The 43569-nt window shown below is 60.8% G+C and carries 39 protein-coding genes, 1 tRNA gene and 1 pseudogene; 23 read left to right on the top strand and 18 right to left on the bottom strand.

Features of this window, described 5'->3' with window-relative positions:
* From VGP39_RS09100 to rpoH, 4 genes are all read left to right on the top strand, one after another.
* Positions 1–221, top strand: a 221-nt coding sequence (locus VGP39_RS09100; protein ID WP_327567775.1) for a hypothetical protein, incomplete at its 5' end; no start/stop codon positions are given.
* Between the two features lie 51 nt (positions 222–272).
* Positions 273–1370 carry a sulfite oxidase gene (locus VGP39_RS09095; RefSeq protein ID WP_327567774.1) on the top strand — a complete coding sequence of 366 codons (1098 nt, stop codon included), beginning with the start codon at positions 273–275 and terminating at the stop codon, positions 1368–1370.
* Positions 1371–2038: 668 nt separating this feature from the next.
* On the top strand, positions 2039–2317 hold the full coding sequence (locus VGP39_RS09090) for a hypothetical protein (protein WP_327567773.1): 279 nt from the start codon (positions 2039–2041) through the stop codon (positions 2315–2317).
* 293 nt (positions 2318–2610) lie between these two features.
* Positions 2611–3543, top strand: coding sequence for an RNA polymerase sigma factor RpoH (gene rpoH, locus VGP39_RS09085; protein WP_327567772.1), 933 nt, complete (start codon positions 2611–2613; stop codon positions 3541–3543).
* Between the two features lie 436 nt (positions 3544–3979).
* Here the strand turns inward: rpoH and VGP39_RS09080 are convergent, their stop codons facing one another.
* Positions 3980–4831, bottom strand: coding sequence for a hypothetical protein (locus VGP39_RS09080; protein ID WP_327567771.1), 852 nt, complete (start codon positions 4829–4831; stop codon positions 3980–3982).
* Here VGP39_RS09080 and VGP39_RS09075 point away from each other — a divergent pair.
* From VGP39_RS09075 to VGP39_RS09035, 9 genes are all read left to right on the top strand, one after another.
* Positions 4812–5993: an efflux RND transporter periplasmic adaptor subunit gene (locus VGP39_RS09075; protein ID WP_327567770.1), complete on the top strand. Its 1182-nt coding sequence runs from the start codon at positions 4812–4814 to the stop codon at positions 5991–5993. The two genes, VGP39_RS09080 and VGP39_RS09075, sit on opposite strands and share 20 nt — an antisense overlap.
* On the top strand, positions 5990–9100 hold the full coding sequence (locus tag VGP39_RS09070; protein ID WP_327567769.1) for an efflux RND transporter permease subunit: 3111 nt from the start codon (positions 5990–5992) through the stop codon (positions 9098–9100). The genes VGP39_RS09075 and VGP39_RS09070 overlap by 4 nt, the downstream gene beginning before the upstream one ends.
* An 84-nt stretch (positions 9101–9184) precedes the next feature.
* Complete coding sequence (locus tag VGP39_RS09065) at positions 9185–9589, top strand: cupin domain-containing protein (RefSeq protein ID WP_327567768.1); 405 nt, start codon at positions 9185–9187, stop codon at positions 9587–9589.
* A gap of 41 nt (positions 9590–9630) precedes the next feature.
* Complete coding sequence (locus tag VGP39_RS09060) at positions 9631–10296, top strand: 2Fe-2S iron-sulfur cluster-binding protein (RefSeq protein ID WP_327567767.1); 666 nt, start codon at positions 9631–9633, stop codon at positions 10294–10296.
* Complete coding sequence (locus VGP39_RS09055) at positions 10293–11273, top strand: xanthine dehydrogenase family protein subunit M (RefSeq protein ID WP_327567766.1); 981 nt, start codon at positions 10293–10295, stop codon at positions 11271–11273. Before VGP39_RS09060 ends, VGP39_RS09055 begins: the two co-directional genes overlap by 4 nt.
* A 13-nt stretch (positions 11274–11286) precedes the next feature.
* On the top strand, positions 11287–13488 hold the full coding sequence (locus tag VGP39_RS09050) for a xanthine dehydrogenase family protein molybdopterin-binding subunit (RefSeq protein ID WP_327567765.1): 2202 nt from the start codon (positions 11287–11289) through the stop codon (positions 13486–13488).
* The gene (locus tag VGP39_RS09045) at positions 13485–14024 is read left to right on the top strand and encodes a cytochrome family protein (RefSeq protein WP_327567764.1); all 540 of its coding nucleotides are present in this window, start codon (positions 13485–13487) and stop codon (positions 14022–14024) included. Before VGP39_RS09050 ends, VGP39_RS09045 begins: the two co-directional genes overlap by 4 nt.
* Before the next feature lie 111 nt (positions 14025–14135).
* Positions 14136–15380 carry a cupin domain-containing protein gene (locus VGP39_RS09040; protein WP_327567763.1) on the top strand — a complete coding sequence of 415 codons (1245 nt, stop codon included), beginning with the start codon at positions 14136–14138 and terminating at the stop codon, positions 15378–15380.
* Between the two features lie 16 nt (positions 15381–15396).
* Positions 15397–15819: a thioesterase family protein gene (locus VGP39_RS09035; protein ID WP_327567762.1), complete on the top strand. Its 423-nt coding sequence runs from the start codon at positions 15397–15399 to the stop codon at positions 15817–15819.
* A gap of 83 nt (positions 15820–15902) precedes the next feature.
* Here VGP39_RS09035 and VGP39_RS09030 read toward each other — a convergent pair whose 3' ends face one another.
* From VGP39_RS09030 to VGP39_RS09000, 7 genes are all read right to left on the bottom strand, one after another.
* Positions 15903–16631 (bottom strand): YoaK family protein, encoded by a 729-nt coding sequence (locus tag VGP39_RS09030; RefSeq protein ID WP_327567761.1) that lies wholly within the window; start codon positions 16629–16631, stop codon positions 15903–15905.
* A complete protein-coding gene (locus VGP39_RS09025) occupies positions 16628–17881 on the bottom strand; it encodes an arsenic transporter (RefSeq protein ID WP_327567760.1) in 1254 nt (417 codons plus the stop codon). The genes VGP39_RS09030 and VGP39_RS09025 overlap by 4 nt, the downstream gene beginning before the upstream one ends.
* 12 nt (positions 17882–17893) lie before the next feature.
* The gene (gene cydB / locus VGP39_RS09020) at positions 17894–18877 is read right to left on the bottom strand and encodes a cytochrome d ubiquinol oxidase subunit II (RefSeq protein ID WP_327567759.1); all 984 of its coding nucleotides are present in this window, start codon (positions 18875–18877) and stop codon (positions 17894–17896) included.
* Positions 18878–18879: 2 nt separating this feature from the next.
* Complete coding sequence (locus VGP39_RS09015; protein WP_327567758.1) at positions 18880–20289, bottom strand: cytochrome ubiquinol oxidase subunit I; 1410 nt, start codon at positions 20287–20289, stop codon at positions 18880–18882.
* 135 nt (positions 20290–20424) lie between these two features.
* Positions 20425–21450: an aldo/keto reductase gene (locus VGP39_RS09010; RefSeq protein WP_327567757.1), complete on the bottom strand. Its 1026-nt coding sequence runs from the start codon at positions 21448–21450 to the stop codon at positions 20425–20427.
* 60 nt (positions 21451–21510) lie between these two features.
* Positions 21511–22449 (bottom strand): NAD(P)-dependent oxidoreductase, encoded by a 939-nt coding sequence (locus VGP39_RS09005; protein ID WP_327567756.1) that lies wholly within the window; start codon positions 22447–22449, stop codon positions 21511–21513.
* Positions 22446–22706: a hypothetical protein gene (locus tag VGP39_RS09000; RefSeq protein WP_327567755.1), complete on the bottom strand. Its 261-nt coding sequence runs from the start codon at positions 22704–22706 to the stop codon at positions 22446–22448. The genes VGP39_RS09005 and VGP39_RS09000 overlap by 4 nt, the downstream gene beginning before the upstream one ends.
* Positions 22707–22958: 252 nt before the next feature.
* On the opposite strand from VGP39_RS09000, the gene VGP39_RS08995 reads away from it, so the two are divergent.
* Positions 22959–23303 (top strand): carboxymuconolactone decarboxylase family protein, encoded by a 345-nt coding sequence (locus VGP39_RS08995; protein WP_327567777.1) that lies wholly within the window; start codon positions 22959–22961, stop codon positions 23301–23303.
* 27 nt (positions 23304–23330) lie between these two features.
* Here VGP39_RS08995 and VGP39_RS08990 read toward each other — a convergent pair whose 3' ends face one another.
* The 3 genes from VGP39_RS08990 to VGP39_RS08980 form a co-directional block, all read right to left on the bottom strand.
* Positions 23331–23702: a response regulator transcription factor gene (locus VGP39_RS08990; RefSeq protein ID WP_327567754.1), complete on the bottom strand. Its 372-nt coding sequence runs from the start codon at positions 23700–23702 to the stop codon at positions 23331–23333.
* 105 nt (positions 23703–23807) lie between these two features.
* On the bottom strand, positions 23808–24467 hold the full coding sequence (locus VGP39_RS08985; RefSeq protein ID WP_327567753.1) for a response regulator transcription factor: 660 nt from the start codon (positions 24465–24467) through the stop codon (positions 23808–23810).
* Entirely contained in the window at positions 24464–27130 is a 2667-nt protein-coding gene (locus tag VGP39_RS08980; protein WP_327567752.1) for a PAS domain-containing protein, read from the bottom strand. Before VGP39_RS08980 ends, VGP39_RS08985 begins: the two co-directional genes overlap by 4 nt.
* A gap of 888 nt (positions 27131–28018) precedes the next feature.
* Here VGP39_RS08980 and VGP39_RS08975 point away from each other — a divergent pair.
* The 3 genes from VGP39_RS08975 (at position 28019) to hemA (ending at position 30968) form a co-directional block, all read left to right on the top strand.
* Positions 28019–28417 (top strand): hypothetical protein, encoded by a 399-nt coding sequence (locus tag VGP39_RS08975; RefSeq protein WP_327567751.1) that lies wholly within the window; start codon positions 28019–28021, stop codon positions 28415–28417.
* Positions 28418–28887: 470 nt separating this feature from the next.
* Positions 28888–29526, top strand: a complete 639-nt coding sequence (locus VGP39_RS08970; RefSeq protein WP_327567750.1) for a winged helix-turn-helix domain-containing protein — start codon at positions 28888–28890, stop codon at positions 29524–29526.
* Between the two features lie 179 nt (positions 29527–29705).
* Positions 29706–30968 carry a 5-aminolevulinate synthase gene (gene hemA, locus VGP39_RS08965; protein WP_327567749.1) on the top strand — a complete coding sequence of 421 codons (1263 nt, stop codon included), beginning with the start codon at positions 29706–29708 and terminating at the stop codon, positions 30966–30968.
* Positions 30969–31007: 39 nt separating this feature from the next.
* On the opposite strand, the gene VGP39_RS08960 is transcribed toward hemA, so the two are convergent.
* From VGP39_RS08960 to VGP39_RS08945, 4 genes are all read right to left on the bottom strand, one after another.
* A complete protein-coding gene (locus VGP39_RS08960; RefSeq protein ID WP_327567748.1) occupies positions 31008–31244 on the bottom strand; it encodes a hypothetical protein in 237 nt (78 codons plus the stop codon).
* Between the two features lie 125 nt (positions 31245–31369).
* Positions 31370–32737 (bottom strand): sensor histidine kinase, encoded by a 1368-nt coding sequence (locus VGP39_RS08955; protein WP_327567747.1) that lies wholly within the window; start codon positions 32735–32737, stop codon positions 31370–31372.
* Between the two features lie 61 nt (positions 32738–32798).
* Positions 32799–33476 carry a response regulator transcription factor gene (locus VGP39_RS08950; RefSeq protein WP_327567776.1) on the bottom strand — a complete coding sequence of 226 codons (678 nt, stop codon included), beginning with the start codon at positions 33474–33476 and terminating at the stop codon, positions 32799–32801.
* Positions 33477–33925: 449 nt separating this feature from the next.
* Positions 33926–34654 carry a hypothetical protein gene (locus tag VGP39_RS08945; RefSeq protein ID WP_327567746.1) on the bottom strand — a complete coding sequence of 243 codons (729 nt, stop codon included), beginning with the start codon at positions 34652–34654 and terminating at the stop codon, positions 33926–33928.
* Positions 34655–35459: 805 nt separating this feature from the next.
* On the opposite strand from VGP39_RS08945, the gene VGP39_RS08940 reads away from it, so the two are divergent.
* Together VGP39_RS08940 and VGP39_RS28140 are read left to right on the top strand one after the other, a co-directional pair.
* The gene (locus VGP39_RS08940) at positions 35460–35591 is read left to right on the top strand and encodes a hypothetical protein (RefSeq protein WP_327567745.1); all 132 of its coding nucleotides are present in this window, start codon (positions 35460–35462) and stop codon (positions 35589–35591) included.
* 144 nt (positions 35592–35735) lie between these two features.
* Positions 35736–35957: pseudogene (locus VGP39_RS28140) on the top strand (SRPBCC domain-containing protein); the annotation flags it as partial.
* A 362-nt stretch (positions 35958–36319) separates the two neighbouring features.
* Here VGP39_RS28140 and VGP39_RS08935 read toward each other — a convergent pair.
* Positions 36320–36784, bottom strand: coding sequence for a hypothetical protein (locus VGP39_RS08935; RefSeq protein ID WP_327567744.1), 465 nt, complete (start codon positions 36782–36784; stop codon positions 36320–36322).
* A gap of 778 nt (positions 36785–37562) precedes the next feature.
* On the opposite strand from VGP39_RS08935, the gene VGP39_RS08930 reads away from it, so the two are divergent.
* The gene (locus tag VGP39_RS08930) at positions 37563–38126 is read left to right on the top strand and encodes a hypothetical protein (protein ID WP_327567743.1); all 564 of its coding nucleotides are present in this window, start codon (positions 37563–37565) and stop codon (positions 38124–38126) included.
* A 1229-nt stretch (positions 38127–39355) separates the two neighbouring features.
* On the opposite strand, the gene VGP39_RS08925 is transcribed toward VGP39_RS08930, so the two are convergent.
* Together VGP39_RS08925 and VGP39_RS08920 are read right to left on the bottom strand one after the other, a co-directional pair.
* Positions 39356–39432 (bottom strand) — tRNA-Arg (locus tag VGP39_RS08925).
* Positions 39433–39626: 194 nt separating this feature from the next.
* Positions 39627–41090, bottom strand: a complete 1464-nt coding sequence (locus VGP39_RS08920; protein ID WP_327567742.1) for a HAMP domain-containing sensor histidine kinase — start codon at positions 41088–41090, stop codon at positions 39627–39629.
* A gap of 387 nt (positions 41091–41477) precedes the next feature.
* On the opposite strand from VGP39_RS08920, the gene rpmH reads away from it, so the two are divergent.
* The 3 genes from rpmH to yidC form a co-directional block, all read left to right on the top strand.
* Entirely contained in the window at positions 41478–41612 is a 135-nt protein-coding gene (gene rpmH, locus VGP39_RS08915) for a 50S ribosomal protein L34 (protein ID WP_006609582.1), read from the top strand.
* 25 nt (positions 41613–41637) lie between these two features.
* Positions 41638–42006, top strand: a complete 369-nt coding sequence (gene rnpA / locus VGP39_RS08910; protein ID WP_327567741.1) for a ribonuclease P protein component — start codon at positions 41638–41640, stop codon at positions 42004–42006.
* Between the two features lie 14 nt (positions 42007–42020).
* A partial coding sequence (yidC, locus tag VGP39_RS08905; RefSeq protein WP_327567740.1) for a membrane protein insertase YidC occupies positions 42021–43569 on the top strand: 1549 nt, incomplete at its 3' end.

The following is a 43569-nucleotide window of genomic DNA, read 5'->3' as shown; positions in this document are numbered from 1 at the left end:
CTGGCGCATTTGTAGCGGCTGCGGCCCGCTTTGCCGGACTGGCAATGGTGGTCACCGGAATCGCCATCATCGGACGAAGCAGTTCCGGCTTTGAGCGGACGCGCCGCGCGATCGATCGCGACGAGGTCATCCAGATGCCGCGGTCCCGTGCGGAGGCGCTGCTTTCCGTGGCCCTAGCGATTGCGGTGGCGAGTTTCTGCGTTTATCTCGAGGTGCTTTGACGGTCAGTGCGCACAATTGCGGTCTGCATATCGGCAGGAGACGCCACGGATATGAAACCTGAAAATTGGTCGGGCACAGCGGTGCAGCCCGTTGGCCTGGTCATCCGGCAAAAAGACCCGAATAACCTCGAAATGCCGTTCGATCACCTCGGCGACTTCATCACCCCGGCTGAATTATTCTACATCCGCAGCCATTTCCCGACGCCACAGCTCGATGCCCTCACCCATCGGCTGGCGATATCGGGTGCGGTACGTAGCGAGCTCACGCTGAGTTACGCAGATATCCGCGCCATGCCTTCACGGACATGCGTCGCCACGCTGGAATGCGCCGGCACCGGCCGGGTATTTTTGTCGCCGCCGGTCCCCGGAGCACAATGGCAGCTCGGCGCTGTGGGCAATGCTGAATGGACGGGTGTTCCGCTTTCCGCGCTGCTGGAGCGCGCCAGCCTTGCCGATGAGGTGTGCGAGATCGTCTTGGAAGGCGCCGATCGAGGCATAGCGAAGGAAGAGCCGAAGCCGCCAGGTCCCATCTCATATGCGCGTAGCATTCTCAGGACGCGGGCGACGGAGTCCGATGTGCTGATCGCCTATCAGATGAACGGACGTGATCTGACGCCCGACCATGGCTATCCGTTGCGCGCCATCGTGCCGGGACACTACGGCATGGCGTCGGTAAAGTGGTTGACCAACATTGTCGCGACCACACAGCCCTTCCAGGGCTATTGGCAGACTTCCGACTACGCCTATTGGGACGATTCCGCGGGAACGCCCATTCGCCGGCCGCTCGCGGAGATGAAACTGAAGTCTCAGATCTCACGCCCTCGCGTGTATGAGAGGCTCGAACCCAATAGGCTCTACACCGTTTTCGGTGCCGCCTGGGCGGGAGGCACCGACGTCACCGAAATCTGGATCAGCCTTGACGGCGGCGCGTCGTGGGTTCAGGGGGATTTCCTGGACCCGATAAACCGGAACGCCTGGCGCCGCTGGAAATACGACTGGATCACGCCGGCACAATCAGGCCGCTACACATTGCTGGCACGCGCGACGGGAGCAGACCGGCATAGCCAGCCGGACAGTCACAATCCAAATTTCGGCAGCTATGTGATTGATCACCCGCTCCCAATCGAGGTTTTTGTGGGCGCGCTTTGAAGCGCAGGCGAGAATTGCGGTCTGCAAGCGCTCGTTATATGCACTCAACAGCCGCGGCAGATGTTTCCGATTGCTCGATCAACCGCAATTTCATCGGGGGTGGGTTTAAGCATGGCGTCTGGAACTGAAGAAACACCGGCCGATGTCGGTCGATGATGAGGTGGGAGTGGCGCGGTCCCGGTGAGACGAGCATCCGGCGTCAACGACGGTGGTACGGTGGGATTGGCCGGTGCCATCAAGGCATGCATGCCTGACCCGTGCATGCCGCCGCGTGCATGAGCGGCAGGGAGCCCGGCTAGAACGAACACCGTGGTCGCTATGATAAGCTTTCGCATCTTGCACTCCTTGGGACGCGCGCATGACGCGTGAGGAAACGGCCAACGATAGATAGAGTCGCCGTCGCAAGCCGTCGTCTCAACTAAAAACGAATTTAGGGTTATCAGGATCGCTCGATGCCGACAGCCAAATAAGCGGCAGGAGGGACGGAAGTCACGTCCTGTCCCGATCACGGAACAATGCCGGTTGATTGAAATCGAATTTAGTAGAGGCGACAGCTTGCATTCCTATCTCCAGTCCATCGCGACGCCGGCGTTTGTCCCGCGGAGACACACGCCAGCGTCTTACCGGTCCTGGGGCGGAAAAGTCCGCCTATCCCAATGGAGAATGTCATGAGAGGACGAGTGATGATGATTTTGGCGAGCGCCTTGCTTGCCGGCAACCTTGTAGCCACGGGTGCGCAAGCCCGCGGTGGCGGCGGCTTTGGCGGCGGCCAAATGGGTGGTTTTGGCGGTGGTCGCATCGGTGGCTTTGACGCTGGTGGCATGGCGCATGTCGGCCACGAGCACTTTGGAGGAGGACATCGGTTCACCGGCCGTGGCCTTTACGGCGATGGCCTCGATTGCCCGTACTACGATTCTTACACCTGGCCGTACACCTGCACCTACTGAACGATAAGCGATCCGGAAGTCGCCGGCGGCGGCTTTCCCCGCTCAAATGGGCTCACCCGGAGAATTGGCAAACAGAACGCCAGCCCTGCCGGGTGAGCCCATTTTGCGAGCGCAGCTGATCAATAGCGAGCGAGCAACAAGGTACCGCACGCAATAAGGCCGGTGACTGAATTCGAATTTAATGTCCTAAACCTCAATTTAATGGCTCCTCCGCGCGCCGCGCCTATCATCCTGGTTATCCGATCGAGTTTCGGGCGGCGCAAGTTATCCTATTTAACGACGGAGCGACTGACATGGGCATTGAGGGACAATTCGCGGGCCTCGCCGCTCCAACACGACACCAGCCGGCCTCTGCCGCGGACGGGCGCGGCAAGGATTATCTCTATGACATCCAGCGCTTTGCGATGCTCGAGCGGGACCAGGAGTATGAGCTCGCCAAGCGTTGGCGCGAGCGCGGCGACCGCAATGCCGCGGACCAGCTGGTCACGAGCCATCTGCGCCTTGCCGTCAAAATCGCCATGGGTTACCGCGGCTACGGTCTGCCGGTTTCGGAAATCATATCCGAAGGCAACATCGGCCTGATGCAGGCACTGAACCGCTTTGAGCCCGAAAAAGGCTTTCGCTTTTCCACCTACGCGATCTGGTGGATCAGAGCGTCTATTCAGGATTACATCCTGCGTTCGTGGTCGCTGGTGAAAATCGGCACTACGGCGAACCAGAAGCGGCTTTTCTTCAAGCTTCGCTCGGCAAAGAGCAAGATCGCCGCATTCGAAAGCGGCGACCTGCGCCCCGATCAGGTTGCCTTGATTGCGAAGAATCTCGATGTCACCGACCAGGATGTAGTCGACATGAACCGGCGCCTCGGCGGCGACAAATCGATCAATGCGCCGCTTCATGAGGACGGGGAGACCGGCGAATGGCAGGACCATCTCGTCGACCAGTCCCCTTCGCCGGAAGCCATCGTGGTCGAACAGGACGACAGGGAGCACCAGCATAACGCGCTGATCGCCGCGATCGGGGTACTGGACGACCGCGAACGCCGCATCTTCGAGGCGCGGCATCTGGCCGACGAACCGCCGACGCTGGAAGAACTTGCGGATAAATTCAAAGTATCGCGTGAACGTATCCGGCAAATCGAAGTGCGGGCATTTGAGAAAGTCAGAAAAGCCGCCAGGAACCTCGTCCCAAAAGCGTCGGCGGCGATGCTGGAGAGCTGTGTCGCCTGAATCGGAAGCGCGGATTCACTAACGTAGCCGTGCAGGCGCGGCGCGATCCGCGCATCAAATGAGAACCGTATGTTTATTGGAGCGAATGCGATGCGTTCTTTCTTGGCCTTAGGCCTGATGATCACCCTCTGTGCGTCTGCCACTGCGGCGACGGTACCTCACTCGCGGCACCATGTCATCGTTGGCCCCAGCCTAGGCTCGGCCTATGCCGCGGCTCGGCCGCCGGTCTACTACGATGACACCCCAAGCTACAACGACCCCTCGAAGTTTGGCGGCAGCGCGGCGTTGCCCGCGACGCCCTGAGGCTTCGAATTGTGCCCACTCGGCACAACAATAAACGCGTATTTAATTGTGTAAGGGAGAGTCGCCGAGCACTTACACTCTCAAGACCGTTGCAGGCTTTTGGAGCCGGCCCCTACAAAACGACACGACAATCTTACGGCCAGATTCGACGGAGCAACTCCATGCGCGCCCTTTTGCCAGTGAGATTATCGTTGATCGCCGCGATCCCTGCGGCGCTGGTCATTTGCAACGCCGCGGTGGCGCAAGTCAGCGGAATGGCCAGCCCGACACCCACCTTAGCTGCGACCTCGCCGCTTGGGATGCCCTCGACGGGTTCATCGGTTTCGCCGACGGGTATCCCGCTTGGCTCGACCGAAATCGCATCCCCCGGCGTCAGTCCCGCTCCCGGCGACGCGACGGGCACAATTTCCATGCCGAGTAGCAGCGCGACATGTTCGACCATTGGCACTGCGCCAGTGTCCATGTTCGGATCCACCGCGAGCTTCGATGGCGGCGGAATGGCAGTCGGGACCGCTGCGCCTGCCACTTCGGCGTCCGGAATGTCGGGCTCTTCAGGACTGTCAACCTCATCGGCAATTTCTGCGACATCGGGGATGTCGATGACGTCAGGGATGCTGGAAACCTCGGGCATGTCCGGAATGTGCGGCTCCGGCTCAAGCAGCCTTGCTTCGTCTTCGACTCCAACGTCGCCCACAACGCCGGGCGGCGTCGCTCGAACCGGAATTCCATTGGGATCCACCGAGATCGGAAACCTTGGGGTCAGCTCAGCGGCGGCGGTACCAACACTGACCGTATCGCCCAGCGTGGGTTTAGTGGGACCAGCGGTCGTACCGACCGTACCCACGGTGACGCCTCCGGCAGCCGCTTCATCTGCGATGACAAGCTCTTTCCCCTGCCCGAACACCGGGCTTCCGAGCTCTACGGGCGCCTGCTGAAAATCAACTTCACCCGAGGGCGGACTGATCATGAAAAAGAAAAGCGTCATTGCTGTCTTGCTGACCGCCGTCGTTGCGGCCGGTGGCATTCTGTACTTCATGCGTGTTCAAGCCTTGCAGAAGGCCGCCGCCGCGCCGGCTCCGCCGCCCCCGGTGTCGGTCGTCGCGGGTGTGGTCGCCCAACATGACGTGCCGATCTATCTGAGCGGCGTGGGCACGGTGATCGCCTATAACACCGACATCGTGCGCGCTCAGATCCAGGGCCAAATCGTCAGCATCAACTTCACTGAAGGCCAGACCGTACATGCCGGCGACCTGCTCGCGCAGATTGATCCGCGGCCATATCAGGCGTTGATCGATCAGTACACCGGTAACCTCGAACGCGATCAGGCTCAGCTTATCAATGCCCAGGCCAATCTCGCGCGCTACACCACGTTGGGGGAAAAGGGCTGGGCCACGCCGCAATTGCTTGAGACCCAGAAGGCGCAGGTCGGACAGCTACAAGCGGCCATCAAGGCCGATCAGGCGCTGATCGACGCCGCCAAGGTGCAACTCAGCTTCACGCGCCTGACCTCGCCGATCGACGGCGTGGCCGGGATTCGTCAGATCGACGTCGGCAATATCATCAGCCCGTCGAGCACCAACGGCCTCGTCGTTGTCACCCAGATCAACCCCATTTCCTTGATCTTCACTCTGCCGGAGACGGTTCTGCCGCAAATCCAGCAGCAGCAGGAGAAAACCAAGGTCGCGCTCCCGGTTATCGCCTATAGTCAGGACGATACCACCGTGCTGGATCAAGGCGTGCTCGGGCTCGTCAACAATGAGATCCTGCAGACCACGGGCTCGATCCAGCTCAAGGCGAATTTTGCCAACAAATCGCGTCGGCTTTGGCCTGGCCAGCTGGTAAACGCGCGTCTGCTGGTCGATACACGGCATAACGGCCTCACCGTCGCTGCATCCGCCGTGCAGCAGGGTCCGAACGGCGCCTACGCTTATGTCATCAAACCGGACAACACCGTCGAGAACCGGCCGGTCAAGGTGGCAGAGATCAGCAGCGGCCAAGCCCTCGTTGATTCTGGGCTCAAGGCCAATGAGCAGGTCGTGGTCGACGGACAATACAAGCTGCAGCCCGGCACACGTGTCACGATGCTTCACGGCAAGGCCGCGCAGGAAGCCATCGCACAAAGCGCGCAGCAGGCGCCCATCCCATGAACATATCGGCGCCGTTCATCCATCGGCCGATTGCAACAGCTCTACTGATGGTGGGCCTGCTGGTCGGCGGCCTGGTCAGCTATCCGCTGTTACCGGTAGCGGCCTTGCCGAACGTCAATTTTCCGACGTTGCAAGTCACGGCCCAGTTGCCGGGCGCCGATCCGCAAACCATGGCTTCATCGGTGGCTACTCCGCTCGAATTGCAATTTGGCGAAATTCCGGGACTGACCCAGATGACATCGGCGAGCGCGCTGGGTTACACGCAGATCACGCTGCAGTTCGATTTGAACCGCCAGATCGACGGGACGGTGAGCGACACGTTGTCGGCGATCAATGCGGCAACGGCGTACCTGCCGGTGGGCATGCCGTATCCGCCCACGATCCGGAAAGTCAATCCGGCAGACACGCCAATCCTGGTGCTAGGCCTGACTTCTGATACCCTGCCGCTGACCACCGTCGATGCCTATGCCGAGAACATCCTGCTGCAGAAAATATCGCAGATCTCGGGCGTCGGTCTGGTGGGTATTGGCGGTCAGCAGAAGCCCGCCGTCCGGGTGCAACTCGACCCGCAGGCTCTGGCGGCGCGCGGCATCAATCTCGAAGATGTTCGCACAGCGCTGGGTCAGGCCAATGTCGACTTGCCGAAAGGTACGCTTAACAGCCCGCGCCAGACCTACACGCTGAACACCAACGATCAACTGCTGAAGGCCGAGGACTACGCCAATCTGGTAATTGCGTATCGCAACGGCGCACCGGTCCGTATCCGCGACGTCGGCCGCGCCGTCAGCGCGCCGGAGAACGATCTGATCGCCGGATGGTTCAATCAGAGACGTTCGGTGATCCTCGCGATTCAGCGCCAGCCCGGCGCCAACGTCATCAATACGGTAAACCGAATCAAGGCGATGATGCCGGTCCTTCAGGCCTCGATCCCGCCGGCGGTAAAGGTCAACATTATCGCCGACCGCACGGAAACCATTCGCGCTTCGGTCAGCGACGTGCAGTTCACGTTGATGCTGACGGTTGCATTGGTGGTGATGGTGATCTTCGTATTTCTGCGCAATTTCTGGGCCACGGTTATCCCGGCCGTCACCGTGCCGCTGTCGCTGATCGGCACCTTCGCGGTGCTCTACGAACTCGGCTACAGTCTCGACAATCTTTCGCTGATGGCGTTGTCGATCGCGGTAGGGTTCGTGGTCGACGACGCCGTTGTGGTGATCGAGAATATCGTGCGGCATATGGAGGAAGGCGCCGCGCCGTTCGACGCGGCGCTGAAGGGGGCCGGCGAGATCGGCTTCACCATCGTGTCGATCACGCTCTCGCTGATCGCCGTCTTCATTCCACTGTTCCTGATGGGCGGCTACGTCGGGCTGCTGTTCCGCGAATTTGCTGTCGCAGTGAGCGTGGCTCTGGTGCTGTCGCTGGTGATCTCCCTGACGCTCACGCCGATGATGTGTGCATACCTTCTCAAGCCGGAGAGCAAGCAGCACGGACGGCTCTACCGGCTTTCCGAACGCGGTTTCGATGGCCTGCTCAACCTCTATGAGGCAGGCCTCAAGATCGTATTGCGGCACCGCTTCGTTACCCTGATGACGATGCTCGGCACCATCGCGCTGACCGGGTATCTCTACGTGGCGATCCCGAAGGGCTTCTTTCCCGAGCAGGACACCGGATTGATTATCGGCCTGTCCGAGGCTGCGCAGGATATCTCCTTTCAGGCCATGGCCGAGCGCCAGCAAGCCTTGCTTGATGTCCTGATGCGGGACCCCGCGGTTTATTCGGTGGGATCAGCCGTGGGCGCCGGCGGCGGCAACACCACAGTTAATAATGGCCGCGTGTACATCTCGCTCAAACCCAAGAGCGAGCGCGGGAACATGGACCAGGTGCTCGCGCGGCTGCGGACCAACCTCGCCAAGCTGCAGGGAATCACGCTCTATATGCAAGCCGCCCAGGACATCACCATTGGCGGACGCGTTTCCAAGACGATGTATCAATACACACTGAACGACGCCGATCCCGGCGAACTCAATCATTGGGCCGCTCTGTTCCTCGAAAGGATCAAGGGCGTCCGTGGAATCACCGACGTTGCTACCGACCAGCTGAACGCCGGGCCGCTACTCGATATTACCATCAAGCGCGAAGTCGCGTCGACCTATGGCATCTTGCCCTACACGATCGACAACACGCTGGATGACGCATTCGGGCAGCGCATCGTTTCGACCATGTACACGACCTTGAACCAGTACCATGTCGTCATGGAAGTCGACCCGAAGTTCCAATACGGGCCCGAAGCGCTCAACGGCATCTACGTCAAATCCTCTAGCGGGCAGCAGGTGCCGCTATCGACGCTGGTCGACTCCGTCGTGAAGGTCGCGCCGCTGGTGGTTAACCATCAGGGCCAGTTCCCTTCGGTGACGATCTCGTTTAACCTGCTGCCGGGCACCGCGATCGGTCAGGCCGTGAGCTCGATTCAGAAGATCGAAAAAGATCTCGGCAAACCGCTGTCGCTGCAGACCAGCTTTCAGGGCAACGCCCAGGCTTTCGGGGACTCGCTGTCCAGCACGCCGATCCTCATCATCGCCGCGCTGTTCGTCATCTACATCATCCTGGGTGTGCTGTACGAGAGCCTGATACACCCGATCACGATCATTTCGACGCTGCCCTCGGCAGGCCTTGGTGCGCTGCTGCTTTTGATGGCGGCTCACTACGATCTCAGCGTCATCGCGATCGTCGGCATCATCCTGCTGATCGGCATCGTCAAGAAGAACGGCATCATGCTGGTCGATTTTGCGCAGCACGTCGAGCATGAACAGGGCTTGTCGGCCGAAGAAGCCATCTATCGCGCCTGTATCATGCGTTTCAGGCCGATCCTGATGACCACGATGGCGGCGCTGCTCGGCGGCGTTCCGATGATGCTCGGTGCGGGCGTGGGATCGGAAATTCGTCAGCCGCTCGGCTATGCCATCGTCGGCGGCCTCGCTCTGTCGCAGGTCCTCACGCTCTATACGACGCCGGTCGTCTATATCTATCTCGACCGACTGCAGACATGGCTGTTCGGAGCAAAGAAGCCGGCGCCGGCTGGTCACGCGGCTCCGGCGCCCGCCGAATGAGGATCACTAAACTGCAATTTAATGGCTCGCTCATCGGCCGCCGCCTACCTCAGGGTTAGCGGTTCGACTTTGATCCGGGACACCATGACTTCTTCGACAGCGATCCACATCGTCAGGCCGTCCCAATTCGATGCGGGAACGGCGCAGACGCCGGGTTCCGAACGCTGCGCCGCCATCGGGCCTGCGCTCGGCATCCCCTCCGCAATCTGGGGCGGCCTGTTCGAGGTAGCACCGGGGTCCCGGACCGGGATCCATCATCACGGAGAGCAGGAGACGATCGCCTACGTGCTCTCCGGCAGCTGCGAAGTCCGCTGGGGCGAAAAAAGCGAATCGGTCGCGCGCGCGAAGGCCGGCGATTTCATTCATGTCCCCGCCTTCCTGCCGCATATGGAAATCAATCCTTCGACACAGGAGCCGTTTCGTTGGGTCGTCGTGCGCAGCACTCCGACACCCATCGTCATCAACTTGCCGGACGACATCTGGCCGTAAGCCGGATGTTTGCCGCAGCAGCGGGGCCACATGGAGCAATCATGGACGAACACGAATCCGACTCGGAGCCAACACCATCTGAGATTACGCGCCGCACGGTGATCGAAACCGGCACCACCGCGCTGCTGCTGGCCACGCTGCCGCGTGCCGCTTTGGCGGCCGGCCCGGTCGATGACAACGGGCCGCCCCCGCCTCCCGTGAAACTCGAACTCCAGATTAACGGTCATCCGCATTCGCTGACACTGGATTCCCGCACGACATTGCTGGATACCTTGCGCGAACATCTCGCGCTGACCGGCTCGAAGAAGGGCTGCGATCACGGCCAGTGCGGCGCATGCACGGTGCTGATCGATGGACGCCGCATCAACTCCTGCCTGACACTCGCGGTGATGCACGACGGCCACGCCGTCTCGACCATCGAGGGGCTCGCAGAGGGCGATAACTTGCATCCGCTGCAGGCGGCTTTCATCGAACATGACGGCTTTCAATGTGGTTACTGCACCTCCGGCCAGATCTGCTCGGCGATCGGAATGCTGGCTGAAAGCCGGCGGGGCATGCCGAGTTACGTGACGGACGACCTGACGCAACCGGTCCCCGAACTCACCGATACGGAAATTCGCGAGCGGATGAGCGGTAACATCTGCCGCTGCGCCGCCTACCCCAACATCGTGGCCGCCATCAGACAAGCTGCGGGGACCCCCACATGAAGGCTTTCAGCTATCAACGCGCCGACTCCGCCGTGCAGGCGGCCGCCGCGGCCTTCAGACCCGGCGTCAAAATAATTGCCGGCGGTACCAATTTGCTCGACCTGATGAAATTGCAGGTCGAGGCGCCCTCAGCGCTGGTCGATATCAACCGCCTGCCGCTTGACAAGATCGAGGATACGTCCGAGGGAGGCTTGCGCATCGGCGCTCTGGTTCGTAATAGCGATCTTGCTGCCGACGCCCGCGTGCGGCAGCGGTATGGCGTGCTCAGCCGCGCATTGCTGGCAGGCGCCAGCGCGCAGTTGCGCAACAAGGCCACGACCGGCGGCAATCTGCTGCAGCGAACCCGGTGCTACTATTTCTATGACATCACAAAACCCTGCAACAAGCGCAGCCCCGGCTCCGGCTGCGCGGCGCTTGCCGGCTTCAACCGCATTCATGCCGTTCTGGGCGCCAGCGATCACTGCATTGCGACGCATCCGTCCGACATGGCGGTTGCGATGCGGGCGCTCGATGCCAATGTGGAGGTGGTCGATCGCCAGGGCGTAACCAGCACCATCCCGATCGCCGAGTTTCACCGCCTGCCCGGCACAACGCCCGAGATCGAAACGGCACTCAAGCCAGGCGAAATCATCACGGCGGTGACGCTGCCCCCGCCGCCGCCGGGCGCGCAGGTCTACCGCAAGGTCCGCGACCGCGCCTCCTACGCCTTTGCGCTGGTTTCCGTCGCGGCGATCGTCGATAGCGCGCAGGGGCGGATCCGCTCGGCCCGGATGGCGTTCGGGGGGTTGGCGCCAAAACCCTGGCGATCGCCGCGGGCGGAGCAAAGCCTCGCCAACGCGCCCGCGAACACTGCCACCTTCAATCGTGCAGCGGATGCCGTGCTGGAAGGCGCGCACGGATTCGGCGGCAACGATTTCAAGATACCGCTGACGCGCCGCACGCTGCACAGCGTTCTGGCCGAGACGACCCGCGCATAAGGGATGCCAAGTCATGGAAATGGATTCACCCGTCGGCCCCAATACACTCGACACGCAGGGAATTGTCGGCAAACCAGTCGATCGCGTAGACGGCCGGTTGAAGGTCACCGGCGGCGCGCGCTACGCCTATGAGACGCAGCAGCACAACGTGCTGTACGGCTTTGTGGTCGAGGCCTCGATCGGAAAAGGAACGATCCGGTCGATCGACACGCGTGCCGCGGAGAAGGCGCCGGGCGTCGTACTGGTACTCACGCATCGCAACGCGCCCGCGCAGGGCGCCGGCAATCACCGTGAAGCCCAGCCGGTACTCACTAGCTCGCAAGTGACGCATTACGGCCAGCCGGTCGCCCTCGTGGTTGCCGAAAGTTTTGAGCAGGCCAGGGCGGCAGCTTACCTGGTCGACGTAAAATATGACCGGTCCAGCGGCAAATACGCGCTGCGTGCCAACCTCAAGCAAGCGCGTGTCCCGAAGCCCAGCGATGCGCCGGCAGCCGACAGTGCGGTGGGCGATTTCGCAGCCGCGTTCGCCGGCGCCCCGATGCAACTCGACGTGACCTATACCACGCCATTGCAAAGCCACGCGATGATGGAGCCGCATGCCACGCTTGCGATGTGGGACGGCGACAAGTTGATCCTGCACACCGCGAACCAGATGCTGAACCAGGGTCAGCAGGCGATCGCGACAACCCTGAAGATCCCCGCTGAGAACATCCGCCTGATCAGCCCGTTCATCGGCGGCGGGTTCGGCGGCAAGCTCTGGGTCAATGCCGATGCCATCCTGGCAGCGATCGCGTCGCGAAAACTCGGGCGGCCGGTGAAAATCGCGCTGCCGCGGCAGCAGGTTTTTCACGTCACAACGCACCGCTCCGACACCATCCAGCGCGTACGCCTGGGGACTGATCCTGACGGCCGCATTCTGGCGATTGGCCACGACGTGTTCTCCGGCAATCTACCCAGCGAGCAGACCTACGAGGGAGCCGCGCTGCAGACCCGCACCCTCTATGCCGGCGCCAACCGGCTGACGCGGCATCGTCTGGCGCCGCTGGATATTCCGGTTGCGTCTTCAATGCGTGCGCCGGGCGAGTCCGTCGGGTTGATGGCACTCGAATGTGCGATGGACGAGCTTGCCGAGAAACTGAAACTTGATCCCGTAGAATTGCGCGTTCGAAACGAACCGAGTGAGGATCCCGAAAAGCATATTCCCTACTCCAGCCGTCATTTAATCGCCTGCATGCAGGAAGGCGCAAGGCGGTTCGGATGGGAGAAGCGCAATGCGAAACCCGGCGAGGTTCGTGACGGGCACTGGCTGGTGGGCATGGGCATGGCCGCGGCGACACGCGGCAATCCGCTTCGACTCTCCAAGGCGAATGTCCGGCTGGATCCCGATGGTACGGCTACCGTGCGCATGGCGATGACCGACATCGGCACCGGGACCTATACCATCCTGGTGCAGATTGCGGCGGAGATGCTCGGGCTCCCGATCGAACGCGTGCGCATTGAACTCGGCGATACCAGCTTTCCGGAAGCTGCGGGTTCCGGTGGGTCGTGGGGCGCCGGCAGTTCGGGCTCTGCCCTGTTCGAGGCTTGCAATGCGCTGCGCGAAAAGCTGGCACGGGCCGCCGACATGGATCCCGCGACCGCGCACTTCACCGACGGCAGCATCGCATCCGGAGAACAGTCCAGGAAGCTGACCGACCTTGTTGGCGCCGGGATGGACGCCGACGGCGAAATCCGGCCGGGCCGCAACAACAAGGATTTCTCGCAACAATCCTACGGCGCGCATTTCGCCGAAGTCGGCGTCGACGAGGATACCGGCGAGGTGCGGCTGCGCCGCATGCTCGGCGTATTCACCGCCGGACGGGTGCTGAATGCAAAGACGGCGCGGTCGCAGGCGATCGGCGGAATGGTGTTCGGCGTCGGCGCGGCGCTGCATGAAGCGATGACGCTCGATGCGCGCTTCGGGTATTACGTCAATCACGATCTGGCCGAATACCACGTGCCGGTGCATGCCGACATCCCGGCGATCGACGCCATCTTTCTTGCCGAGCTGGACAACAAATCCAATCCGCTGAAGAGCAAGGGCATCGGCGAACTCGGGATCTGCGGCGCCGGCGCCGCTATCGCCAATGCAGTCTACAACGCCTGCGGCGCGCGGATACGGGACTACCCGATCACGCTTGACAAGCTGCTTTCCGCGCTGCCGGTGCGCGCGTGAGCCGCGAGGCAGCGGGTACCCGGCGCCGTCCGATCGCGGTTGCCGCGACCGGCATTGCTGCGGCAGCCATCCTGGTAATCGCTCTTGCCGCCTCACGCAGCATGGCTGCGGGGCCGGAAACAGCACCCTTGCCTCAAGCCGCCGGATATCTGCCGAGCATCAGCGACTTAATGCTCGCCACGATTCAACCGCGGCATGAGCGGCTCTGGCGCGCCGGGCAGGATAGCAATTGGGAATTTGCGGCCTACGAGCTTGGCAATCTGCATGGCGCATTCGCTCGCATCGGGCAAGCGCACCCAGTCACACAGAGCATCTCCTTTCCGGAGATGATCGCCTCCGTCACCGAGCAGCCATTCAAGGAACTCGGCAGCGCGATTCAATCCAAAGACGCTGCCGCGTTTACCAGGGCCTATGCCGATCTGACCGGCGCCTGCAATTCATGCCACCGGGCGCTCAACCACGGCGCGGTTGAAATCGTGGTACCGAGCCGGACATCCGTGTCGGACATGAAGATCGACAGCGCGCCGCGAAATTGACACTCGGCGCGCCGCGGTACCCGCAAGACATTCTGAACGCGAATTTATTGGCTCCCGATCATCGGAAAACTATCTCTCATCTATTATTTTTTTTGGGACAGGAGAGCGACCATGTTTTCGAGACGGGATGTGCTGGCAGTGTCTGCCGGCGCAGCGATGACGGCAACCGCGGCGCATGCCGCCTCGTTCGGCAATCCGGACCAGCCGCCACAAGGCGCCGTCAACGCCAAAGCTCCGGGAAATCTCAGGGACCCCGGCCCGCAAAGCGAGGCCATCGGCAACCAGTTTCCTTCGGCGCAATTTCCGCCGGCAACCGACGTCGGCGGCATGCCGATGGACTGGGCATCCTTCAACAATGCGCCAAAGCGCGTCCAGAACGGCGGCTGGGCGCGCGAGGTGACGCAGAAAGATTTCGCGATTTCGAGCACGATCACCGGCGTCAACATGCGGTTGACGGCGGGGGGCATCAGGGAATTGCACTGGCACCAGGCCGCCGAGTGGGCGATCATGACGTACGGCAGTTGCCGCGTGACCGTGCTCGACGCCGTGGGCCGGCCCTATGTTGCGGACGTCAATGAGGGCGACCTGTGGTATTTCCCGGCAGGCCAGCCACATTCGCTGCAGGGTCTCGGCCCGGACGGGTGCGAATTTGTGATCTGCTTCGACGACGGCGACGCCAGCGAGTTCAATACGCTGCTGGTGACGGACTGGTTCGCCCATACGCCGCCCGCGGTGCTTGCCAAGAATTTCGGCGTTCCGGCCCAGACGTTCGCCAGGATTCCGCTGCAAAATCTCTGGATCTTCCAGGGCACGCTACCCGGCGGCCTGGCATCGGACCGCGCTGCAGTCAATAAGACCGCGGAAGTTCCACCCCATCCTTTCATCTTCAGGCTTGGGTCGTCCGCTCCGGTCAAGCAATCCAAAGCCGGCGATGTGCGGATTGCCGACAGCAGCAACTTCATCGCCTCAACCAGGATTGCGGCCGCGCTGGTGACGGTTCGTCCGGGTGGCATTCGCGAGATGCACTGGCATCCCAACGCCGACGAATGGCAGTATTATATCAAGGGTAAAGCACGCATGACGGTGTTCAATACCGGCCCGAATGCGATGACGATGGACTTCAATGCAGGAGACATTGGCTACGTGAGGAAAAACCTCGGACATTACGTCGAGAATGTCGGTGACACAGACATGGTGTTTGTCGCGGTGTTCAAGGCTTCCCGCTACGAGGAGGTTTCGCTGTCCAACTGGCTGACGCACACCCCGCCCGCCATGGTTGCCCAGCACCTGAACGTTGACGAGGCGACCATCGCGACATGGCCGGACAACGCCCCAGGTGTAATGCCTGCTTCATAGACCTGACGAGGAAGACATGGATGCGCTCGCCAAGGTCACGACCGGCATGACTGCCGAGAAGGCCGTGACCGTAACCGCGGAAATGACGGTCGCTCACTATGTGGCGAACATGCCCGCCGTTTATGGCACTCCGATGATGATCCTGCATATGGAAATGGCCTCCGGCTCGGCAATCGCTTCGCATCTGCCGGAGGGCTTCGTCAGCGTCGGCATGGACGTGAAAGTTCGCCACCTCGCCGCAACGCCGATCGGCCGTACTGTCCGTGCGACCGCGCGCGTGCTCGAGATTGATCGCAGGAGCGTGGTGTTCGAGGTCGAAGCCTGGGACGGCGACCGCAAGATCGGCGACGGCACCCATCGCCGCGCCATCGTCAATGTGCGGGAGTTCGAGCAGCGGTTCGGAGTAAAGCAGCTCGAAAATGAGTCTGGATTGATCTAATCCGAAAACGCATCGCAGTCAGGACCATGATCGCCACCGCCTCCGCGACGGCTCGGTAGGACTAACCGCGAATCCGTGACCGATCAGTCCTGGTCTCGCTCGATTTTGGCAGTCGTTCCCATCGTAACCGCGAGCAGAGCGAGTCCTGCAGGTAAAGCTAGGGACCTCAGGCCCATTGCCGTCTCGCACGTGGCTCCCAGGCCGCAACCAACGGCGAAGCCGACGATCGCCGGCCAAGTGCGCATCGCGCGGTCGCGTGCCTTAGCGACGTCAGTCGGGCCGCGCCCGAACATCATCTCACCGATATCCATCATGACGCGTGTGATGTTGGTCGTCATGACCGCCGTTGACGGCGCTCCTTTCAGCGATATCTGTACGAGCGCGTTTTGGACGGCCATCGCCGAGACGCCGAGCATGCCCGCAAAAATCGCCTTGGTTGTGTGCGGGTCTAGGTGCGCACCGGCGGAGGCGCACAGGAGAAAGAATCCGCAGAGCAACAGTAGCTGCAGCAGAAGGAGCGGTCGTAGCAAGGCAAATCCGACGCTTTCGAGGGCACCGGCCAGCAATCGCGTCAGCCCGAGCGCAGCCACGAACACCGGGACCGCGAGTATCGTTGCTGCAGGCGCGCCGCGGCCGGCGGCAAGATGCGCGACAAGGATGACAAGATTGCCTGTAACTTGCGCCGTGAACAGACCGCCAAGCCCGAGAAAGCCGATGGCATCCACGCTTCCCGCGATAATGCTGAGCACGGCTGGAAGCATTTTTGCATTGAGCGAGCTCACCACCAACGGCGTTATGATCCTCTGTTTCATGGGGATATCGCCGACAACGTAAGCAACGACAGCACCAGCGCGGGTGGCATGACGAAGAGGCCGTATCTGAGAAACCCAAGCGCCGTCACACTCTCACCCTCGCGCCGCAATGCGATCAGCCACAGGATGGTGGCGAGCGAGCCTGCTGCGGAGAGATTGGGCCCGAGATCGACGCCGATCAGGATCGCCCCGGCCACCTGCGTGGGTACCTGCGCAGCATGACTTGCGGCCGCCGCGACCAGGCCCGCCGGCAGATTGTTGACGAGGTTGGAGGCAACAGCGACGACGATGCCTGCAACCCATGACGTCGCTTGCGGCGACGCCGTCGCAGCGTCATGCAGGTTGCGGGCCAGCGCGGCCAACACGCCGGTTTGGTTCACCCCTGCGACGAGAACGAATAGCCCCGCAACGAGTGGCAGCACGCTCCACGAAACATTCCTAAAAATCGGCAGCGGCGATTGCCGCGCAACGACCAGCACGATGGCGGTCAAGGATGTACCGGCGCAAAAGGTCGGTAACCCGAGCGGCAGGTCCAACGCAGATGCCGACAGCAGCATCACGACGGTCAGCGCGATTCCGATCGCAGCAAGCCTGCCACCTGACGTCAGCGGGGGCACGTCCTCGATAATGGCGACCTTGGCATCGAGCGCCGGCCGTTGCATCAGCCGCAATACGACGTAGGTCACAACGATCGCAACAAATGACGGCCCGGCGAAATAACGCAACCATTGGGAAAGAGCCGGCATCTGTCCGCCGAACACGACGAGGTTGGCGGGATTAGCGATCGGGAGGACAAAGCTGGCGGCGCTAGCGACGAAGGCGCAGATCAAGAGATAAGGAAGCGGTTCCACCTGCCCTGCCCGAGTCGCTGCATAGACCGCTGGCGTCATCACCACGGCGGTGGCGTCGTTCGACAAGAACGCTGTCACCAAGGTGCCGACGACGTAAGTGATCAGGAATAGTCGCTTGGCCGAGCCGCGCGCATGCCTGACCGCCTGGATCGCGAGCCAGTCGAACAGTCCCTCCCTCCTGGCGACCTCAGACAGCAGCATCATGCCGATCAGAAAGAGGTAGACGTCAGTGCCCCTGCCGACGGTCGCCGCCGCCTCCTGCCACGGCAGCAAATTGAACACCACTAGCATCACGGCGCCCGCTATCGCCCAGACGAACTCCGGGCAATTCCACGGCCGGGCGATCACCCCCATCGTTGCGACAGTCGCAATAACCCAGATGGCTGAGTCGAGCAGCATCGGCACGTGAAACTAACGGTGTCCGGCCGTTGGTACGACCTTGCCCCTGAAAACGCCGTAGCTGATGACCGTGTAAAGCAGCATCAGCGGGAAGACGACGACCCCGCCCCAGAACATGAACATCAGGCTGGACTGCGGCGCCGCGGCCTCTTCGACGGTGATCACGAAGGGAATCATGTATGGCCAGAACGACAGCGCCAGGGTGCCGAATGCCGATACGAAGATCAGTGCGACCATATACAGGGGCCGGTAGTCGTTGCGGTTCAGGACGCTGAGCGCGAGCACGGTTGCCGCGACCGCCCCAATCGCCGGGAATACGAACAGATATGGCCGGTCGATCCAGCGATGCAGGATCGGAAGGTGTTCGACCAGCGCGTAAGCGAACACGAGCACGAGGAACGCCAGCACGCCGGCCGCGAGCATGGGGATTTGGCGGCGCGCGGTGTCACGGACATCCGCGTCGCACTTTCTGACCAGCCAGCAGGCGCCAAGCAGCGCATAGCCGAGGCACAGGCCGATGCCGCAAAGCACCGCAAACGGCGTCAGCCAGCCGACCTCGCCGCCGGAATATTCGCCGTTAGTGAACTGCAGCCCTTCCACCAGGGCGCCGACCATCATTCCTTGTATGAAAGTCGCAATCAGCGAGCCGCCGGCAAAGCTCAAATCCCAGATCCAGCGCAGCCGCTCGGTCTTGTACCTAAACTCGAACGCTACGCCGCGCAGGATCAAGCCCAGCAGCATGGCGATGACGGGTAAGTAGAATGCCGACAGCAGCGTCGCATAGACCAGCGGGAAAGCTCCCCACAGAACCACCGCGGCGACCACCAGCCAAGTCTCGTTGCCGTCCCAGATCGGGGCGACGGCGCTCAGCATAGCGCCGCGCCTGGCTTCACCGTTCGCCAGTCCGAACAGCAGGCCGACGCCGAGATCGATGCCGTCGAGCACCACGTAGAGCAGGATGCTGATGGCCAAAAGCGAGGCCCAGAACATGATCATGATTATTCTCCGGCGCCGACGTGGCTGGGTAGTTGAATCGGTTCTTCGTCGGCAAGCGACATCGGCCGGTTCGGAACTGCGAGATGCGGAAACGGTTTTCGCGCGGGACCGTTGCGGATCAGCCGGTAGATGTAAAACGTGCCGAACAGGAAAATGAAGGCGTAGACCGCGCAGAAGATCGCGAGCGAGATCGTCGCTGCACGCGTCGTCAGGAATGGCGTCATGGCGTCCGCGGTTCGCAACACGCCGAACACCACCCAGGGCTGACGGCCGACTTCAGCAGTGAACCAGCCGGTAATGATCGCAATGAAGGGCAGCGGAAAGCTGAGAAAAATCAGCCAAAGCAGCGGACGATTGTATGCGAGGCGGTGCTTGTAACTCAGCCAGGTACCGAACCAGGCGAGTCCCAGCATCACCAGGCCGCATCCCACCATGATCCGGAACGCAAAGAACGGGATGACCACCGGCGGCCAGTTCTCCGGAGGGATGCTGTTCAGTCCTGTCTCGCCGGCAGTGAGATTGTCGGAATCGATCAGGCTGCCGAACGGCGGCGGCAGCTTGATCTCGAACAGGTTGCGCCGGTTCGCCACATCCGGCCAAGCGAACAGCACTTCGGAGCCTGGCTTTTCATCGTTCCAGCGTCCCTCGATCGCGGCCATCTTCGAGGGTTGATAGGTGTTGACATAGATACCGTTCAGATGGCCGAACAGGAGCTGGGCCGGCATCAGCACCGCGGCAAGACCGATGCCCATGCGCAGCATGATACGGGCCTCGGCGTGATACTGCTTGCGCAGCATGTACCATGCACCGGTCGCGGCAACGCAGAAAGCACCGGTAAGGTAGGACGCAAGCAACATGTGGGGAAATCGCGACCACACCACCGAATTGAAGATGATCTTGGTCCAGTCGTTCGGAACAAAAAATCCGTTCTCCACGACGTAGCCGGTCGGGACCTGCATCCAGCTGTTGTTGACCATGATCCAGAACGCCGAAAACGTGGTCCCCAGCGCGACCATCGCGGTCGAAAACAGATAGAACCATGGCGGCACGCGGCTGCGTCCAAAGATCAGGACGCCGAAGAAACTGGCCTCGAGCATGAAGGCGGTAAAGGTCTCGTACATCAGCAGCGGGCCCTGGATCGGCCCGGACATCTTCGACAGCACGCTCCAGTTCGTGCCGAACTGGAATGCCATCACGATTCCGGACACCACGCCCAATCCGAATGCCACGCCGAATATCTTCAGCCAGAATTCGAAGATCACCCGATAGACCGGCCGGCCGGTCGCAAGACACATGGCCTCGAGCACGGTGAGCCAGGCCGCCAACCCGATCGTGAAGGATGGGAAGATGATATGGAAGGTGATGGTAAAGGCGAATTGAATCCGCGACAGAAGGAGCGCCGTTATATCCATTGCAATTTTCCCCGCCTAGGCCCGTCGCAATAATGAATGCCGCCTGGCTCCTGAAGCCGGAGGACGATGGCAGCACCCTGAAGGTAGCGACGGGAAGGCGGAGAACTATTAAATTCGCGGTTACCTGTTATCGCATCACGCTGCAACGCTGCGGGCCGGCGGGGCCATGAATTCCGGGCCGACCGGATCGGTGATGGTTTGGCGCAGGATCCGATCGACCTCTGCCTTGGCGGAAGCATCGAGCGACCAGCCGATCACGTCGTCGACCGGCTGCAACTGACCGGGATGGCGCGCGCCCCACAATGCCGTGGTGATGCCCTGATCGAGCATCCAGCGCACCGCCAGGTGAATCACCCGCTTGCCGAAACGTTGCGCGAGGCGATCGAGCTCCGCCACGGCGGCCAGATATTGTGCGAACCGAGGTTTTAGGAACTTCGGGTCGGTTCGCCTGAGATCGTCGCCGTCGAAAGCCGTATTGGCCCGCATTCGCCCGGACAGCAGGCCCCGGCACAGCGCGCCGTATCCCAGCATCGCGATATTGTTTTTCCGGCAATAGGGCAGAAGGTCGGTCTCGATTGCGCGTTCGAACAGATTGTACGGCGGCTGCAGCACATGCAGCGGCGCGACGCGGCGAAACCGTTCCATCTGGCCGACCGAAAAGTTGCTCACTCCGATGGCGCGGATTTTTCCCTGCGCGAACAGTATCTGCATTGCGTCCGCGGTTTCTTCGATCGCAATCAGCGGGTCGGGCCAATGAACCTGATAGACATCGATGTAATCGGTTCGAAGCCGGCGCAACGAATCCTCGACCTCCCGCAGGATGCGGGCGCGGCTGGCATTGCGGGATACTCGTCCGCCCTGCCATTGCAGTCCGACCTTGGTGGCGATAATCACCTGCGAGCGCTGCCCGCTTTCGGCGATCGCCCGGCCAACGATCTCCTCGGAACGGCCGAAGCCATAGACTGGCGCGGTGTCGACGATGTTGATGCCATGCTCGAATGCGGCCTGGATGGTTGCGATGGATTCCGCTTCGTCGGTGCCGCCCCACATCCACCCGCCGATGGCCCAGGTGCCGATAGCGACGGGCGACACCTTGAGCGACGTGCCGGGAATCCCGCGACGCTCCATGTTCATTTTGAGAGTTTCAGCCTGGCGTGCCATGGTCCTGTTCTTTCGTTGAGTGCATGCGATTTGGCAGTGTGTTTGGCGGACGCTCCGACCTCAGTTGGAGCCGACCACGGGCGCGGCGGTGAGCCCCGCCTCTTCCGCGGCGATGAGGCCAAGGGCGGTCCAGTCGAGCTCGCCGTAGCCACGCGCAATTCCGGTGATCAAGCGGTCCCGCACAACGCCCACCGATGGCATCGGGACGCCCGCTTTCTCTGCTTCGGCGAGCGCCAGGCGCACGTCCTTAAGCACCAGCGGCAAGACAAATCCGGGCGCGTAGGCCTGCCTAGCAATCTTGTCGCCGTAGATCTTGTGCGCGCGTCCGCCGAACATCGTGCTGGTCATGATGTCGATGAAAGGTTGCGGATCCAGCCCGCGCTTGCGGACGACGGCAACGACTTCCGCGAGCATCTCCAGCGCCGTCGCGCTCATCATGTTGCCGAGCAGTTTTATGAGGTTTGCCTCTTCCGGCTTGGCGCCAGTCACAAAGGTTCTTTGTCCGAGAGCGTCGAAGATCGGCTGGCACCGCTCAACGTCCGCGGTGACGCCGGCGGCGACGATGAACAGCTGGCGCGCCTTGGCGGCGTCCGGATTGCCGAACACCGGTGCGGCGACATAGCCCTGGCCGTTCCGCGCATGCTCACCCGCCAGCATCGACGCAGCCGCCGTACTGATCGTGCTCATCGACAGATGGATCGCGCCGCCCATCATGCCCGCGGCCAGACCTTCGAGGCCGACGTCTTTGCGGCCGAACACGATTTCGCGAACGGCATCGTCATCCGGCAACATGCTGATGACGACCTTGCAGTCGAGCAGGTCCGTGATAGCGGTTGTAACCCTGAGACCGAGCGCCTCAAGCCTGCCGATCTGATCCGGGCGGCGGACATAGCCGATCACCCGCCGGCCACTGGCCACCAGATTCGCGGCCATCGCCGTTCCCATGTGACCAAGGCCGACAAAACCGATCTCGCCGAGCACCGATGCCTCCTTCGTCAATCGCCTGATTTCGGTCCGCCGGTGTAGCGATCCGCATCGCGCGCGGCCGCATGACGCGGCGTCCTGACGTTTCCGCTGCGCCACTGCCGATAGTAACCGCCATCGGTGTAGGGATTGCCCGGCCCCAGATTTTGACAATTCGCGTTGGGGTAGAACTGCGCGCAATAGCCGGGGTCTTCGATAACGGCCTGCGCCAGAACCGGAGTTGCGAAAGCTGTCGCGGCGATGGCAGCGGCGCCGATCAATGCCAATTTCATCTTGGTCTCCTGGAATGGTTGGACCAAGGTTACGTAGGAAAGCCGCCGCAGCTCCGCGACTAAATTCTGTTTTAGTGGTCTCGAACGACCCCGCTGCCTATCTGGTCGATGGGGCCGTTCTGATCCCCGGTGCCGCGAGCGCGCAGCCCGAGTTGCAGCAGGTCGGCCTTCCCTATGCAAAGTAACGCCGGGCTGACGGCGGTCATACGATTGGGCCTGATCCAGGCTGAAACTAGGAGAAGTCACATGGCCATGCTCGACTGGAACAGCTATCGCCAGCAGCTCACCGTCCGGATCGGGGAGATTGCCAAGCTCAGCCCCGACACGATCAAGGGGTATCAGGCGCTGAGCGCCGCGGGCGTGAAGACCAATCGGCTGGGGCCGAAGACCCGTGAGCTGATCGCCCTGGCGATTGCCGTCACCGTCAGGTGCGACGGCTGCATCGCCGTGCACACTGAGGCGGCGGCGCGTCACGGCGCCTCGCGGGAAGAAATCGCCGAAGCGCTCGGCGTCGCCACCACCGTCAATGCCGGTGCCGCCCTCGTCTATTCCACCCGTGTGCTGGACGCCTGCGATCAGGTGGCCGCTGCGACATGATCCGCCGCAGTGCCGGCGCTTACCGTCTTACTCGCCGGTTCGGCCGCGATCTCGCTTCAGGGCAGTTTCGACGCAGCTGAAAGGCTTGGTCAGGAAGCAAATGGCTCCGGCCTTCAGCGCGCGGGCGCGGACGCTCTCTTCGGGGAAGGCCGTGATAAAGATAAACGGCGCCTTGTGGCCCTGGTTGCGCATATGCGTCAGGAGGTCCAGGCCGTTCATAGCGGGCATTTGCACGTCCGCAATCACACACGCGGAGTCGTTGAGCTGGGCCGACCGCAAGAATTCCTCGGCCGACGCAAACGTTTGAACCGGGTATCCATGCGAGCCGAGAAGATTGCTGGTCGCGGCGCGGACGGATGCATCGTCGTCAATAACTGAAATCACCGAAAGCGTCGGCAAAACGGGTCTTCCTGAAGCGAGAGCAAGGCGCTTGCGTTAGCACCTTCCTAGCCAACAAATGCGCTTTGAATTAAGGTTGTAAAATCATACTTAGGTTTGTACGCGCTAGGGCTTGGTGCGACGAATTCCGAGCGTTTCGGCCTTTCTCACCAGATCGGCCAACGACTTTGCATCCATTTTCCTCATGATATGCCCACGATGGAGCTTCACGGTAATCTCGGCAAGTCCAAGTTCGGCTGCTATCTGTTTGTTCATGAGGCCGGACGTTACCAAAGGCAGAACCTCCCGCTCGCGGGGAGTCAGGGTCTCGAGAAGCACCTGCAAATGCGCGAGTATCTTGTCAACCTCGCGCCGCTTTCGATCGCGCCCGATCGCCGTTACCACGGCGTCCAGCATGTCCTGGTCGCGAAACGGTTTGGTCAGAAAATCGACCGCTCCGCCCTTCATGGCCCTGACGGTCATCGGAATGTCGCCATGGCCGGTCATGAAAATGATTGGAATATGGATGTTCGCCCTGGCTAGTTCGGCCTGAAAGTCCAGTCCGCTCAATCCGGGCAACCTGACGTCGAGCACGAGGCAGCTGGCGACATCGGGAAGCTTGCTTTTCAGCATTTCGGACGCCGAACCGAACACCTCAACCTCCAGCCCCACCGATTGAAAGAGATTGCTCAGCGCCCTGCGCATCGATGCATCGTCGTCGATGACAAAGACGATCGGCTCCGTTGCGCTCGCAGGTTCGTGCGACGATTTGGGTCGCTCGGTCATGACGCATCCTCTTGATGCAAGGGCAGGACGAATTGAAACGTCGCGCCGCGGCCTTCATCGCCGGAAGCCGACAGGCGTCCGCCATGCGCTTCCACGATCGAACGACAGATCGACAGCCCCATGCCAAGGCCGCTGGACTTGGTGGTGAAGAAGGCGTTGAACAGCCGGTTTGCATTCTCGGCGGAGATTCCGACGCCGCAATCCGTAACGCTCAGCAGTACGCATTGCATCTCTTCCTGACGCGATCGGATCACCAGTTGGCGCGGCCGATCGGTGACCGGCTGCATTGCTTCAATGCCGTTCATCACGAGGTTGATGATCACCTGCTGCAACTGGACCCGATCGCCAAGGATCTTGGGCAGAGCCGGCGCCAGTTCCGTTCGCAGCGATACAAGGTGGCTGGCCAGCTCACGCTGTACCAGCGCGATGACCTCCCCGACGATGTCATTGACGTCGAGCGGCACCTTCTCAATGCCGGTCTTGTGCGCGAGCGCGCGGACGCGCCGGACCACCTCGCTCGCCCGGATGCCGTCGTTGATGACCCATTCCGCCGAGCGCCGCGCGGCGGCGAGGTCGGGCGTTTCGCGGTCAAGCCAGCGCAGACAGGCCTCGGCGTTGGCGATGACGGCGGCGAGCGGCTGGTTCACCTCATGGGCGATCGAGGCCGTCAATTCGCCCAGCATGGTCACCCGCGTTACATGTGCGAGTTCCGCCTGCGCCTTGCGCAACTCCTGTTCGGCATGATCCGCGCGGATCGTCGCGGTAATGTCGGTGCCGGTGCCCCGATAGCCCAGGAAACTGCCGCTTGTGTCAAAAACCGGCTTGCCGCTTGACCGGACATACACCGGAGATCTGCTCGCACTTACGGTGCTATACACGAAATCGCGAAATGGCAGATGTGCCTCATGCATCGCCCGGTGCAGCCGCCATTTTTGGGGTTCGGATTCGACATCGGTTGCAATATCCCAGCGAGCCAGGCCAGTCAGGCCTGAGGGCGCGATGCCAATAGCGTTGAGGTGATCCGATACCCGGCTCACTCGGTGGTCGGGTCCGGTCTCCCAAAACCAGTCGGAGCCCGTTTCAGCATAGTCGCGGAAGCGCTGCTCGCTCTCGCGAAGTGCCTCCTCGGCCCGCTTGCGGTCCTCGATGTCGGTGGACGACCCGTACCATTTGACGATACTGCCGCCCTCGTCGTGCAGCGGCTCGGCCCGGAACAAGAACCAGCGATACTCCCCGTCGAAGCGCCGCAGCCGGGCTTCAAGCTCGCCCGGCACGCCGGACTCCCGTATCGCGCTCCACTTCCGCAACATGCCCTTCTTGTCGTCCGGATGAAACGCGCGAGGCCAGCCGGTTTCGGCCTGGTCCAATGAGAGGCCGGTATAGTCGAGGGCTGGTTGATTGAGGAAATCCGGGACCCCGTCCGTTCCGGCGCGCCAGACCAGCGTCGGGATGGTGTCGATCACCAGTTGAAGGCGATCTTCGGATTTCTTGATTTCGTCGAAAGCGCGTTGCAACTTCTCCTTGGTTTCGTGCTGCTCGGTGACATCCACATGCGTGCCGATCAATTCGGTCACTTCGCCGTCGCTATTGACCACGGGATGTCCCACAGAATGCACGCGCCTTATCGATCCGTCCGGCAGAACTATCCGAAAAACAACTTCGAAGTCCGCTTTCTCCTGGATCGCCCGGGTCGCCGCTTCCGCATTAGGAATCCTGTCTTCGGGTAGAATACGATCCCTGAAGGCTTGCAGCGGCACATCGCCCTCTTCGGGATCAAACCCGAATAAGCGGTACACCTCGGCCGACCGATACGCCCATTTTCGGCCGCGCACATCCCAAGCCCAACTGCTTGTAAGCCTGAGACGTTGGGCTTCGGCCAAATAGGCTTCGCTGCGTCGCAGCTTCCGTTCCGCCTCCTTTGCAACCGTCACATCCGTTATCGCTCCGAAGAACTCGACGCCGCCCGACGGAGCTCTCGCCGCCCGAGCTACGGCATGAACATGTTTTGCCGAGCCATCCGGCATCAGCAATCGATATTCATGGTCGAAATCTCTTCCGGCGCGGGACGCGTTGTCGATGGTCTTTTGCACGGCGGCGCGATCGTCCGGATGGGTGCGCTGGACAATAAGTTCCAGGGTCGGCTTCACCGTTTGATCGTACTGGAAGATTCGGAAGGTTTCGTCCGACCAAAAAAGCTCTCCGGTGGAGACATTCCATCCAAAGCTCCCGGTGCTGCTCAGCCTCTGCGCTTCGGTCAGATACATTTCACTCAGCAGCAACGCGGCTTCGATCCGGCTTTGACCCGCAATCGCCGCCTGCAGGTTCTCGCCCGAACGCCGGAGATCTTCCGTTGTCTTTCTCTGCGCCGAAACCACGAATGCGACAAACAGCGACGTAATGGAAAAAAGAATAAGACGAGGCACCTCCGAAATACTCGCAGTGAATAAATTGTACTTCCAGGTAAATGAATTGATTGGGGGCACCAGGTAATAATGGAAAGCAAAGAGGGCGAGCGCGATCGCCAACAGCGCCGGGCCGAAGCCCCCAAACCATGCAGCGACAATAACGGCGCAAAGCATCAACGAAGCGATGGGTTCGGCATTCAGCAATCGCGCCGTGAATTCCGCAGCAACTATCGCAACGGCAACCGACAAGACCGCCATCGCGTAGTAAGAGATCCTACGCACTTGCGGCCAAGGTCGACGGAGATCAGATTTTGTCATTCTCCTTCCTCGTCCCGATCAGGTGGTGAGGCTGTTGACGGCCAACGTCGCCCGCCTTTAGGCGGGCAGGCCGAAAGAACGCCAGCGGTCACCTGTTCCAGCGCAATCCTGCCGGGAGAAACTGCATGACCAAATTCCGGAAGTTCCTGGTCTGGCTACGCATCATTTCGTAGAACGGCCCGGACCTCCGCGATCCGGAGTAAAGCACTTTGGAGGAAAATCAGCAATTCGTTCCAATACAGGCGCGGCGATGGTTGCGGCCTCGCGCCCCGCTCGCGCTGAGGCGATATTGCTCGCTGGAGTGCGAGGGAAACACCCTAAACCTCCGTATAGTTCACCCGATGCTTTTCTATATCGGACGCTTACTCACGTACGATTGAGTGAGCCGTCTCGATCCAACTAGTCTCGCTGCAAATCGGAAGAGCCGATTGCAGGTGACACATGTCCACGAGCCCGGCCAAGGAGACTGAGCGCAACCGCGACGAATTCGACGGTCACGCACGTGTTCCGCCGGCAAACCACACCTGTGACGGCCAACAAGGGGCGGGTACCGACCACCACGCGCGCAACGGCCACAGGAGGCAAAAATGCGCAACAGTCCCCAATATCCCTGGAACCGCGCAGCCGGGCGTTGCGCGATCTGCGACGGAAAGTTTGGCCTCGTACGGCACTACTCCTGGCGAACCGCCCTCTGTTCGAAGAAGTGCGCTGACCGCTTCAAGACCCGCCAGCAAGGCGACCGCATATGGTTGGGCCGACTCCACGCCGCCTGACAACGGTCGCGGCGAAACGCGCGCGGTGGTTTTCCGAAGTTCGGGAGCCTACGCAATGACCCTGTTATGCAAACTCCTGCTGGGGAGCTGCCTTTGCGGCGTGTTGGTGACGCGCGGCCAGGCGCAAGATGGACAAGGCCACTCCGGGCTTCACCGCCATCCCCCGCAGGATCAGCTGCTGCACGAGAAATTCTATTCAACATGGCGCATGCCCGACAATCCGTCAGCCAGCTGTTGCAATGATGCGGACTGCTACCCGGCCGAGATCAAGTATGTCAACGGCAACATCTACGCCAAACGGAGGGAAGACGGAAAGTACATTCTTATTCCAACGGAAAAGATAGAGCGGAACAGGGACAATCCGGATGGCAGAAATCACCTCTGCGCTCCGCCGCCCAATGTCTTGCACCAATCCGATACCGTGTTCTGCTTCGCATTGGGAGGCGCGACGTGAGATTCATCATGGTGAACGGCAGGACGCCGCGCCCGCAAGCCCTCTGCGTGAGGTGCGATCAGCCGATCGAAAAAAACTGTCTGCGAGAGGTCGGGACGCACCTCATCTACTGCGATCACGGTTGCTACGCGGACCACTGCGAAAGCGCGTTCCTGCTTCTCGAAAACCAGGCAAGAGCTTCATGAACCTTCCCGCCTGGGAGCAGCAAGGAATCACGGATGATATCTGCCGAACCATCAACCGATCCGGCGCGCCGGAGACCGTTCCGCAATCGAAAGGACATCGCGATGAGAGCTTATAACACCAACCGCCGCCCACCCGATCGAGCGGAATTGGCATTCATCGGCAATGATTCAAAGACTTCGGAGCCGCGATCAGCCTCAATACATTTGCTGACTTCAGCAACCGGAGCTGGGCAGCATCGGAGCGCTGTTCGTAGCACGCGGATGCCGCCAACGTTACGGGATGAAATGGCGGAGCTTCTGGTTGATGTCGACGGCCTGCCCATTCTGGTGCGCCTTCTCGTCAAGGATGTACCGGCCAAAATGCAACCCCATCTTGTCTTGAAGGATGCCGAGGTTCATGCGCTGCTGTCGCATGCCCTCGAGAAGGTAGTTGATCGCATGCGCGGATCGTCGCTGCGAAACGATGACGCCTTGAACCGGCCGCTTGCGACATCGAGCGAACAACATTCGGTCCGGCCGCCTGCCCCGCAGAATGAAACGGTGCTGCGCGTCGGACCGCTCGAGCTCGACCTGCTGGATCGAACCGCGAAGCGCGGCGACCGCCAGATCGATCTGCGGCCGCGCGAGTTTCGACTGCTCAAATACATGATGCACCGGAACGACAAGTTGCTGACGCGGGCAACTCTCCTGAAGGAAGTATGGAATTACAAGTTCGTCCCGGAAACGAACCTTGTCGATGTTCACATGGGCCGACTGCGTCGCAAGGTCGACGGGCCAAATGAGACTCCCCTGATCCGCAACGTCCGCGGCGCCGGCTTCGTTTTGAGTGTGCCGCCCTGCCCGCATGGGTCACCGTCGAGACCTGCCGAACGATCGGCAAACCCGCCGCGAGCGTTCTTCCAACACGCTCAACACGTCACCTAAGGAGCAACATCAATGAGCAAAGAGTCCAAACGCCCGCCGCTAACCCATGCGTCGGGCACGCCGGTCACGGACAATCTCAACATTCAGACCGCGAGGCCGTGACATCCGGACTGACAACAGCCGCCTCGCTTGGTGAGCGCGGCGTAGCCGCCAACCCGATCAGGAAGGGATTGCCAAGGATGTTCGACTATGTCGGGAGCTTTCAATCCGCCATTGCTGCGCTGAAACGTGAGCGCCGCTATCGCGTCTTCGCTGACCTCGAGCGCAAGGCGGGACAGTTCCCTCATGCGATCTGGAACAGCCCGAGCGGCAAGCGGAATGTCGTTGTGTGGTGCTCCAACGACTATCTCGGCATGGGCCAGCATCCGGCAGTAATCGAAGCGATGTGTGCCGCCGCGCGCGCGATGGGCGCGGGCGCCGGCGGGACGCGTAACATTTCGGGTACCAATCGGGCGCTGGTCGAACTGGAGGCCGAGCTTGCCGACCTGCATGGCAAGGAAGCGGCGCTGGTTTTCACCTCGGGCTACGTGTCCAACCATACCGGCATCGCGACCATCGCAAAACTGCTCCCGGATTGCCTGATCCTGTCCGATGCGCTCAACCATAATTCGATGATCGAAGGCGTTCGTGCCGCCGGCTGCGCCAAACAGATCTGGCGTCATAACGACCTTCACCACCTGGAGCAGCTGCTCGCGCGCAGGGCGCCCGGCCGCCCGAAGCTGATCGCGTTCGAGAGCGTCTATTCGATGGACGGCGACGTCGCTCCACTCGAGGCGATCTGCGATCTCGCGGAGCGCTATAACGCGATGACCTATCTCGACGAGGTGCATGCCGTCGGCATGTACGGACCGCGCGGCGCCGGCGTCGCCGAGCAAGACGGGGTGATGGCGCGCATCGACGTCATCGAGGGAACGCTTGCAAAAGCCTTCGGCACGCTCGGAGGCTACATCGCCGGCGGGAGCGCTGTCGTGGATGCCGTCCGATCCCATGCTCCCGGATTTATCTTCACCACAGCTTTGCCGCCCGCCATAGCCGCGGCTGCGGCAGCATCGATCGCTCATCTCAAGACGTCGGGTGCAGAGCGTGCGGGCCAGCGCGCCGCGGTGGCGGCTACCAAGGCGGCGTTGCGGGAAGCCGGCCTGCCCGTGCTGGCGACAGAGACGCATATCGTACCGGTCATGGTCGGGGATCCCGACCTGTGCAAGCAGGCAAGCGATCTGCTGCTTGACCGGCACGGGATCTACATCCAGCCGATCAATTATCCCACGGTTCCTCGGGGCACCGAGCGATTGCGGATTACGCCAACGCCTGCGCATGACGTCCGGCTGATCCGACAGTTGGCGGATGCCATGATTTCGGTGTGGCAGAAGCTCGATCTGCCGCTCGGAAGAGACTGTCAGCCTGGCGAGCAGCGTACACAAACGGTCGCGGCCGGGGGCTAGCCAGCCCTCAGCCGCGCCGCACCCGGTGGATTTCGCTGGTCAGTTGTAGCCGCTGGTACCGGGCGAGGAGCCGCCGAACGAGGAGTCGCCGGTGCCGCTCAACGTGGTCGGACCGTCCGGATTGCCGTTCGGATTGCCGTAGTTCGGCTGCAGATGGACCATCGGGGCAGCATCGCGATCGGCCCTCACGGCCGATTTGTGATGAGCGGTGTTTGCAAAGGCGGCGGTAGCTGAGAGCGCGAGCGCCGAGGCCAATGCGATTGTGGTGAGTTTCATGGTTGTGTCCTTCTAGAGTGTTGTGCCCCTCTGACATCTAGATAAGAGACAATTCTCAGCGTCCCACTAAACTCTTCTTTAGGTGCGATAGACGCGCGGTTGATGCGACCCGATCGCGCAGCTGTTCAGGCCTGTTGGCTGTCGGGACAAATAATCTCCAGCCGGCCGCCCCTGCCGGAGCGGATCGCGAGGCGAAAGCCGTGCAGCTTTACGATCGCGGCCACCAGGTTCAGGCCGAGGCCGACGCCCGGCGTGTTTCGTATCTTGTCGGAACGATAGAAGCGTCGCAGCACCGCTTCGCGCTCCTGTTCGCTGATCCCGGGGCCGGTATCCGTGACGCGGACGATGGTTTCGTGCTCGCCACGTAACAGTTCGATCTCTACCTTGCCGCGCTCCGGCGTAAACTTGATGGCGTTGTCGACGAGGTTGGCGACCGCCTCGAACAACAGATCGCGGTCGCCACGTACGCTCAGCCGGTGCCCCGCCTCGACCCGCAAGTCGATATTCTTGTTCTCGGCGATCGGCTCGTAGATATCGCAGACCTCGCGCAGCATTTCATGCAATGGGACGTTGCCGAAGGCCGCCGACCGCCGGCTGTTCTCGATTTCGGCCAAACGCAGCAGCGCGGTGATGATCGTCAGCGATTGATCGATGTTTCCGATCGCCCTGTCCGCAACCGCCTGGAGTTGCTGCAGCGTCGTTGCGTTGGTGCGGCCGCGTTCGAGGGTGAGCCGCGCCCGCGTCAGCGGCGTTCGCAAATCGTGGGCGATATCGTTGCCGACGCCGGCGAGCGCGTGGATCATGGTTTCCATTTCATCGAGCATGCCATTGACGATGGCGGCGAGCTTGGAAAACGGCTCATCGACATCCCGGTGTGGAAGCCGCTCGCGCAGATCGCCGGCGATGATGCGCTGGACCCGCTGATTTACCTCCTCGACGCGCTTCTGGGCGCGCATGCTCAGCCAAGCGCCGGCCAGCAGGCACAGGCAAAAGGCCGGCAGCAGACCCAGCGCCAGCGCCTGACTGACGACATGGGAGATTTCCCTGGCTTCGTCGACGTCGCGTCCGATCACCAGCGCCTCGCCATTCGGCAGGCGCCGGGCGATTGCGCGGATCACGCGGGTCTCCGGCGCTGCGGCAAGCGCCCGCACAACCGAGATTCCCTGGACGGAGTCATTCATCTTGAGCCCGGGCGGAAACCGTTCCAAATTGCCCGCTATCTTGCGGCCATCGGCGCCGAACAGTCCGGCATAATGAACGCCGCGGGCATCCTGCTTCAGATCCTGATCGATCGCTTCCAGCCGGCGTTCCCAGGGCAAGCCCGCGATGAAGTTCAGTTGAGTGGCGACCGCTGTGTCGGATCGTGCGACCAGGTAGTCGTCGGTCTTCCAATAGATAAAGCCGAACAGCACGATGACGAGAAGCGCCAGCATGCCGGCTACCGCGAAGGCCCAGCGGAAGGTGTTGGAACGCATGAATTGCGGTTGATGCATCGGATCTCGCCGCGCGAATTCATTGCTCAATATGCGCGGCAACGCATCGCTACCGGCCACCTTATGGTCCCGCGCGAAGAATGAAGCCGGCACCGCGGACATTGTGGATCATAGGAGTTTCACCCGGTCCGTCCACCTTGTGGCGCAGCCGGCCCATGTGCACGTCAACGAGGTTGGTCGCCGGAACGAATTTGTAATTCCAAACCTCCTCCAGAAGCATGGCTCGCGTCAGCAGCTGATCGCTCCGTTGCATCATATATTCGAGCAGGCGAAATTCGCGCGGCAAAAGATCGATCGCGCGGTCGCCGCGTTTGGCGGTGCGTTCGATCAGATCGAGTTCCAGCGGCCCTGCCCGCAACGTCGTCTCGCGCGATTCCAACGGCCGGCGCAGCAAGGCTTCCACCCTGGCAACGAGTTCTACAAGCGCGAACGGCTTGGTGAGATAGTCGTCGCCCCCCATCCGCAATCCGCGGACGCGATCATCCACCGCGCCGAGTGCACTGAGCACCAGCACGGGAGTGCGAACCTGATCTTTCCGGAGCGCTTCGATAACGGTAAGCCCATCCATTCCGGGCAACAGCCGATCGACAATCATGGCGTCGGGCCGCAACGCCCGGGCCTTGTCGAGACCTTCTATTCCGTTAGCCGACCATTCGACCTCAAAACCGCGATCGGCCAGCTCTGCCGTGATTTCCTCGGCCGTCTCGCTGTCATCCTCGATCAGCAGCACTTTTGTCATCGCTCGATTTCCGGCTGCGAAAACCGTCGCAGAGCTGGGGGTTGCTGCCCCCGCGATTAGACGCTTGCTTGAGACCATCGCCATGTCGACGCCCTGCAACTGCCACGGGTTTCTCCAAAAAGAGCCGGACAGCGCCGCCCGCCTTCCGGGGGCAAAGGGCGTGGCGTGCGCCGTCCGATCGGCGGCCAACTGGCCACCGCCTGAGGGGGCAACGCGGTGGGGCCGCTTGCTCAAGAAAATAGCCCTGATGAACGGGCCGCACCACTAAATAGCATTTTAGAGTCGGCGGCGACGCTTGCCTACGCATCGGCGTTTCGCGCGAAGACGTGGGAGATCGTTGCCGAATACTACGATGGAGCAGTGCGAGGCGCGGACCCGATAGACACACGCCCCGGCTTCGCTTCGATGCTGAAAACGGTCTGCCGCGAGCGATCGAGTCCTAAGCCTGGTTATCGAGCCGGGGATAGAATATTACCATGGTTGCAGATAATTAGCTGCTTGGCCCCCCGCGTCATGGCCACATAGAGGTGATTAGCGGTAAGGTTTTCTGTCTCGAGAATAACGCACGTCTCACCTTCAAGCCCTTTCAACAGACGTGTGCTTCCGACTGTACGCTTCGCTAGTGGTCTGCCGATAAGGCGAGACTGTTCTCGTACTGTAATAGCTGCTTCGACGGGCGAGACCCCGGTGTGATCGCAAATCTTTAGCAAGTTATACGCACCCCGCAGGATCGCCGGTCGGTGGGAACGAGCTCCGCCTCCTTCATTAATAGCAGCCAGCACCGCGCCCGCCGCAGAATATGTCCTCTCGCTTTCGAACCGAAGGGCTGCGGCTTCGGCATTGGAAGCAACACGGCGTTCGCGGCCTGCACGCAATGTCGCTAATCGGGCCATCATGTCATTAGCCCCGACGTTCACCATCACAGACTCGGCAAACGAAACAATCTGATGGGTGGCGTCTGTCGATCTGACGTCGAACCGGTTCGCGAAGGCCGTGAGGTCGGTGAGATCGACATTCTCGACAGTTACGGCTCCAAGGATTTGGGAAGCAAATCTCTGCTGTGCTGCGGGTTTATAAAAGTCAGCGATAATCAAAACCTTTTCATCGCCCGGAGCATTGCACCTACCAGCGGAAAGGCGCGTCGCGTGATCGCTCGCGTCACCGACTAGAGGGACCATCTGACATTTGCTGGCATCGGCCCGCTTAGATTGATGCTGCCACCCGCCAGCAAAACCGGACGAATGTCGAGAAGCCAACGTCCAAACGCTTCTTCGCCGACGCGTATCCACCGATGGGGCGTGTGCAGCTTGTTCGAGATGATTGCGATCCCGCCGAGGCGAGCCCGGTGCTTTTGTGCGGCCTTGGCTACGTTGTCGGAAGTGACGGCCCGGTCGGTCTGTACGTCCACGAGGTCGCGACCGAACTCCGGCGTTTCGAGAGCGAAAATGCTCCAACAAATGAGATCGGCAACGCGCAGGACTGCGGCCGGTAGCTCCTCGGTCGTCAGAACGATAACCCGATGGCGACACGAACCTTGGATCGCGAGATTTGACCCGTTGGGGTCCGGTTATCGCGCCACCAGTATCGGGTTCGCACCATCCACCGATGCCCGTCCGCGACTGGGCGTGTGAGCATTCCGCCCGCCACAAAGGAGCGGACTGCCTCGAAACTCACCCGGCTAGGCTGACCATCGATCTGCGGACCGGGGTTTACGCCGGTCCAACGATCGTACGCTTTGCACTGGTCGGAGATTGAACCGGTTTCACCGTTCCAGACCTGCGGTTCGGCATCGATCAGGCGCTGCATCCACTTCCTCCGCTCGAATGTCCATGATGTCTGTGTGCTTGGTCTCGTCGTGGACGAGCAGACCGAGTTCGGTGTCCTCACGAAGGCGCCAATCGAACGGGGCCCTCCGCTGCCCCAAAACCGCCTCGCCCACATGGTCCTCGTAGGCGTCGCTGTCCGCCAACCATGGGCGACGGCGTGGACGCTGAAGAAGACGGACTGCGCCGTGCCGATCTCCTCTCACAAATGTCGATGTTGATCTCGGAAGTGGTCCAGGACTTCGGCTGCAATCGCTCGATGGCCTCCCAAATCGATTTGCAGCCGCACTGAGCCGCTTGTGCTGTGGCTGCGCAACATCCGGCGAAGTTGATGAATCCCCGCACCGATCGTCGAACCGATGTTTATACCAAGGAGGTTCGTAATTGAAATTAAGCAGAACTTCCTCGTTGCCAGCCCCTTCCCGCTGTCTGGGCCTTCTTCCATAATGTGCCCAGCGTGGCGACATGTCTGCCGGGCGCAGAATACCTCGGTCGGAATGAGGAGGGGGCGATCAATGGAAAGGTCTCCGCCAAGGTCGGACCCTTCCAGGCGAGCTTCGAGGGTAACGCGCGGGTCAGCCTCCAGAAGCCGTCCTCTGTGGCTTCGAACCTCGAAAGTGTACACAGCGAACTCTTGGGCTGGGAACAGATCTTCTAGCATCGGAGGCCCAGCCCTAGCGCTAAACGTCTATAAACCACTCAGAGCCATTTTCGCCGTAAGCTGGTCGTTTTTGTGCGCGAAGGATAGGAACATCGTGCCATTTTGTAGCCAGTCTATCGTGTAGCGTTCAACTGAGAGGTTGTGCAGTCTTCTTCTATAATCAGCTATGTCTTCAGAAGGCTTCTCGAGAACCAACGGAAACCATCTTTCCGTTTTGAGCGGAGATGGTACCCAAAGGACGTTTCCGTATATCCCTTCGGCCTCGTCTTGAAGGTGCACCGCCGCTCGCCCGTTGCGACGCCCGGTTGATGACCAATACAAATGGGAACTGTTCTTGCCCATAACTAATCTTAACCCTTTCAAAAGCACAGTCGGAACGATTTGATTGAAAGCGATGTCATAGCGTTTGCTTGGGGGATGAGGTGAGCCAGAACGACATCAATCCCGTCTTCGGCCGGCTTTGAAGTGCTCAAGCCCCGCCCTCCCCTGGATTTCTGTACGTACATGTCCAGAGGGAGCACCGTTCCAGGAGGCATGGCTGGCGGATATGCCGCGAGGCGTTTCTCAATGTTGTTCAGCGCTTGGATACTTTGCCAGGCGGCCCGTGACACTTCTGTTTGCATCTTATTGAGTGAAGCGAGGTGCCCGCTCACCTCGATCATCTCGCCAGTTAAAGCGACAACTTCGTGGTTGTAGTTATCTCTCCAGCTTTCATGCGGACAGTTAACATTTTTGGTAACAGTATTATTCAAGTCATTTGGCAGCGCGATCGCGGTTGCCATCGTTTTGAGAGCATTGACTTCGTTCGTATCATTTGGAGACATTAAAAACTTCCTTTTCAACAGTATCAATCAGTAGCCTTAGTAAGCACAACGACATCGCTTGTTTCAATTTGTTTGCGCGAACCCTTCTGCTTGCTTGAGATATCACGGCGGCGAACGAAAAGTCTGAACAACGCAATCACAGCGTTTCACGAGTGGCGCGGCATTGGAATGTAGAATAGGTAACCCACGTTTCGGCCGACAAATTTCCGGGGAAATGGATGAATCTGGCCTATGCAGTCCATGAAGCGCGTACCTGCGTAGGTCTCAGTCAAACGGCATTCGCGCAAAAGGATGGAATCAGCCTGGATGCTGTTTCAGCCCTCGGTACATGGAGGCGGGATGATCCACGTACTAGCCGCCGTGGCTATTCTGATGATCGAGCGAATGCTGAAAGTGTTTCCATGCGTCCACCTTCAGAAGGGTGCCGCTCTTGGCTCCGGCCCGCCTCTCCATGTGCGGCGTTCGCGATAATCTTCACGCCAATCCCATGCGCGGTCACATTGGTGGTACGGTTTCCGCCCCCGGGTGAGCTTGGCGTCCCTGTGTTCGATATCTGCGATGGCCTTCAGACCGTTGCTGAGATGGGATGTGACAGGGGTCTGTTTAATGCTGAAAATCGCGGGCTTTTCCAATTAGTGCTGGGGCCTGAATGGCCGAACGTGACCAAATGGACAGTCTCATGGGTTGGCTTTCGAATCCTCGAGCGTGCATCTATGTCCTTCCTTCGCGGCCACCCGGCTCAGATATGGAGACGCGACATGAATGACGACGACAATACTTGAATGAGAAACATCACGTGCAGCATCCGCATGACACGCGCCACGAAGTTGTGCTGGCCTCTTTGCAGGAAATCAGAAACGAGTTAGCTCGGGTTTCGCACAGACTGACTTCCCGCTCGCAAATTCTGTCGCACGGAGCGCGAGACGCCTATCAGCAAGTACCCCGACGGCTTGTGGGCCCTCTTGCTGACGATCCTGACACACTTGAGGTCGTACTCGCGCACTTCATCCCACAGCGTCTGAAAGAAGAAATCGCATTCTATCAGATCGTGACGATGCTCTACTTGAAAGCCCACGGTGGCGACCCGATGTTAGCGAAGAATGCCGGACACTTGTATGCAGAGGCTCACGGGTTTTTCAATCGTCGTGCGTCAACGCATCTTGTGACTCAAGCCAATATTGAAGGCGATGTGTTCTGGGTACCAGACCCGGCGAACCATCAGATTGGTTTGCCCTGGTGCTCGACGCTTCGAGCGTCACGCCGGCAGACCTGCGGGCTAGAATCGAGCCCCAAACGAAAAGGCAGTTCACAGTTGAGCATTTTGGCCCGAAGTTCGTGTTGAGTTTTGAGGACAAAAGAGACTGGGTCATAGCGAAAATGTACCTCGGGTAGGAGGAGCACGCGAAATGATGCAGGCAAGTGTCCTCGGTGAGAGCAGGAGTGAGTGGTATCAGGTCCATTCCGAAAAATCTGAAACGGTCCGCCAAAGCCGCCTCTGATAAGTGGCGTTAGTGCGTCGTTCGAAATTTAATATTGCATTCGGACCGGCGCGACGGATAAATAGACTTGTATTCGGCGGGCGCTCCTTGTGAGTTCGGTGGCTGGCCCGGCCAAAACTCTGACGCGGGAAACAGGACCGCATTAGGAGCAGGCTCCGAGGCCAAGACGCTGATCAGTCGTTTGAAGCTGATCGAAAGAGAGCCGCAACGTCCCAACGATGACGACGGCTCGTGACGCCCCGGTCGCGTGACTTGGCTTGGGTGACACGCTGATGTTGGTCATACCAACTTCTAACCGCCAGAATGCTTGCATTTGGAGACAGCAACTAAAAACAGGGCTACGGGTGGCCACCTGTTACGGATAAAACCGTTACATTGCTGGAAGTCACTGTCGAAGACTCAACGAATGAACCGGCTACGTATCTCCCCCTGCTTCTATCAGAGACGCCTCCATCGTGATGGTCAGGCTACTCAGCTTTGATAGGAGCGGGGGAATAGATTTGTGTCCAGTTTCTAACGAATGGATACGTTCGCAAGCTGACGCTTGCTCTCTCCGTCCTGGCTCTCCAGCTATCGATCCATAGCCATCAAGTCATCGACTGCTCATATGAATCGCGACTAGCTCCATTAGCAAAAGCGACATTAGCAAACTTCCATCGCAATAAACTTCATCCAGGAAATTGATAATGATAAACGGGTGAAGTTTCTGGTGAACGAGCGAGCGACAGCGAGCTAGAGAGCCAGAAACGAGCACGAGTTCGAATGAGCGAAGCCAAGGGCGCAGGCGAATTCGGACTTTAAACCATGTCAAATTCTTCGTTCACTTCACAGGACGAAGCCCCTTAGACAAGAACTTAAGAATCCCCGCTTATATAAAAAATAGTGACGGATCTACAGGCGATCTCTTACAAAGGAATGACACCAACAACGGACTGATAGATACCGGTTTTGCGGTCGGGTTCGATGTAGGGCATTGTGCGCACGAGTGTGGGGGCCTTTGTGTGGGTAAGGCAATCCCCTAAGCCATTGGTATGCACGACTTTTCAGAAACTTCAAGGTTTTAGGAGCCGAGTGGCGCGCCCGAAGAGATTCGAACTCCTGACCCCTAGATTCGTAGTCTAGTGCTCTATCCAGCTGAGCTACGGGCGCGTGTTTTGGCTTGTATTTCGGGGCGCGGTAGCCCCGATGCCGCTGCGTTCCGGGGCATAAGAATGCCTGCGAAAGCGGGCCATAGCTACCGGCTCCAGCCCTGCTTGGCAAGGTCCGGAAGCAGTCATCCGTCAGGCCGGGAGCGCGGTCGGTCCACCGAAAACCCGCATGAAACCCGCTAAACGGCGTGATTCCTACGCCCTCGCCCGCTCGCTGCGCACGGTCTGCAATTCCACCGGCCGGTCCGGGATCGCGATCCGGAACGTCGCGCCGATGGTGCCTTCCACCAGATGGATGTCGCCGCCATGGGCGCGGACCAGTTCCGCGGCGATCGCAAGGCCAAGTCCGCTGCCGCCCGGGCGGCCGGAGGCCTGGAATGCCTCGAACAGGTGATCGCGGGCCTTTACCGGAACGCCAGGGCCGGTATCGGAGACCTCGACGATGGCGACCGTGCCTTCGCGGCGGCCGGTGATGCGAATCTGCTGGGTCCCGGCGTCGCTGCGCGGCCGGCCCTCCAGCGCCTGGGCTGCGTTGCGCACCAGGTTGAGCAGGACGCGAAACAGCTGATCGGGATCGGCGTCGATGACGAGCCCGCGCTCGATCGCGCTGATCCAGGTGATCGACGCATCCGACGCAAGGCCTGCCGATTCGCGCACTTCGTTCACGACAGGCTCGATCGCGATCATCCGGCGGTCGGGCGCGGCCTCCTGCGCGCGGCCGTAGGACAGCGTCGACTGGCAGAACGCGATGGCGCGTTCCAGCGAGCGCATCAGTTTCGGCGCGAAGCGTTGCACCCGCGGATCCGGCACGCTGGCGAGTTGGTCCGAGAGCAGTTGCGAGGACGCCAGCAGATTGCGCAGGTCGTGATTGATCTTGGATACCGCAAGCCCAAGCGCTGCGAGCCGGCTCTTCTGATGCAGCATCGACACCAGGTCGCGCTGCATGTCGGACAATTCGCGCTCGGCGACGCCGATTTCGTCGCCGCGCTGGCTCGGCACGATGATGCGCGCGGAGCTTTCCGGATCCTGATGGAAGCCGACCAGATTGGCCGTCAGTCGCCGCATCGGCCGCACGAACAGATAATGCAGCGCAAGATACACCAGCGCCGTGGTCAGGATCGCAATCCCCAGCGACACCAGCAGCAGGTTGCTGGAAAAGCGGTACATCGCCTGTCGCAACGGCAACTCGTCGACCACCACCTCGATGAATTGCGCGCCGCCGGGCGCGGGCCCGACGATGCGGATCGACTGGTTGCCGCTCTCCAGCATCATCTCGAACGCATCGACAATCGCCGACCACACCGTCATCGAGCGCATGTCGATGTCATGGTCGATCTGGGGCGGCAGGTCGGCGCTCGCCAATAGGCGGCGCTGCTGCCCCATCTTGATGGCGACCGCGCGCGCGCCGATGCTGCCGAGGATTTGCCGGGCCAGCGAATCCGGCACCATGCCCGAGGGGGCTGCGTCCAGCACCAAAGCGGCGGTATTCGCCGCCGCCAGCCGGTCGTTCAGCCGGTTGACCCGGAAGTTGGCGATCGAGGGCACATAGATCAGCATTCCCGCGATCATCACCAGCGGAATGGTAAGCAACAGCAGCTTGCCGGACAGCCCGAGCCGCCGCGACAGGTCGGCTTTTGGCTGCGGCGCAGCGTTTGACACGATATCTGCCTCTGATCTCAGGTCTTCAGAATGCGTCCTGCTCCGGAACCGGTCAAATTACGGATCGCTAATGTCTGCCAGACCCCCATCTAGGGAGGACGCACGCGCGCGCCAAGTCCAGCTCAGCAAGAACGTCCGCCGTTCGCCTGCAAACACCGCGAAACCCGCACTATTGGCGACAATTACCCCGTTTCGAAGCGCTCCGAAATGACGCTTGGCAACATTGACGAAAACGGGTCGCTCCCGTATAAGCCGCGCCAATTGTCCGCGATGGCCCGGTCTGACCGGGGCGGCTCATTTGGGCCGGAAACGGTCCATGTTTGGGGCCAGCATCTTTGGACTTATCTCATTTATCAGGCGAATTGCCCGGTCAGCGGAGAACGACCCGTGAAGCGGACTTATCAACCCAGCAAACTGGTGCGCAAGCGCCGTCACGGCTTTCGTGCCCGTCTCGCGACGACCGGTGGCCGCAAGGTTCTCGCCGCACGCCGCGCGCGCGGCCGCAAGCGTCTGAGCGCCTGAACGGGCCTCTTTCCGAGATCTCATCATGGATCGGCTAAGGCAGCGGGCGGACTTCCTCGCCGTTGCCAATGGGCCGCGGGCGAACAGCGCTGCGTTCGTCCTGCAGAGCCGCGCCCGCGGCGATGACGGTCCGGTCCGCGTCGGCTTTACCGTGACCAGGAAGGTCGGCACCGCGACCGAACGCAACCGGGTCCGCCGCCGGCTCCGCGAATTGGTGAAGCGGCTGGATGCCATATCGATGCGACCGCACAGTGATTATGTGCTAGTCGGCCGTCGTGCGGCGCTGACCCACGACTTCGCCACCATGCTGGACGATCTCCGCTCGGCGCTGCATCGCCTCGATCGGCAGCCCCAAAATGCTCGCAGGCCACAAGCCGCAACCCGAATTGAATGACGAGACCTTGAACGATGACTGATAACCGCAACACCATCCTCGCCGTCATTCTGTCCGGCCTCGTGCTGATCGGCTGGCAATATTTCTTCAATATCCCGCAGATGGAGAAGCAGCGGGCGCAGAGCCAGACGCAGACCCAACAGGTGAATCCAACGGCCCAGCCCGGCGCCCCCGGCAGCACCACGCCGCAAGCCGGCACGACGCCATCGGCCAACGCGCCCGCGGTAAATCAGCCCGCGGCCACCGTCGTCAGCCGCGATGCCGCGATCGCCGGTTCGCCGCGCATCAAGATCGAGACGCCGCGCGTGAGCGGCAGCATCTCCTTGAAGGGCGCCCGCATCGACGATCTGGCGTTGATCCAGTTCCGCGAGACCGTCAATCCGGCTTCGCCACCGATCATTCTGTTCTCGCCCTCGGGCACGGCAACTCCCTACTATGCGGAATTCGGTTGGGTCGCCGCCTCAGGCTCGACGGTGCGGCTTCCCGATCAGAATACGCAATGGCAACAGGAGGGGTCGGGCAGCCTGACGCCGACCAGTCCGGTGACCCTCAAATACGACAATGGCGAGGGCCTTACGTTCCGCCGCACCATTGCGATCGACGACCGCTATCTGTTCACCGTCAAGGATGACGTGAGCAATGTCGGAACCGCGCCGGCAACGCTGTATCCGTTCGCGTTGATCTCGCGGCACGGCGCACCGCATGTCGAGGGCTATTACATCCTGCATGAAGGCCTGGTCGGCTATCTCGGCGACAAGGGCCTGCAGGAATACGGCTACAAGAAAATCGACGACGACAAGGCCGTCAACTTCAAGGTCACCAATGGCTGGCTCGGCATCACCGACAAATATTGGGCCTCCGCGCTGCTGCCGGATACCAACGCGCAGCTGCAGGCGCGATTCTCGTCGAATCCGGTCGGCGCCATCAGGACCTACCAGACCGATTACCTGCTCGATCCGCAGACCATCGCCATCGGCGGCACCGGAACTGCAAACGCACGGCTGTTCGCCGGCGCCAAGGAAGCCAGCGTGGTCGGCATCAATTTTCCGGGTTTTGGTCTTGGCGGCTACAACAAACAGCTCAATCTCAACCATTTCGATCTGCTGATCGACTGGGGCTGGTTCTACTTCATCACCAAGCCGATGTTCCTGGCGCTCGACTGGTTCTATCACCTGGTCGGCAATTTCGGCGTCGCCATCCTGCTGGTGACCGTGCTGGTGAAACTGCTGTTCTTCCCGCTCGCCAACAAATCCTACGCCTCGATGGCGAAGATGAAGTCGGTGCAGCCGCAACTGGCGGCGCTGAAGGAGCGCTATCCCGACGACAAGGTGAAGCAGCAACAGGAGATGATGGAGATCTACAAGAAGGAGAAGATCAATCCGATCGCCGGTTGTCTTCCCATCGCATTGCAGATTCCGGTGTTCTTCTCGCTCTACAAAGTGCTGTTCGTCACCATCGAAATGCGCCACGCGCCGTTCTACGGCTGGATCAAGGATTTGTCGGCGCCCGATCCGACCAATCTGTTCAACCTGTTCGGCCTTCTGCCTTTCGATCCGACCCATA

The organism is Bradyrhizobium sp. (genome assembly GCF_036009065.1).
Lineage (GTDB): Bacteria > Pseudomonadota > Alphaproteobacteria > Rhizobiales > Xanthobacteraceae > Bradyrhizobium.
This window is presented reverse-complemented; position numbering and strand designations above follow the sequence as displayed.

Bases quoted from the DNA above. Each gene is read 5' to 3' on its own strand.
- VGP39_RS09010 (WP_327567757.1), bottom strand. From the start codon at position 21,450: ATGGCACGCCAGGCTGAAACTCTCAAAATGAACATGGAGCGTCGCGGG.
- VGP39_RS08995 (WP_327567777.1), top strand. From the start codon at position 22,959: ATGCTCGACTGGAACAGCTATCGCCAGCAGCTCACCGTCCGGATCGGG.
- VGP39_RS09075 (WP_327567770.1), top strand. From the start codon at position 4,812: ATGAAAAAGAAAAGCGTCATTGCTGTCTTGCTGACCGCCGTCGTTGCG.
- VGP39_RS09050 (WP_327567765.1), top strand. From the start codon at position 11,287: ATGGAAATGGATTCACCCGTCGGCCCCAATACACTCGACACGCAGGGA.
- VGP39_RS09015 (WP_327567758.1), bottom strand. From the start codon at position 20,289: ATGGATATAACGGCGCTCCTTCTGTCGCGGATTCAATTCGCCTTTACC.
- VGP39_RS09065 (WP_327567768.1), top strand. From the start codon at position 9,185: ATGACTTCTTCGACAGCGATCCACATCGTCAGGCCGTCCCAATTCGAT.
- cydB (WP_327567759.1), bottom strand. From the start codon at position 18,877: ATGATCATGTTCTGGGCCTCGCTTTTGGCCATCAGCATCCTGCTCTAC.
- VGP39_RS08945 (WP_327567746.1), bottom strand. From the start codon at position 34,654: ATGGTCCCTCTAGTCGGTGACGCGAGCGATCACGCGACGCGCCTTTCC.
- VGP39_RS08975 (WP_327567751.1), top strand. From the start codon at position 28,019: ATGACCCTGTTATGCAAACTCCTGCTGGGGAGCTGCCTTTGCGGCGTG.
- VGP39_RS08970 (WP_327567750.1), top strand. From the start codon at position 28,888: ATGGCGGAGCTTCTGGTTGATGTCGACGGCCTGCCCATTCTGGTGCGC.
- hemA (WP_327567749.1), top strand. From the start codon at position 29,706: ATGTTCGACTATGTCGGGAGCTTTCAATCCGCCATTGCTGCGCTGAAA.
- VGP39_RS08935 (WP_327567744.1), bottom strand. From the start codon at position 36,784: ATGTCTCCAAATGATACGAACGAAGTCAATGCTCTCAAAACGATGGCA.
- VGP39_RS08960 (WP_327567748.1), bottom strand. From the start codon at position 31,244: ATGAAACTCACCACAATCGCATTGGCCTCGGCGCTCGCGCTCTCAGCT.
- VGP39_RS09080 (WP_327567771.1), bottom strand. From the start codon at position 4,831: ATGACGCTTTTCTTTTTCATGATCAGTCCGCCCTCGGGTGAAGTTGAT.
- VGP39_RS08950 (WP_327567776.1), bottom strand. From the start codon at position 33,476: ATGACAAAAGTGCTGCTGATCGAGGATGACAGCGAGACGGCCGAGGAA.
- VGP39_RS09025 (WP_327567760.1), bottom strand. From the start codon at position 17,881: ATGCTGCTCGACTCAGCCATCTGGGTTATTGCGACTGTCGCAACGATG.
- rpoH (WP_327567772.1), top strand. From the start codon at position 2,611: ATGGGCATTGAGGGACAATTCGCGGGCCTCGCCGCTCCAACACGACAC.
- VGP39_RS09060 (WP_327567767.1), top strand. From the start codon at position 9,631: ATGGACGAACACGAATCCGACTCGGAGCCAACACCATCTGAGATTACG.
- VGP39_RS09055 (WP_327567766.1), top strand. From the start codon at position 10,293: ATGAAGGCTTTCAGCTATCAACGCGCCGACTCCGCCGTGCAGGCGGCC.
- rnpA (WP_327567741.1), top strand. From the start codon at position 41,638: ATGGATCGGCTAAGGCAGCGGGCGGACTTCCTCGCCGTTGCCAATGGG.
- VGP39_RS08980 (WP_327567752.1), bottom strand. From the start codon at position 27,130: ATGGCGGTCTTGTCGGTTGCCGTTGCGATAGTTGCTGCGGAATTCACG.
- VGP39_RS09030 (WP_327567761.1), bottom strand. From the start codon at position 16,631: ATGAAACAGAGGATCATAACGCCGTTGGTGGTGAGCTCGCTCAATGCA.
- VGP39_RS09000 (WP_327567755.1), bottom strand. From the start codon at position 22,706: ATGAAATTGGCATTGATCGGCGCCGCTGCCATCGCCGCGACAGCTTTC.
- VGP39_RS08985 (WP_327567753.1), bottom strand. From the start codon at position 24,467: ATGACCGAGCGACCCAAATCGTCGCACGAACCTGCGAGCGCAACGGAG.
- VGP39_RS09035 (WP_327567762.1), top strand. From the start codon at position 15,397: ATGGATGCGCTCGCCAAGGTCACGACCGGCATGACTGCCGAGAAGGCC.
- VGP39_RS09095 (WP_327567774.1), top strand. From the start codon at position 273: ATGAAACCTGAAAATTGGTCGGGCACAGCGGTGCAGCCCGTTGGCCTG.
- VGP39_RS09070 (WP_327567769.1), top strand. From the start codon at position 5,990: ATGAACATATCGGCGCCGTTCATCCATCGGCCGATTGCAACAGCTCTA.
- VGP39_RS08955 (WP_327567747.1), bottom strand. From the start codon at position 32,737: ATGCATCAACCGCAATTCATGCGTTCCAACACCTTCCGCTGGGCCTTC.
- VGP39_RS09090 (WP_327567773.1), top strand. From the start codon at position 2,039: ATGAGAGGACGAGTGATGATGATTTTGGCGAGCGCCTTGCTTGCCGGC.
- VGP39_RS09040 (WP_327567763.1), top strand. From the start codon at position 14,136: ATGTTTTCGAGACGGGATGTGCTGGCAGTGTCTGCCGGCGCAGCGATG.